This is a genomic window from Corallococcus sp. RDP092CA, assembly GCF_041903675.1.
In the GTDB taxonomy this organism is placed as follows: domain Bacteria; phylum Myxococcota; class Myxococcia; order Myxococcales; family Myxococcaceae; genus Corallococcus.
Genome location: NZ_JAYESI010000042.1, coordinates 1 through 55,801, shown reverse-complemented (window position 1 = coordinate 55,801; position 55,801 = coordinate 1). Strand labels below are relative to the sequence as shown.

Here is a 55,801-nt window from a genome sequence, read left to right as displayed (position 1 = left end):
GAGATCGCCCGCACCAAGTACCAGAGCGTGGTGAGCCGCAAGGTGGAGGCGGAGATCGCCCAGGAGCTGGAGGCCAAGAGCGCCAAGAGCCTGTTCAACGTCATCTCGCCCGCCGGGGTGCCCTCCGCGCCCGCCCGCCCGGACCGCATGAGCGGCCTGCTCATCGCCGCGCTGGTGGCCCTGGCCCTGGGCGTCCTTACCGGCACCGTCCTGGAGATGCGCGACGACAGCCTGCGCGACGGCACCGAGGTCCGCGAGCGCCTGACGCTGCCTGTCCTCGCGGTGGTCCCGAACATGCAGGGCAAGACGGAGAAGCGGGTGTTGATGCCCATGAACGGGAGCCGGAACAGCGTCTCCTCGCCTACTTCCCTGAACTAATTGCCGACCCCCTACGGAAAGGATTGGAGAACACAGATGGACTCGACGATGGAGCGGGCCGGTAACTTCCTCCCGCGTGTGGATGAGAGCGCGGCTTCCTCGAACGCGGTGGACCGCCGGGTGGTGACGCTCACGGCCCCCGCCTCCGCGGCCGCCGAGCAGTACCGCACCCTGTACTACCGCCTGGAGCGGATGCGCGAGCAGCGCCCGATGAAGGTGGTGGCGCTCACCTCCGCGATGCCCGGCGAGGGCAAGACGGTGACGAGCGTGAACCTGGCCCTGGCCGCCGCCCGGGCGAACCCGGAGCGCCGCATCCTGCTGGTGGACGCGGACCTGCGGCGGGGGCAGGTGGCGCCCACGCTGGGCATGCGCAACAAGCAGGGCCTGGCGGAGCTGCTGGCCGGCGAGTGCGACGTGCGCGACGTCGTGCGCCGCTTCAACGCCACGCGGCTGGCGGTCATCCCCGCCGGCGCCACGCCGGAGGAGAGCACCCAGGTGCTGGCGAGCGCCCGCATGAAGCAGTTCCTCAAGGCGGTGCGCGACGGCTTCGACGAGGTGTACGTGGACCTGCCGCCCACGCTGCCGTTCGCGGACGCGGCCATCCTGGGCCACCAGATGGACGGCGTGCTGATGGTCATCCGCGCCAACGTCACCCCCTCCAAGGTGGTGAACCAGGCGGTGGAGCAGCTGGCGGGCGCGGCGCTGGTGGGCTGCGTGCTCAACGGGGCGGAGGTGAACGCGACCCCGTACCTGAAGAACTACGTGAAGCGGTAGCGGGTGGCGGTGAGGTGAGGTGTTTCAAAGGCCCGACCCGCTCCTCGCCCCGATGAGGGGTGAAGGGCGGGGGGCCTGGAGCGGCGGCGGGTTGGGGTTGGAGGAGTCACGTGCTTCGCGTTTTCCACCACTATTTTTCAGCCAAGAAACTGACGTTCTTCCTCGCCGAGTCCTCGGCGATCGCGCTGGCCTGTGTCGCGGGCGCCGCGGCCTGCGCGGCCCTCTTCGCGCCCCTGGGCACCCAGCCGCCGTTCGCCACGATGTGGCCCACGCTGGTGGGGCTGGGCCTGGCCTTCGTCGTCACCTTCCAGTTCACGCTGTACCTGCTGGACCTCTACGACCTGCGCATCGCCGCGGAGGACCGGACGCGCGGCTACCGCTTCCTCAAGGCCGCGGGCGTCACCGCGATGGTGGCGGGCGGCGTGATGCTGCTCTTGCCGCTCGTCCTGCCGGTGGTGCTGCCCCCCGGGACGCTGCTGGGCGGCGCGATGGGCGCCCTGGCCGGCACCCTGGTGGTGCGCGTCTCCATCCGGGCGCTGGTGGGCGAGCCCGACGCGGTGCTCGTCGTCGGCGACGGCCTCAAGGCCCGCGCGGTGGCGAGCGCCATCGAGGACGGCGGCGAGGGCTCCTTCCGCGTGGTGGCCCTGGTGGACCCGCGCAAGGTGGAGGAGTCGCTGGACGCGATGGCGGCGCGCCTCAACGCCTCCTACGTGGTGCAGGCCGCGGACGACATGCGCGGCGCCAACTGGGTGGACTCCCTGCTGCGCTGCCGGCTGGACGGGCGGCGGGTGTACGACGCGGCGGGCTTCTGCGAGCGCGTGCTGCGCCGCATCCCGGTGCAGTTCCTGCGCGCCAGCGACTTCGCCTTCGCGGACGAGATGACGGTGTCGCCCCTGCGCCGGGCCTTCAAGCGCGTGTTCGACGTGGCGGTGGCGTCGCTGCTCCTGCTGATGGCGTCGCCCTTCCTGGTGCTGGTGGCCATCGCCATCAAGCTGGACTCGAGGGGCCCCATCTTCTACCGGCAGGACCGGGTGGGCCTGGGCGGCAAGGCGTATCCGCTCTGGAAGTTCCGCAGCATGCGCACCGACGCGGAGAAGGACGGCGCGGTGTGGGCGCGCTCCAACGACGACCGCGTCACGCGGGTGGGCCGGTTCATCCGCAAGACGCGCATCGACGAGATCCCGCAGGTGTTCAACGTGCTGCTGGGCCACATGAGCTTCGTGGGCCCGCGGCCGGAGCGCCCGGTGTTCACCGAGCAGCTCAAGCAGCAGATCCCGTTCTACGGCCTGCGCGAGGCGGTGAAGCCGGGCATCACGGGCTGGGCGCAGATCCGCTACCCCTACGGCGCGTCGGTGGAGGACGCGCGCAACAAGCTGGAGTTCGACCTGTACTACGTGAAGAACGGGTCGCTGTTCCTGGACGTCGGTATCATCTTCCACACGGTGCGGCACGTGCTGCTGGGACGGGGGGCCCGGTAGGACGGTTCAGCAGTGGATGTCGGGGAGGGTCCGCGGCCTCCGGTTGTGGGGGGAGGCCGGGATGCGAAGGGTGGAGCCATGGATTGGGATGGGCGAGGGGGTCGGAACATGGTGGGCATGGACGTGGACGCACCGTTCTCGGAGCAGTGGAGCCAGGACGACGCGCGCAACAAGCAGCAGGGCGTGGAGCGCAACGAGCTGCTGCAGGCGCCGAAGAACCGCCCCACGCGCATCGTCGCGATGGGGGGCGGCACGGGCCTGCCCATGGTGCTCAAGGGGCTGGCCCGCCGCGCGGCCCCCAGGGCGGGGCAGCCCGGCGTGGACATCACCGCGGTCGTGGCGATGAGCGACGACGGCGGCAGCTCCGGCCGCCTGCGCCGGCTGCACGGCGCGCTGCCCCCGGGGGACATCCGCAACTGCCTGGTGGCGCTCGCGGGCGGCAAGAGCGCGCTGAAGGACGTGTTCCAGTACCGCTTCGGCGGCGCGCGGGGCCTCGCCGGCCACGCGGTGGGCAACCTGCTCATCGCCGCGCTCGCGGAACTCAGGGGCGACTTCCTGGAGGCGGTGCGGCTGTCCGGGGAGCTGCTGGGCGCCAAGGGCCAGGTGCTGCCCAGCACGCTCGCGTCGGTGCAGCTGGTGGCGCAGATGCACGACGACACGGAGGTGGTGGGCGAGCGCAACATCTGCCGCGCCCAGGGCCGCGTGCGCCGGGTGTCGCTGAGCCCCCGCTCGCCGCCGCCGGTGGACGGCCTGCTGGAGGCCATCTATTCAGCGGACCTCATCGCCATCGGGCCGGGGTCGCTGTACTCGAGCGTGCTGCCCAACCTGCTGGTGGACGGCGTGGCCCAGGCGCTGAAGGAGACGCGCGCGCTGAAGGTCATGGTGGCCAACCTGATGACCCAGCCGGGCGAGACGGACGGCATGAACTGCCTGGACCACGTGCAGGCCGTCATCGACCACGTGGGGCCGGTGCTGGACGCGGTGCTCGTCAACGGCCGGATGCCCGCGGAGGAGTCCATCCAGCGCTACGCGCGCAAGGGCTCCTTCCTGGTGACGGCGGAGACGCGCGAGCTGCTGTCGTCCGGCGTGATTCCGGTGCAGGCGGACCTGCTCAAGGAGGGGTCCAAGATCCGACACGACAGCCGCAAGGTCGCCGCGTGCCTGCTGAAGATGGCGCGCAGCGGGTTGTAGTCCGGCCGCACCATCACCACCTTGGGGCCCGCGAACATGGAAGCCATCAACCTTTCCGCCGTCTCGCGGGTCGTGGAGGTCAACGACCGGGCGGCGTTCATGTCCCTGGAAGCCGAGTGGAACGCGCTCGTGGAGCAGACCTCCAACGAGCTGTTCTACCGGCACGAGTTCCTGCGGCTGTGGCTGGACAACTTCGCCGCCGGGGGGCGCCTGCGGGTGCTGACCCTGCGCGGCGGGGATGGCGCGCTCGCCGCCGCGCTGCCGCTGGTGGAGGAGCGCACGTCGATGTACGGCGTGCCCGTGCGCCAGCTCACCTCGGCGGCCAACGCGCACTCCTGCCGCTTCGACATGCTGGCGCGGGAGCCGGACGCCGCGGCCCGGGCCTTCCTCGCGCACCTGCGCGCGACGGGCGGCTGGGACGTGCTGCGGCTGACGGACGTGCCGGACGGCGGGGTGGGCTTCCGCCTGCTGGAGGCCGCGAAGCAGGCCCGGCTGCCGGTGGGCGAGTGGGAGTCGCTGCGGTCGCCCTACGTGCCGCTGCCCGCGAAGAAGGAGGCGTACTTCGCGAAGCTGCCATCCAAGTTCAAGGCCAACTGCCGCCGCCGGCGCCGCAAGCTGGAGGAGAAGGGGAGGGTCACCTTCGAGCGCGTCAGCGGCGGGCTGGACCTGGAGGGCACGCTGGAGGAGGGGCTGCTCCTGGAGCAGAGCGGCTGGAAGGGCGCCAACGGCACGGCCATGGCGCAGGACGCGAAGACGCGCGGCTTCTACACGGAGCTGGCGCGGGACGCGGCCTACCGCGACCGCCTGGCGCTGTACTTCCTGCGCCTGGACGGGCGCGCGGTGGCGTTCCAGTACGGCCTGGAGTACGGCGGCCGCTACTTCCTCCTGAAGCCCGGCTACGACGAGCGCCTGAAGGAGTGCAGCCCGGGGCAGCTCCTCGTGGAGGAGGTGCTGGGGGACTGCCTCGCGCGGGGGCTCACCGAGTTCGATTTCCTGGGGCCGGACATGGTGTGGAAGCGCGACTGGACGGAGCAGGTCCGCCGGCACACCTGGCTCTACGTGTTCAGTGACACCGCCTTCGGCCGGGCCCTGTGCGCGGCGAAGTTCCGGTGGCTCCCGGCGGCGAAAGAGGTGGTGGCGCGATGGAAGCGGTGAAGACGACTGACAGGCTGTTCGTTCCGTCCCTGCCCACGCTGTGGCCGGGGATGCTGCTGGCGCGGCCGCGCCCGGGGGCGCTGCCGCCGTTCTCCTCGCCCAACGCGCGCTACTTCTACTTCGCGCGCAACGCCGTCTGGCTGACCATGAAGATGCTGCGCCTGGACGGCGGCGAGGTGCTGATGCCCGCCTACCACCACGGCGTGGAGGTGGAGGCGGTGGTGGACGCGGGCGCGACGCCGCGCTTCTACCGCGTGGGCGGCCGCTGGGACGTGGACGTGGCGGACGTGGCCCGGCGCATCACGCCGAAGACGCGCGCGCTCTACCTCACCCACTACGCGGGCTTCCCGGGGCCCGCGGCCGCCATGCGCGAGCTGGCGGACGCGCACGGCCTCCCGCTGATCGAGGACTGCGCGCTGTCCCTGCTGTCGTCGGACGGCGCGACGCCGCTGGGCACCACGGGCGACGTGGGCATCTTCTGCCTCTACAAGACCCTCCCGGTACCCAACGGGGGCGCGCTGGTCGTCAACGGCCCGCGCTCCTACAGCCTGCCGGAGCCGCCGTCGCCGCCCCTGGCGTCCACCTTCAGCCACGCCGTGTCCGCGCTGCTCCAGAACCTGGAGCTGCGCGGCGGAGCGGTGGGGCGGGGCCTGCGCGGCCTGGTGCGCTCCGTGGGGCACGGCACGGTGAAGGCCGCGAGCATCGAGCGGGTGGCCACGGGCACGCAGCACTTCGACCGGCGGCACGTGGACCTGGGCATGAGCCCGCTGACGAAGCGGATCGCCCTGGCGCAGGACCTGGAGGCCATCGTCGAGGCGCGCCGCCGCAACTACTTCCTCCTGCTGAGCCGGCTGCGCGACGTGTCTCCGCCGCTCTTCAACCAGCTGCCGCCGGGCGTCAGCCCCCTGTTCTACCCGATGGTGGTGCAGGACAAGGACACGCTGCTGGCGAGGCTGCGGGAGCGGGGCATCGACGCCATCGACTTCTGGAAGCGCTTCCATCCCGCGTGCGACCCGTCGGAGTTCCCGGAGGTGGCGCAGCTGCGCCGCACGATCCTGGAGATTCCCTGCCACCAGGACCTGTCGCCGGAGGTGATGGGGCAGGTGGCGGACGTGGTGCGGGAGGCGCTGAAGTCCGAGCGCCGACCGAGCAAGCGCGCGTCGTGAGGGGCCAGGAGCTGGCGCCCGGGTTGCAATGGCCCCCGGGTGTCGGGGCAGTGCTTCGGGAAAGGCATCAGGGTGACGCGGTGATCCGCGAAGACGAGTTGACGTCAGGGCCGAGGTTGGCGCCGCGCCTGGACGTGGCGGCGGTGGGCAATGCCTCGCAGCTGGCGGGGATGCGGGCGGAGTGGAACGCGCTGCTGGACGCGAGCACGGCCGGTCCGTTCAACGCGTGGGAGTGGCTGTATCCGTGGTGCCGGCGCATCGCGTCCGACGTGCGGCCGCTGGTGCTGACGGCGCGCGACCGGCTGGGCTCGCTGGTGGGCCTGTTGCCGCTGGGGCTGACGCACCGCTGGGTGAACGGGGTGCGCGTGCGGCGCCTGGGCTTCCTGGGTGAGACGCACGTGGGCAGCGACTACCTGGACGTGGTGGCGCGCAAGGGCCGCGAGGCGGAGGTCGCCCGGGCGTTCTTCCACGTGCTCCAGGGGCTGCGCGACGAGTGGGACGTGTTGGACTTGACGGACCTGCGCGAGGGGGCGACGACGCTCGGCGTGGCGCGCGAGGTGTTTGGCGACGTGCGCGTCACGGAGCGCTACGTGTGCCCGTACGAGACGCTGGCGCCGGGCGAGCCGTTCGACGCGTTCCTCAAGCGCACGGGCCGGCGGGACAACTACCTGCGCCGCCGCAAGTGGTTGGAGAAGCAGGACGGCTATCGCATCGAGCGCACGGACTCGCCGGGCGAGCTGGCCGGGCCGATGACGGACTTCTTCCGGCTGCACGCGCTGCGCTGGTCCTCGGATGGCGGGTCGCAGGGCATCAAGGGCGCCGGAGTGGAGGCGTTCCACCGGGACGCGACGCAGTGGCTGGCGGAGCGGGGCCGGCTGCGGATGTACACGATGAAGGTGGGCGGCCAGGCGGTGGCGTCCGTGTACGGCATCCTGCATGGCCAGACGTTCGTGTACTTCCAGTCCGGGTACGACCCGGCGTGGCGCAACCGCAGCGTGGGCCTGGTGCTGGTGGGCGAGACGTTCAAGGACGCCATCGAGCTGGGCCTGACGGAGTACGACTTCCTGCGGGGCACGGAGACGTACAAGTCCGACTGGGTGACGAAGCAGCGCCAGACGGTGTCGCTGCGCGTGCACGGCACGGGCTTCGCGGGCGAATGGTTCACGCGCTCCGAGGAGTGGGCCCGGCGGACGCGCAACGCGGTGAAGGGCGTCCTGTCGGATGAGCTGGTGGAGAAGGTGCGCCGGTTCCGTCGGCGGAGGGCCGCGGTGAATTGACGCAGGCTGGGGTGAGGCCTCGGCCTACTGCTGCGCGATCTCCGCGCGCAGCTGGGCGATGGCGGGGGCCAGCTGCGGCGGCTGCATGTTCTTGGGCACCTCCACCGTGAAGCGCTCGAAGTGCGCCAGCGCTCCGGCCTTGTCTCCCCGGCGCAGCGACAGGCTGCCCAGGAAGATGAGCGCCTCCTGCGCGTCCGGCCACGTGTCCACCAGCTCCGTCAGCTCCTGCTCCGCGCCCTGGAGGTCGCCCTGCGACGCCGCGCGCAGCACGCCCCGGTGCACCCGCAGCTCCACGTTGAACGGATCCACCGCCAGGCCCTTCAGCGTGACCTTCAGCGCCTCCTCGAACTGCTGCTGGCGGATGAGCTCGTGGCTCAGCATCGACGCGGCCTCCACGTCGCCCGGGTTCGACGCCAGCCGCTGCCGCGCCTGCTCCAGCTCGTCGTCCGCCTCGGGCAGCGGCGCCTGCTGCTGGGCCATGCCCGGGGGCGTCGCGCCCGTGCCCATCTGCCCTTCCTCCCGCGGCTTCTGCTCGGACACGAGCAGGTAGCCCAGCCCTCCGAAGAAGACCACCAGGCCCGCGCCCCACATCGCGCCCACCAGCTGCGGGTTGCGCGACGCCCAGCCCGAGGGCGCCGGCACGTTGCGCGCGGGCGCCTGCGCTCCCGCCGCCTGCCGCTTCTGGTGCTCGTCCTTCGCGCGCAGCGCGGCCGCCGCCTCCTTCTCCAGCCGCGCCTTCTCCGCCGTGTAGTGCTCCGCGCTGAAGTGGTGCTTCTCCGCCTCCAGCGTGCGCAGCTGCTCGATGAGCGACTGCGCCCGCTGCGCCAGGTCCTCCACCGCGCCGTCCGGCTTCGGCGTCGTGTCCGGCAGCGCGCTCCCCGTCTTCATCTTCATGTAGAGGAGCCACGCGGCCGCCAGCACGAAGGCGACCGAGAGGACGATGATTCCGGGCAACCAGTTGGTGGGCTCGGGCTGCATGGCTTAGCGCTCCAGCTCCCGGCGCACGGCCTGGAGGTAGGGGTCCGCATCGTCCGGAGACGGCGCGGGAGTGGAAGGGGAGGGGGCCTGCGCGGCTTGCGCGGGCGCGGCGCCCTCGGGCAGGGGCTGGCGCTGCTTCAGGATGACGAAGAGGCCGCCCAGCACCAGCGCCACCGGCCCCAGCCACACGAACCAGTTGAAGCCCTCCGCGCGCGGCTCCAGCAACACCCACTCGCCGTAGCGCGCCACGAAGTAGTCGACGATCTCCGGGTCCGTCTTCCCCGCGGAGACCAGCTCGCGCACCTTGTCCAGCTGCGCGCGCGCCATGGAGGACGGGCTGTCCGCCACCGACAGGCCCTGGCACACCGCGCAGCGCAGCTTCTTCGCCAGCTGCTGCACCCGGGCTTCCTGCTCCGGCGCGAGCGGATCACTCGCGGCCTGCTGCGGCGCGAACTGCCCCGTGGCGAGGCTCAGGGCGAGGGTCAACGAGACGAGGACGGCATTCATCGGGGGCTCCAGCGGGGGCCGTCCCTAACTACCGCCCCCTGACGGGTATTGCACAGGGATTCCTGGGCCGCACGCCCGCCGCCCGGGCGGCCCTCCCATGGCGCTCGCGGGCGCCTCAGCTCCGGTAGCCCGAGTCGGGCTCGGTCTCCAGGTCCTCGTCCGGGTCGTAGGGGTCGTCCTCCGGCGGCAGGAGCCCGGCCGGCGCGTCGCGGCCCAGCGCCTGGCGCGCGGCGTGGAAGCCCACCGCCCCCAGGCCCACGAGGAACGCGATGGGCCCCACCGCGAGCTTCACCCCCGCGAGCGCCCAGAGCAGGCTCGCGCTCACCGCGCCCACCGGCGCCCACCGCAGGAGGCCCGGGCGCTCCACGTCCGGCCGCAGGGCCGCGAGCACCAGCACCGACAGGAGCACCAGCAGCGGCAGCTCCGACAAGGGCAGGTCCCAGCCCGAGCGCGCCGCGACGCCGCCCCCCGCGCTGTAGAGCGAGTCATCCGAGGGCCGCGTCGTGGGCAGCACGCGCAGCTCCGGCGGCGCGCCACGCACGCTGCCCGGCACCGGCGCGTTGTCCGGCACCCGCGAGCCGTCCGCCAGCCCCTTGCCCCAGGGCAGGAAGAGGGCCACCACGCACACCGCCACGCCCGCCAGCGCCAGCACCCGCGGGAAGCCCAGCAGCGAGCGGAGGTCGAAGTGGCGGCCCACGCCATCCGGCTCCGCGATGACCAGCCGGTACTGCTCCACGGCGATGAGCGCCGTGCCCGCCGCCCAGAGGGGGAAGAGCAGGTTGAACCCGGAGAGCAGCCGCACCGACAGCGCCACCAGCAGCAGCGTGAACGCGGCGGGCACCTCCGGCCGCATCAGCACCAGCGGCACGGAGTCCACCCAGCCGGGCGCGTCGCCGCCGCGGCGCAGCTCCCGCGCCACGACCGCCACGCAGCCCACCAGCGTCAGCAGCGTCCCCAGCACGCCCACGCTGGGGAAGAAGGGGAGGATGGACAGCACCAGCGAGAACGCCACCACCCCCACGCCCAACACGCTCTGCGAGTGGCCCGGCACGTCCTTCAGCCAGCGCGGGCCCGTGTACGGCTCCTCGTCCTCGAGCTCCTCCGGCGGAGGCTGCGCGCGGGCGCCGCGCGACGGCGCGGTGGCGCGACCCGGCGGACCGTCCTCCTCCTCGTCCATGATCTCCGACGCATAGGCCGGCTCGGAGGCGGGGCGGCTGGGACGCGAGCCGCGGACGCTGCTCGCACGCGGGGGCGGGAGCTGGCGGGCCGGCATCTTCGCTCCGCAGTTCTCGCAGTAGGCCAGGCGGACGTCCGCCGCGTTCTCACCGCACTCGGGGCACTGCATGGAAGCCCACCTCGCTGGGACCGGGGCCGGGGGGAGCCCCTGCGCACGACGCCGACAGCAGGGACTTACTACGGATTCCACACCTCCCGCGAGGCGGCCCCGGGAGCTCCCTGCCGGCTCCCGGGCGCCTGCCGTCCGAGCGGGCGGCGTGACTCAGTCTTGACGCGCGGCCTCCGCGGAGGAGCCGGCCAGCGGTTGGTTCAGCTCCTTCACCCGCCGCGCCAGCGTCTGCGGATCGATGGGGCCCACGTGCTTGCCCCGGATGATGCCCTTCGCGTCGATGAAGTACGTCTCCGGCACGCCCGCGACGCCGTAGTCCACCGCCATGCGCGAGCGCTCGTCCATCAGCTGCGGGAAGCTGGCCCCCATGCGGCGCAGGAAGTCGCGCGCGTTGGGCTCCGTGTCCTCGAAGACGACGCCCATGAAGACGGCCTGCGCGCCCAGCTCGCGCGAGCCCCACTCCAGCACCGGGTGCTCGTACTTGCAGGGCCCGCACCACGAGGCCCAGAAGTTGATGACCGCCGGGCGGCCCTGGAGGTCCGAGAGCTTCACGGGGTCGCCGCCGTCCAGCGGCTTGAGCGCGAAGTCCGGCGCGGCCGTGCCCTTCAGCATGAACGGCACCTCGTGCGGATTCCGCCCGAAGCCCTGGAAGAGGACGAAGAGCAGCGCCGCGCCCACCGCGGCGAACAGCAGGGGGAGGCGCCAGCGCTTCATGCCGCACCCCGCTCGGCGTCACCGCCGGCCAGGGGAGGCGAGGCCCCCACCGCTGGCGCGTCCGCGCGCAGCACCGCCGCCCGGCGCTGCGGCCACACGGCGATGAGCGTGCCCAGCAGCAGCAGCGGCAGGCTGTACCAGATCCACCCCACCAGCGGGAACACCCAGACGTTGAAGCTCGCCGTGCCCGTCGTCTCGCTGAAGGCCATCAGCGAGATGTAGAGGTCCTCCTTCGGCGACTCGCGCACCGCGGGCGTGCCCACGGGGTCCGTGCTCCGCTCGTAGTAGTTCATGCGCGGACGCAGCTCCGTCACGCCGCCGTTGGGCGCCGTGACCTCCAGGCGCGCGGCGACGAAGGTGCGGTGCGGCTCCTCGCCGCTGGTCAGCCCCACGTACTTCAGCTGGTAGCCGTCCAGCATCAGCGTGCCGTCCTTCTTCAGCGTGCCGGACGTGTGCTTCACGTACGCGCTGGAGGCCGCCACGGCGACGATGATGAGCACGATGCCCAGGTGCACCACGTAGCCGCCGAAGCGCCGGCGCGCCTTGCCCGTCGCGGTGGTCAGCGCCGTGACGAAGCCCTCCTTGCGCTCCGTCATGCGCACGCGCACCGGCACCGCCAGCTCGCGCAGCGTGATGACGGTGACGAAGCCGGCCAGGCCGAACGTGAGCAGCGGGTACACGCCGCGCAGCCCCGCCGCGTAGCACGCCGCCGTGATGACCACGCCCACCGCCGCGGGGATGAGGAACTGCCGGCGCAGCGTGGCCTTGTCCGGCGTGCCCCAGGGCAGCACCGGGCCCACGCCCATGAGGAAGAGCACCGCGATGCCGCCCGGCACCGCCATCTTGTTGAAGTACGGCTCGCCCACGCTCACGCGGATGCCGCGCACGGCCTCAGACACCAGCGGGTAGAGCGTGCCCAGCAGCACCGTGAAGGTGATGGCCACGAACACCAGGTTGTTCACCAGGATGCTCGCCTCGCGCGACATCATGGACGACAGCCGGCCCTCCGGCGCCAGCAGGTGTCCGCGCGTGGCCAGCAGGCCAATGCACACCACCAGCAGGATGGCGATGAAGACGAGGAACGTGGGCCCGATGTCCGACTGGGTGAACGAGTGCACCGAGTTGAAGATGCCGGAGCGGGTCATGAACGTGCCCAGGATGGTGAGCACGAACGACGCCAGCGCGAGGCTCAGCGTCCACAGCTTCAGCATCCGCTTGCGCTCCTGCACCATGGTGGAGTGCATGAACGCCGTGGACGTCAGCCACGGCAGGAACGACGCGTTCTCCACCGGGTCCCACGCCCAGTAGCCGCCCCAGCCCAGCACGGCGTACGCCCACCACGAGCCCAGCACGATGCCCAGCGTGAGGAACATCCACGCGATGAGCGTCCAGCGCCGGAGCGGCGCCATCCACGCCTCGCCAATCTCCCCGCGCAGCAGGCCCGCCACGGCGACGCCGAACGGCACCGTCATGCCCACGTAGCCCGCGTAGAGCATGGGCGGGTGGATGATCATCAGGAAGTGGTTCTGCAGCAGCGGGTTCGGGCCCGGGCCGTCCGCCGGCACCGGCGTCACCGCGCCCCAGGGGTTCGCGGGGCCCGCGATGAGGAAGGCGAAGAAGACGCCCACGGCCAGCATGGTGCCCAGCGCCAGCTGCATGTAGCGCGCGTGCTCCTTGCGGTGCACCCAGGCGAACGCCGCCACGTAGGTGCCCATGATGAGGCCCCAGAAGAGGATGGACCCCTCCAGCGCGCTCCACAGCGACACGATGGTGTAGATGAGCGGCGTCGCGCGGCTGCCCACCTGGGCCACGTACTTCACGCTGAAGTCGTGGCTGATGAGCGCCTCCACCATCACCAGGTTGCTGCCGATCATGCACGCGGCGAAGCCCCACACCGCGCGCAGCACCCAGGGGTAGCTGGCGTCGCTGCGGCGCAGGCCGCCCACCAGCCCCAGGACGGCGCCGAACGCCGCGAAGGCCAGGCCCGCGAGGACCAGCCCATAGCCCAGCATTCCGTTCACGGCGCCCCCGGCGGCGTCGCGGTCGCGGTGGTGGCGCCCTCGGCCAGCGTGTCCTGCCACTTGCGCGGGGACTCGCCTTCCTTGGGCGCGCGGTACTCGTTGGAGTGGTTCACCATCAGCCGGTTGGACGTGAAGACGCCGGACTTGTCATAGGTGCCCTCCACCACGACGCCGATCTTCTCGCGGAACATCTGCGGCGGCGTCTCCAGCGAGCGCACGTGCACGCTCTGCGCGTCCGGCTGCGCGCTGTCCGCCACGCGGAAGTCCAGCGTGGTGTGGGACTCGTTCCACTGGATGCTGCCCGGCTGCACCACGCCGCCCAGGCGGATGGTGGCCGTGTAGGCCTTGTCCCCGTTGGAGAGGAGCTCCGACGGGCTCCAGTAGTAGACGAGGTTGTCCCCGATGTTGCCGAAGGCGATGAAGCCCAGGCCCGCGCCGGCGAAGAGCAGGGCTCCCAGCGCGATGAGGCGGTTGCGGTTGACGGGCGTCATGGGCTCACTCCTTCGAATCAGCGGAGGCGCGGGGACGGCGCGCCCAGAGGGACACCGAGTAGAGCACGAAGGCGGCCACGGAGATGCCGTAGCACGCCTGCACATACCCCCAACCACCCTGGAGACGGCCGCTGCCCACCTGGGCCAGCAGCATCAGCGACGTCAGCGAGGTCATGTTCAGGCCACCTTCGAGGAATGGGACGCGCGCAGCGCGGGGTCATCCGTGGGCAGCGCGTCCGGCAGCGCCACCTCCGCCTTCCGCTCCGCGAGCGCGATGCGGTAGCGGTGCACCATGAAGAGGATGAGCAGCGCCAGCATGCCGAACGCGGACACGCGCAGGGGCAGCACCATCTGCGGGTCCACCGTCTTGGGGCTGGACTGCACCTGGTGGAGGCTGCGCCACCAGCGCACGGAGAACCACACGATGGGCAGGTTGATGGCCCCGATGATGGCCACCACCGCGCTCCACACCGCGCGCTTCTCCGGGTCCTCCACGAAGCGCCGCAGCACCAGGTAGCCCGTGTAGGACACCAGCAGGATGGCCTCCGACGTCAGGCGCGGATCCCACGACCAGTACACGCCCCACGTGGGGCGGCCCCAGATGGAGCCGGTGATCATGCCCAGCGTGCCGAAGAGCAGGCCGACCTCCGCGGAGGCCTCCGCCATCGCGTCCGTCTTCCACGACTGGCGCAGCAGGTACGTCACCGCGGCCACGAAGTTGATGAACATGGCCATCATGGCCATCCACTGGAGCGGCACGTGGACGTACATGATGCGCTGCACGTCGCCCATCTCCCGGTCCGGCGGTGCCCACGCGAGGCCCAGCCACCAGCCCGCGCCCAGCAGTGCCAGCGTCAGCGCCGGCAAGCCAAACTTGACGAACTTGTTCATCCTTCAGTCCTCGATGACCCGGGGAAACAGCACGAAGCCTACGCCCCAGTAAATCAGATTGAACCCCAGCAGCAGCCCCTGCCATGAGCCCAGCTGCTGCATCGGGTCACCCTGGAGTACGAGCGTGGTCCCCTTGGCAGCGGAGAGGAGGGCCGGGATGACGAGCGGGAACAATAGCAGAGGCAGCAGCACATCCCGGGCCCGGGCGTTGCTGGAGATGGCCGCGTACACGGTCCCCGGGGCGCTGAGCGCCAGGCTGCCCAGGACCAGGATGCCCGCCAGGTCACCGACCCCGGTGACGATGCGCACGCCGTAGAGGGCCACCATCACGGGCACCAGCAGCATTCCCAGTGCCAGCAGCAGCAGGGCGTTGCCCAGCGCCTTGGACAGGAAGATGGCGCGCGCGTCCGCGGGGGCCAGGCGCACGCCGTCCAGGCAGGCGTTCTCCGTCTCCACACGGAAGGACTCGCCCAGCGACAGCACGCTGGCGAAGAGGATGGCCAGCCACAGGTAGCCGCCCGCGTTGCGCTCCAGGAGCTTCGTGTCCGGGCCCAGCGCGAAGGAGAAGAGCAGCAGCGTGGCCATGGCGAAGAACACCAGCGCGTTGAGCCGCGCGCGGGTGCGCCACTCGATGAGCAGGTCCTTGCGCAGGAGGACGAGCGTCGTCGTCAGCAGGCCCGGCCGGCGCCTCGCGTTGGGCGCGCTCATGCCGCCACCGCCCGGCCGTCCTGGAGGTGCAGCCGCTCCTCGCACAGGCTCAGGCCCTGCTCGATGAGGTGCGTGGCCAGCACCACCGTGGTCCCCGCCGCCTTCAGCTCCGCGATGACGCGCTCCATGTCCACGATGCCCGCGGGGTCCAGCTCTCCAAAGGGTTCGTCCAGCAGCGCCAGGGCGGGGGCCTTCATCAGGAGCCTCGCGATGGCCAGGCGCTTGCGCATGCCCGCGCTGAAGCCCCGCACCGGGCTGTCCGTGCGGCGCGTCAGGCCCACCCGGTGGAGCAGCGCGTCCGCGACGTCCCGCGGCGCGTCCACGCCCAGCAGGCGCCCCAGCACCAGCAGGTTCTGCTGCGCGGTGAGGTCCTCGTAGAGGAAGCTGGCGTGGGACAGGAGCGCCACCTCGCGGCGCACCGCCTCGCGCTCCTTCACGGCGTCCCGGCCCAGCACCTCCACGCGGCCCGCGGTGGGCCCGAGCGCGGTGGCCACGAGGCGCAGCAGCGTCGTCTTCCCGGAGCCGTTGTGGCCGGTGAGCAGCAGCGAACGGCCGGCGGGCAGCGCGTAGGTGAGGCGCGCCAGCGCCCACCGTCGCCCATAGCGCTTGCTCACGTCGTGGAGGGCGAGCGCGGGCGCGGATCCAGGGGGGGGAGGGGGCATCGGCGGGCCGTTTCGTAGCCGGAAAACCCGCTGTTCACCAGTGAAACCCCTGGGGTCGCTCGCCTGAGGACAAGAAGTTTTTACGCCTGCTTCTTCCGCCGCCTCCTCCGGGGCACTGAAAGGTTTTCGCCACGGGTGGGCGCTCGGCTGCCCTGGTACCCTCAGGTAGGACTCACGTCGGCGCGTTCTTGCCCCTCGGGGCACGGGGTTTCCCGGGGTTCCGGGGGATTTTCAGCACCTACCTGCCCTGGCATCCAGCATGCACACACGGAGGCCGGGGCTCGCTCCGTTGGGGGGAGCGAGCAGACGGCGAGAGCCGCGAGGGAGGCGTGATGGCAGGCAGTGTGTGGCGGCGGGCGGCGAAGGCGGCGACAGCGGGATTCCTCCACTACAGCGGGGCGCGCAAGGCGATGGCGGCGTACCGCCGTTCGCAGTCCGGGGGGCGGCGCATCCTCATCGTGAGCTACCACCGCGTGGTGAGCGACTTCACGGGGGAGCTGCAGCGCTCCATCCCGGGGCTGCTCATCTCCCAGGAGACGTTCCGCCGGCACCTGGCGCAGGCGCACGCCGCGGGGTTCGAGCTGGCGAGCCTGGGCGACGCGCTGGACGTGATGGCGGGCCGGCGCACGGCGAAGAAGGACCTGTTCGTGGTGACGTTCGATGACGGCTACCGCGACGTGTACCGGTACGCGTACCCGGTGCTGAAGCAGATGGGCGTGCCGGCCATCACCTATCTGCCCACGGCGTTCATCAACACGGACAAGCGCTTCAACCACGACCGGCTGTTCCACCTGCTGCGCCGCGTGCAGGAGCGCCGGTTCCGCCCGGACTACGCCACCCTGCCCGGCCCGTCGGTGGAGCTGCTGGGGCCCATCCTCTCCGGGCGCAAGACGACGTCCGCGGCGCTGGACGACTTCATCGGCGAGCACCCGACGCGCGTGCTCACGGGCATCATCGACGCGCTGGAGCAGCAGCTGGGGGGCGGCCCGGACCTGACGCCCGAGCAGGGCGACGTGATGAGCTGGGACGAGGTGCGCCAGATGGCGCGCGACGGCTTCGAGTTCGGCGCGCACACGCTGGGCCACACGGTGCTGACGCTGGAGCCGCCCGCGGTGGTGGAGCAGGAGATCCTGGAGTCCAAGCGGACCATCGAGCGCGAGGTGGGCGTCCAGGTGCGGGACTTCGCGTACTGCAACGGCTGGTACTCGGATGAGATGATCCGCGTGCTCAGCCAGAACGGCTTCCGCTCCGGCGTCACCACGGAGGACCTGCCCAACCGCGTGGGCGGCGACCCGTTCACCCTCAAGCGCAAGGTGATGTGGGAGAACTTCAGCCTGGGCATGCTGGGGGACTACTCGTCGGCGCTCACGGTGTGCCAGTTCGACGACTGCTTCGGGGTGCTGGGCATGAGCCACCCGGTGCTGGGCCACCGGCCCCACGTGTTCTCCAAGGCGAGCAGCGCCAACGTGCTCGTCCAGCCGCCGGTCATCCCGGACGAGGCGCTGGGCAAGGCGACGCCGGTGGAAGTCGTGGACGTGACAGCGCCAGTGATCGTGAAGGATCCCCGGGTTGCCGCGGCGGTGACGGGTGCGCAGGTCGTGGTGGCGCCGAACGTGGCCCTTGCCCCGGAGGCGGCGAAGCCGGAGGAGATCCAGTGAGTGCGTCACCCAAGCCGGCCCCGTCCCCGTCGTTCCTGGGGCGGGCCGGCCCGTTGGTGTTGGCCCGGTTGTTCACCGCCGGGCTGACGCTGTCCATCCCGCTCGTGCTGGCCCGGGTGCTGCGCCTGGACGAGTACGGCACCTACTACCAGCTGTTCCTCATCGCCACGACGCTGTCGTACGTGCTGCCGTTCGGCGTGGCGCAGAGCCTCTACTACTTCCTGCCCCGCGCGGAGGCGAAGCGGCCCTACCTGGGGCACGCGCTGCTCTTCGTGACGGGGGCGGGCATCGTGGCCGCGGGCCTGGTGTGGGCCTTCCTGGGCCACGTGGCGGCCTACTTCAACAACCCGGCGCTGATGGAGCACCGCGCGGCGCTCGCGCTCTACACGGCGTTCTTCCTGGGCAGCTATCCGCTGGAGATCTCGCTCACCAGCCAGGGGAAGACGAAGGCGTCCGCGGTGGTGTACCTGGCGTCGGACGCGGTGCGCTCGGGCGTGATGGTGCTGCCGCCGCTGCTGGGCTTCTCCCTGCACGGGATGATGGTCGCCGTGGCCTGCTTCGCGGGCCTGCGCTACGTGGCCACGTGGTGCGTGTCGCTGCGCGGGTCCACCGGTCCGCTGGTGGACTGGAAGCTGTTCAAGGAGCAGCTCGTGTACGCGGCGCCCTTCGGCGCGGCGATGTGCCTGGCCATCCCCCAGCAGAACGCGCACATGTACGCGGTGGCGGGCGTGGTGGCCCCGGCGGTGTACGCGCTCTACCGGGTGGGCTGCTTCCAGCTGCCGGTGGTGGACCTGCTCTACACGCCCACCAGCGAGGTGCTGATGGTGCGCCTGGGCGAGCTGGAGCGCGAGGGCCGGCTGGAGGAGGGCGTGGAGGCCTTCCGGGAGGCGGCCGGCAAGCTGGCGTACGTGTTCCTGCCCTTCGCGGCGTTCCTCTTCGCGGCGGCGCCGGAGTTCGTGGGGGGCATGTTCGGCCAGAAGTTCCTGCCGGCGGTCCCCATCTTCCGGGTGAGCGTGCTGGGCGTGGTGCTGTCCATCCTGCCCATGGACGGGACGCTCCGGGCCCGGGGCCAGACGCGGGCCATCTTCGCGTCGTACCTGGTGAAGGCGGTGGTGACGGTGCCGCTGCTCTGGGTGGGCGTGCGGCGGTTCGGGATGATGGGCGGCATCGCGTCCTGGGCGCTGGCGGAGCTGGTGGGCAAGGGCATGCTGCTCATCCGCGTGCCCCAGGCCCTGTCCACGCCCGCGCGGAAGCTGGGGCTGCGGGACGTCATCCCCTGGCGGGAGCTGGGGCAGGCGTCGCTGGCGGCGGTCGCGGCGGGCGGGAGCATCTTCCTGCTCCGCACGGGGGTGCACGACGCGTGGGTGAACCTGCCCACGGGCTTCCTGTGGCGGGTGCTGCCGCTGGCGGTGGCGGGGCTGACGTTCGTGGTGGGGTACGTGGTGGGCCTGTATGCGCAAGGCGTTCGCCCGTGGAGCGCCTTGCAGTCCCTGCGTCCCCGCCGCGCGGCCTGAGCCCCCGTCACATTCTGGACGCGTGGGGAGCACTTCCCTCTCCACGCGTGGGTACCTACCTTCCAGGCGTCACGGAGTTCGGGCGAGGGCGAGGAGAGGCGTGATGGGATTCGACGCGATGACGTTGTACCGGGTGGCGCGTGGGCTGAAGCAGCGCGGGGTGCCGTTGCTGCCGGCGGTGCTGCGCAAGGCCATCTACTACCTGCACAGCTCCTACATCCCCGAGGACGCGGAGCTGGGCGAGGGGACGCAGCTGGGCTACGGCGGCATCGGCGTGGTCATCCACAAGGCGGCGAAGGTGGGCCGTCACGTCCTCATCTCGCAGCAGGTCACGATCGGCGGACGCTCCGGGTTGGAGGGCGCGCCGGTGATTGGCGACTACGTGCGCATCGGCGCGGGCGCCAAGGTGCTGGGCAACATCCACGTGGGCGACTTCGCGGTGATTGGCGCCAACGCGGTGGTGGTGAAGGACGTGCCTCCCGGCGCGGTGGTCGCGGGGGTGCCCGCGAAGGTCATCCGCCAGGACGCGGACCCGCTCACCACGTACCAGCGTGAGATGGGTCTGCTGCCCACGCGGACGCCGCCGAGGCTCACCCAGGTTCCCCGGCCCTCCACGCAGGCGTCCCTGCGCTAGGCGCTTCGCTTCATTGGAGAAGGGGGCTTCCTTCATGCGCGTGCTGCTCGTCGGGGACTACCCGCCGCCGTACGGGGGCGTGGCCATCCACGTCCGTCAACTCCATCAATTTCTGCGCGACCGCGGGGTCGAGGCGAAGGTGCTCGATATCGGGAAGGGTGGCCGGCCGGCTCCGGACGTCCTCCCGGTGCACGGCGCCGCCGCCTTCGGCCTGCGGCTCGCGGGGTTCACCTCCGCGGGCTGGACGGTCCATCTGCACACCAGCGGCAACAACCCGAAGGCGTGGGTGCTGGCGGCGCTGGTGGGCACGCTGCCCGGGCCGCGCTCGCCGCGCGTCATCACGCTGCACTCCGGGCTGCTCCCGGACTACCTGGCGGAGTCGCAGGCCCGGCGCGTGTTCGCGCGCACGGCGCTGGCGGGCTACGCGCGGGTGGTGGCGGTGTCCCCGGCGGTGCGCGACGCGGTGGTCGCGTGCGGCGTGCCAGAGGAGAAGGTCCTGGTGCATCCGGCCTTCTGTGCGTCCCAGGTGCGGCCCGGCCCGGTGACGCCGGAGGTGGAGGCCGCGCGGGCCCGGCGCGCCCCGCTGCTCGCGATGGCGCACCACCCGTCGCCCGTGTACGGGCGCAAGGCGATGTTCCGCGCGCTGAGGCGGGTGGCGGAGACGCACCCGGGCGTGGGCCTGGCGTTGTTCGGTCCGGGCACGCGCTCCGAGGAGTTCATCCGCGACGCGCGCAACCTGGGCGTGGCGGGGCTCCTGGAGGACCTGGGCGAGCTGGAGCACGCGAAGGCGCTGGGGCTCCTGTCGAAGTGCGACGCCTTCATCCGGCCCACGACGCACGACGGGGACTCGCTCTCCGTGCGCGAGGCGCTGGCGCTGGGCGTGCCGTGCGTGGCCAGCGACGTGTGCGCGCGGCCGGAGGGCACGCGGCTGTTCAAGGCCGGGGACGAGCGGGCGCTGGCGCAGGCGGTGCGCGACGCGCTGGCGGCGGGCCCGGCGAAGGTGCTGGCCCCGGATGCGGGGCCGGTGATGCTGGACTTGTACGCGGGGTTGCTGCCGTCCGGCGTGGCGGGTGCGGGGACCGTGAACGCGGCGTGAGGGCGTGGGGACGGGGTTGGGGCGCCTCCGCGACGGGGGCGCGCTTCAGGGCTTTCAGCACGGGGTTTTGACTTCAGGAGAAGACGATGCGGCGCAGTGAAGAGATGGACTTGTCGAAGCGGGCCCTTCGCGGACGGGACCTGGTGGTGTTCTCCAACGACTGGGACGGGGACCCGCTGTCGAAGGTCCACATCATGCGGATCCTCTCCCGGGACAACCGCGTGCTGTGGGTGAACAGCATCGGCAACCGCGCGCCCAGGGCGAACGCGCACGACGCGCAGCGGATCATCAAGAAGCTGAAGTCGTTCACCCAGGGCATCCGTGAGGTGGAGCCCAACCTGCATGTGCTCGCGCCGCTGGCGATCCCGTTCTACGGCGCGGAGGCGGTGCGCCAGGCGAACCGCCACCTGCTGCGCCTCCAGGTGCTGCGCGCGATGAAGCAGCTGAAGTTCGAGCGGCCCATCTCCTGGAGCTTCCTGCCCGCGTCCGCGCCGGTGTCCGGCACGCTGGGCGAGGACTTCGTCGTGTACCACTGCGTGGACGAGTTCTCCGCGTTCGGCGACACCAACGGCAAGCACATCGCGGAGCTGGAGGAGCGGCTCCTGCGCCGCGCGGACATGTGCATTACGTCCGCGGAGCGCCTGTATGAGAACAAGAAGCGCCTCAACGCGCGCACGGTGCTGGTGCGCCACGGCACGGACTTCTCGCACTTCGTGAAGGCGTGCGACCCGGCGACGCGGATTCCAGAGGACATCGCGAAGCTGCCCAGGCCCATCATCGGCTTCTTCGGGCTGGTGGCGGACTGGATTGACCAGGACGCCATCATCGCGTGCGCGAAGGCGCACCCGGAGGGCTCCGTGGTCATCGTGGGCAAGACGACGCCGGACTGCGACGACAGCCGGCTGCGCGCGGTGCCCAACATCCACATGCTGGGGCGCAAGCCGTACGCGGACCTGCCGGGCTACAACAAGGCGTTCGACGTGGCGCTCAACCCGTTCGTCATCAACGAGCTGACGCTCAACTCCAACCCGCTGAAGGTGCGCGAGTACCTGGCGTCCGGCCTGCCGGTGGTGTCGTCCGACCTGCCGGAGGTCCGCAAGGTGGGCCTGTGCCGCATCGCCACCACGCCCGAGGACTACGTGAAGCAGGTCAACGCCGCGCTGGCGGACAACCCGGGCCCGAACCGGGAGCGCGCGGAGAAGATCTTCCACGAGAGCTGGGAGGCGCGCGTCGCGGAGATCCGCCAGCACGTGGGGGAGGCGATGCTCGCGGCGGGCAAGAAGCTGTAGGTCCGGTCCGGCACCGGGCGACAAGGGGGCGCGGGTCCGGGGCGCGCGAGCGCGCTCAGGCCCGCGCCTCCGTCATTCGCGCGGGTCGTCCGCGCGGCCCGTCACGCGGCGCTCCAGCAGGGCGTAGCGGCGCGCGAGGCGGGTGTAGTCCCCGGGGCGGATGGGCGTGCGCGCCTTCGTGCGCAGGAGGTCCTCCTTCGCGTCCAGGTAGTCGCGCGCGGGCACGCCGCAGGTCTCCTCCAGGAGGCGCGCGGCCTCCGCGTCCGGCAGGGACGGGGGGATGCCCAGGCGCTCCTGCATCAGGCGGCGCAGGCCCGTGTCGAGCTCCGGCAGCAGCTCCGCCTCCACCTTCGCGCGGCGCATGAGCCAGCCCAGGGAGCGCACGTATTCGCGCGACGAACGGTGGCGCTCCACGCGCAAGGGCCGGGGCGCGCCGAAGCGCGTGCCCCGGGAGACGACGTAGACGAGCCCCACGGCGAGGCTCTGGGCGATGAAGACCCAGAGGCCTCGGGACAGGGGCGGGCGGGTGACGACGGCGTGGTGGAGCTCGTCGAAGCGCAGGGGCCCGCGCGCGGCGAGCGCATCCCAGAAGCGCAGGTTGTCGAGCAGCTCCAGCCGCCGGTTCTCCGCGAGATCCGGGCCCGCGGCGACGTAGACCTCACCCTGGCCCAGCCCCCAGCGCCACAGCACGCCCGCGCCGCCCAGGCCCGCGAGCGGCACCGCGTCCTCGTGCTCCATTCGCAGGCTCCGATCCCGGGCCACGCGCAGGAGCGACAGGTCGCGCAGCGCGCCCGCGGGCAGCCACACGTCCACGGTGACTCCCGCGGGATCCACCCACTCTGAGGCCAGGCCCTGGTGGTTCGTGCCGGGGAGGGCGCCGGAGACGATGCGCAGCCAGTCCTCCATGCCCGGCTGGTGCTCGCCCAGCGCGTGCGGAGACAGGTACACGAGCGTGCCGCCCCCCCGGACGAAGCGCTCCAGCGCGGCGACCTCCTCCTTCGTGACGGGCTGGGCCTGCGGCGCCGCGATGACCAGCGTCCGCGTGCCGGCGGGAATCGAGCCCAGGGACGCCGTCTGCGCGCTGACGTCCCGTCCGCGCTCCTGCAAGTAGACGAAGAGGGCCTTGAGCCCCAGGGGCCCCGGGTTCGTGATGGACGGCACGGGGGAATCCGGCGGGGCCTCGTGCGAGGCCAGGCCCACCGCCAGCGCCACGGCGATCAACAGGCCCAGGACGACCGCGACGCGCGCGTTCCTCATGGCCGACCCTCCGCGAGCGACCCGTGCAACTGCTCCACGGACTCCACGAAGCGGGTGGCCGCCTCCCGCGACACGGGCTCCAGCGAATAGAAGGCCTGGTCGTACCAGCCGACCAGCCGCTCCACTTCACCCGTCACGCGCGCGGGCGCGCCTCGCGAGGGCAGCTCCGCGGCGAGCTCGCGGTTCGTCTTCACGCGGTCCGGTCTCGCCAACTGACGCTGCTCCAGCGCGGACAGCAGGCCGAGCAGGCCCTCGCGGATGGCCTCGCGCGCGTCCTCCGTCTCCAGCGCGGTGCGCGCGCGGCCCAGGTGCTCTCCGGGGGTGTCCAGCCGCAGGGGCGCGGCCTCGCCCTCCATCGCCTGCGCGGGGATGGCCTTGCGGCTCCGGCGCCAGCGGACCCGCAGCACGCCGAACAACACCACCGCCAGCGCCACGCCCAGCATCACCGCGCGCGTGGCCACCGCGAAGCCCTGCGCCCCTCGGGACTCGAAGAGGCCCTCCAGCCAGTTTTGCAGCTCGCGCAGGAGGCGCGTCAGCAGGTCGCTGTTCCGCTGCCGGGCCCTCGCGAACTCCGGCCGGTCGAGGATGGCGCGCAGCCGCTCCGGCTCGCTCGTCACCGAGGGAGACGTCGTCGGCTCCGCGTCCAGCGCGCACACGGCCTCCAGGTAGACGGAGAGCTGCCGGGCCCGGTCGGGCGCCGTCTGCCCGGAGGAGCCGGGCGGCAGGGGCACCCCGTCCAGCGCCTCCACCAGCCGGTTCACCTCCGCGTTGAACGCGTCAGGGGTCGAGCGCGCCGTGTCCTCGAGCCGGCGCGACACGGCCTCCCGGTCCGTGCACGGGGGCAGGGCGGTCAGCAGCAGGAGCAGGGGCAGGGCGGGCACGGGAGCTCAGGGCGCCGGCGTCACCGGCTCCACGGTGGCGATCCGCCGCTCCAGGTCCAGGCCCTCGCGGCGCACGCGCATGTCCACGTAGAAGAACGCGGACACCACGAAGCTCAGCGGCGTGAAGAAGGACTGCCCCACCACCTGCAACAGCTCCGCGGGGACGAGCAGCGCCTGGGGAATGGCCGCCTGGGACGCCGGGTCCAGCAGGTCGCCGCCATAGGCGAGCCGGACGATCCACGCGGGCAGGCCCGACACCAGGCTCACCGCGATGAGGATGCCGCCCACCACCGTGGACAGGATCATGGCGCGCACCGTACCCCGGCCCATGAAGCCCGGCTCGACGCGGCCCTTGAGCAGGGCCCCGGAGCGCTTGAAGGCCGCCCACGCGCCCACGTCCTCCATGGCCAGCACGGGGGGCAGGAGCATGAAGCGCAGGAAGTACCAGAGCACCGCCGCCAGCGCGCCCAGGCCCAGCACGACGGCGCCGATGATGATCAACGCGATGCTCAGCGCCGTGCTGCCTCCCGAGCCCTTGCCGGTGACCGCCGCGACCACGCCCAGTCCCATGACGAGGGACCCGGGCAGGCACAGGACCAGCGTCACGCCCACGGACCACAGGATGGACAGGAGGTACGTCGCGGTCAGCGTGCCCAGGCGCGACGCCGCCCGCCGCAGGCCCTCCGAGGGCCGCACCGGCTCCCCCAGCTGCGCGGGCACCACGTACCGGGCCGCCGCCGTGGTGGCCACCCAGAAGTTCCACACCAGGAACACGTACAGCACCATCATCAACCCCAGCATGATACCGGACTGGCTCAGCGCCTGCGTGGGGTCCGCGCCCGCGGGGGCCTTGCTCCCGAGCCCGGGGAGCACGCCCACCGTGCGCGTCATCACGACGGTGAACGCCTTGACCGCGATGTAGTTGAGCAGGTCGAACCCCAGGCACAGCACGAACAGGGGCTTCAGGTGCGCGCGCCAGAACGTCGCCGCGCGGTCGATGATTTCTCCGGTGGCGAGCGGGCGCAGCTCGACGGAGGTCGGGGAGGGCGTCACGGCCGCGCAGCATAGCGCCGCCTCGGGCTCACGGGGGCGCGCAGGCGGCCAGCAGCGCCAGGGCCGCCTCGCGCGGATCCTCGGCCTCCAGCACGGCGGAGATGACCGCGGCGCCCCAGGCCCCTGGCACCTCCCGGGCGCGCTCCGGCGTCATGCCCCCCAGCGCCAGGGCCGGGCAGGGCAGCCGCTTGGCGAGTCCTCGGAACCCGTGGGGCCCCAGCGTGTCGCGCGTGTCCCCGGGCTTGGACCCGGGCGCGAACACGGGGCTCACCAGCGCCAGGTCCGCTCCCGCCGCGGCCTCCGCCTCGCGTGCGTCGTGCACCGCCACGCTCACCCACCGGCCGGCGGGGAGGATCGGCCGCACGTCGCGGGGGGAGGGACCCGACGCGGGCAGGTGCAGGTGCGCGCCCACGAGCAGCGCGACCTCCAGCCTCCCGTTCACGAACAGCGTCCGGCCCCGGCACACCTCCGCCAGGAGCCGCGCTTCCTCCAGGAACAACCGCCCGGAGGCCTCCGGGTGGCGGTGCTGCACGGCGACGTCCGGCCCCGCCTCCAGCGCCCGCTCCAGCGCGGTCAACAACCGCGCCCGGGGCAGCCGCCAGTCCGTGATGACCACGAGGCGGGGCAGGGCGGGCACCGCTACTCCACGAGCCCTTCAAGGGGGCTGGACGCGGAGCCGTAGGCCTTGCGCGGGATGCGGCCCGCCAGGAACGCGTCGCGGCCGGCCTCCACGGCCTTCTTCATGGCCACGGCCATGCGCACCGGGTCCTTCGCGCCGGCGATGGCGGTGTTCATCAGCAGCGCGTCCACGCCCAGCTCCATCGCGATGGCCGCGTCGGACGCCGTGCCCACGCCCGCGTCCACGATGACCGGCACCTTCACCACCTCGCGGATGAGCCGCAGGTTGTGCGGGTTGCGGATGCCCAGCCCGCTGCCGATGGGCGCCGCCAGCGGCATCACCGCCGCGCAGCCCACGTCCTCCAGCTTGCGCGCGGTGATGGGGTCGTCGCTGGTGTAGGGCAGCACCGTGAAGCCCTCCTTCACCAGGATGCGCGCCGCCTTCACCGTCTCCTCGACGTCCGGGTAGAGCGTCTTCTCGTCGCCCAGCACCTCCAGCTTCACCCACTTGCTCATGCCCAGCTCTTCGGCCAGCCGGCACGTGCGCACCGCGTCCTCGGCCGTGTAGCAGAGCGCCGTGTTGGGCAGGAGCCGCATCTTGCCGCGGTCGATCCAGTTCATCAGCGACGCCTCGCCCGTCGCCTTCAGGTCCAACCGCCGCACCGCCACCGTGACGAGCTCCGCGCCCGACGCCTCGTGGCACTGCTTCATCACCTCGTGGCTGGGGTACTTCCCCGTCCCGACGATGAGCCGCGAGGAGAACGTCACCCCCGCCAGCGTGAAAGGCTTGTCCGCGATGCCGCTCATGACCCGCTCCTCTCCAGTGCCTGCGCTCACCCGCCACCGACGAAGGTGACGATCTCCACCCGGTCCCCGTCCTGGAGCCGGTGCTCGGCGTGACGGGCGCGGCGCACCACCTCCGCGTTCACCTCCACCGCCACCCCCGGGCCGCTGCCCAGGTTCAGCAGCGCCAGCAGGGACGAAAGGGTGCTGCCCTCCGGCAGCGTCCGGGCTTCTCCGTTGACCCACACGTTCACGGCCTCACGGCTCCTTCCGGCCCCCTGCGGACGGGACCCGCCGGTGCCAGTACAGGGGCGGTTCTGCCCTGTCAACGCACAGCCTCCCCACCGCAACAGCCCTGCTTCAGCGCGCCGGAACGGATTTTTCGCGCTCGGATGCGTTTTGTTCCGCCACCCCAGCAGGCAGGGGGGCAGGGCCTCCCTCTTGTGCGCGGCGCCCCTGTGCATGCCTCCGGCCGCTGACAAGCGCTGTGCAGGGGCGGGGGGAGCGACCAGTTTCTGCCCAACGCCGGGGAACAATTCCTCCGGCATCCAGAACACACTCACAGGGGGCGGTCACACATGCGGAAGCTCATGATTGCGGTCACGGCGGTGGCGGGGCTGACGATGGTCACCGGCTGCAAGAAGGATGACGTCCAGGCGCAGCGCGAGGACGTCGCCGAGGCCCGTCAGGAAGCCGCGCAGGAGACGGCGGAGGCGCGTCAGGACGAGAGCAAGGAGATGGCCTCGGCGCAGCAGAACGCCAACGAGGACATCGCGGAGGCACGCCAGGACGCCAACGAGGACATCGCGGAGGCGCGCCAGGACGCGAACGAGAAGATCGCCAGCGCCAACGAGGACGTGCGCGACGAGGAGCAGGACCTGGCCGAGGCCCAGGCCAACCGGAACGAGGAACTGGCCGAGGGCGGCTCCGGCATGGCCGGCACCACCAGCGCCGCGGCGGCCACCACCGTCAACGGCCGCGTGCTGTCCAAGTCCGGTGACACGCTGACGCTGGTGGACAGCACCAACAAGGAGCTGAAGCTCAAGACCAACGACAAGACCGCGATGATGGACAACGCCAGCCGCGCGGTGAAGCTGGACGACATCAAGGAGGGCGCGCAGGTGCGCGCCTCCTACGTGATGGACGGCAAGGACATGGTCGCCCGCGACGTCACCCTGGTGGCGCCGATGAAGAAGATGAACAAGTAATCCCCGCGCCTCCCGCGCCTGACGTCCCACGCGGACAGGGGAGATACTTGAAGGCGGCGGCTCCCACCCTCGCGGTGGGGGCCGTTTCCTTTTTTGTCGGGGAGCTGCCTGGTGGGGTCGGACGGGAATGTCTGACCCGGGTGGTAGGACGCGTGCGTGAGGAATTCCTCATGCCTTCCCGCGCCCGGGAAGCCCCTTCCTCGTCCTCAGGAGCGTCACCGCGATGGCCACCCATCCCCCCGCGTCTTCCGCATCCCGGCCCTTCATCCTCTTCACCACCGGGGCCACGTCCTATGAGCTGGTGCGCTACCTGGGGTCGCGCGCAGGAGGGGAGCTGCTGCTCGCCCGCAGGCACTACGCGCGCACGCCGGGCGGGCTGGTGTTGATCAAACGCCTGCGGGACGTGACGGATGACGTGGCGCGGGCGCGGCTGCGGGAAGAGGTGAAGCTGCTCATGCGGCTGTCCCACCCGGCCATCGCGCCGGTGTACCTGGTGCGGGTGCACGACGGCGCGCCCCACCTGGTGACGGAGTACGTGGACGGGCCGTGCCTGGAGACGCTGTCCAGCTTCGCGGCGCTGCGGCGGCGGCCCTTCTCGGAGGCGTTCGTCGCGTACGTGGGCGCGGAGGTGGCGGACGCGCTCCATCATGCCCACTCGCTGGAGGACGCGCGCGGCCTGCCCGTGGGCGTGGTCCACCGCGACATCAGCCCCCGCTCCCTGCGCGTGGACGTGCACGGGCGGGTGCGGCTGTCGGACTTCGCGCTCGCGTGGTCGCGGCTGCCCGGGCGCGTGGTGACGGAGCCGGGGCTCGTGCGCGGGGACGTGGCCTATGCCTCGCCGGAGGCGCTGGAGGGGCAGCCGCTGGATGGCCGCGCGGACCTGTTCTCCCTGGGCATGGTGCTGCTGGAGCTGCTCACCGGCCTGCACCTGCTGGACCTGGAGGACGTGGAGCGCGCCGCGCAGCAGGCCCAGCCCGTGCCCGGCACGCGCGGGCTGTGCGCGGAGACGCCCAGCTGGCTCCCCGCGCCGCTGATGGCCGCGCGCATGGCGTGCCTGACGCCGGCCCACGTGGAGCAGGCCACGCGGGGGCTGTCACCGGGCATGGGGGCCGTGCTCAAGCGGGCGCTCCAGCGCGACCGCGACCTGCGCTTCCAGACCGGCGCCCAGCTGCGGGACGCGCTCCGGGACCTGCTGAACGCGGAGGGCCGGCCCTATGGGCCTCCCGAAGCGCTGCGCGAGGTGGCGGAGGTGCGCACGGACGCGCTCGTGGGCCCCGCGGGGGAGGTGGAAGCCGGGCTCCCGCTGGAGGACGACCTCTGGGACGGCTGCGATGACGACGGCGCGGAGTGGCCGTGAGGCGTGACGGCCGGGCGGCGCGGGGTGCTTGTCATGGCCGGAGGCCGTGGCGAAGACTGCTGCCATGGCTGACGTGAAGGAGCTGCACCGCCAGTGGTGCATCGCGGACGGGCACGCGGATTCGCTGATGTGGAACCGCGACCTGTGCGAGCGGTCGACGGAGGGGCACGTGGACTTCCCCCGCCTGCGCGAGGCGGGGGTGAAGCTCCAGTGCTTCACGCTGGTGACCCGGGGCTTCCCGTTCATTGGCGGCTTCCCGCTGTTCGCCGCGTGGCGCAGGTGGCCCCCCGAGGCGCGCGGCAGCGAGTGGACGCGCGCGCTCTGGCAGATTGAAAGGCTGGACGCCTTCTGCGCCCGCTCCGGGGACACCGCGCGCGTCGCCACCACCGGGGCGGGGCTGGAGGACAACCTCGCGAACGGGCGGCTGTCGGCGGTGCTGGGCGTGGAGGGCGGGCACGCTATTGAAGGCCGGGTGGAGCGGCTCGCGGAGCTGCACCGGCGTGGCGTGCGCTTCATGGGGCTCACGCACCTGTCCAACAACGACCTGGGCGGTTCGTCCTTTCCCATGATGGGCAACCGGGGGCTGACGCCGCTGGGCCACCAGGTGATGGAGGAGATGGCCCGCCTGGGGATGAGCGTGGACGTGGCGCACGCCTCCGAGCAGACGCTCTCGGACCTCTTCGCGCACCCCACGGTGCGCTACTTCTGCTCGCACACCGGCGTGCGCGCCGCGGGCGGCGGCTGGCGCAACCTGTCCGACGAGGCGCTGCGCACGATTGCCCGGCGCGGCGGGGTGGTGGGCATCATCCTGGCGCCGGTGTACCTGGGCGGCGACACGTGGGACGACGTGGTCCGCCACGTGGAGCACGCGGTGGAGGTCATGGGGGAGGAGGGCGTGGGCGTGGGCTCGGACTACGACGGCATGGTGGCGCTGCCCCGGGGCATGCGGGACGTGACGGACCTGCCCCGCCTCACGGAGGCCTTGCTCAAACGACACCCGGAGGCGTGGGTGGAACGTGTGATGGGTGGCAACTTCCGGCGTTACTTCCGCGAGACGCTCGGTGGCGGTTGACAGCGAAAAACCGGTCGAAAAGAGTCGCCGGCACCCATGAACCGTCTCCCCCTCGCGCTCCTGTCCCTCGTCGGCTTCCTCCTCCTTCCCGGCTGTGGCGGGCCGAGCTCGGGCGACTCGTGTGATGGCGGCGACTACGTGTGCCAGGACGACGCGCAGGCCCTGGAGTGCCGCAACGGCAGCTGGCGCCCGCTGGCGTGCCGCGGGCCGCTGGGCTGCCGGGAGCTGGCGGACAGCGTGCGCTGCGACACCTCCCTCAACCAGGAGAACGACGGCTGCGCCGTGGACGCGGAGGGCAAGGGCGTGTGCAGCCCGAACGGGCGCGCGCTCCTCACGTGCCAGCAGGGCGTGCTGGTGAAGACGGCGGACTGCGCCTCCTGCGCCGTGCAGGACAACCAGGCCGTCTGCCAGCCGTGACGTCAGCGCTCCGGGTCTTCTCCGGAGGACCCGGGTGGAGCACCCGGCGGCGGTGCGGGCAGGTAGCCCCCCGCGGCCATGCGCTTCCCGGATCGCGCGTACATGGCCGGTGACAGGCCCTGGACGCCGGTGCCGTCAATCCACCGGTTGTAGAAGTTGAAGAGGGCGCAGACGGAGACGGCGTCGTAGACGGCCTCGTCCGACCAGCCGGCCGCCTTCAGGCGCTCCACGTCCTCGCGGCGCACGTCTCCGGGCGCGTCGTTGAGCTGGTCCACGAAGGCGAACAACGCCTTCTCGGCCTCCGGGATGGGGGCCGTCCTCACGTCGTCCAGCACCGCCTGGACGTGCTCCGCGCTGCCCAGCAGTTCCGCCGCGACCGCGGCGTGGGAGCCCGTTCAAAACACGCAGGCGTTGCGCCGCGACGTGTACGCGGCGATGAGCTCTCGCAGGCCGGCGGACAGCGGCGACGGGCCGCGCATCACCTCGTGGGTGAAGGCGGACAGCGCGTCCGTCATGCGCGGCTTGAACGCGAACAGGTGCCAGATGCCCGGCGGCGTCATGCCCCCGGCCCGCGCCATGGCGATCAGCTTCCCGTAGTGCCCGTCCGAGTCGTGCGACTCGACGTCGGGCAGGTACATGCTTTCCGGAGCGGGGGGCTTCTTCATCGCGCACTTCCTGGCGGAGGGACGGCAGGGGCCCCATCAGGCCAGCGACGCGAGGAAGCTGTCCAGCGCCGTGTTGAAGGCCTCCGGCTGCTCCTGGTTGGGCAGGTGCGCCGCGCCGGGGATGACCTCCAGCCGCGCGCCCTTCACCAGGTCCGCCATCTGCCTGGCCTTCGCCAGGGGCGTCACGGTGTCGTGCTCGCCCACCACGACCAGGGCGGGGCCCGCGTAGCGCGCGAGCAGGTCCTTGCTGTCCAGCCGCAGCGCCATGCCCCGCTGCGCGGCGGCGATGGCCTCCGGCGACGCGGACAGCCCCAGCTTCGTCACCTCGCGACCCACCGGGGACTCCGGCCCCGCGTGCACCAGCCTGGGCACCAGCCCCTGGATGACGGCCGCCGAGCCCTCCTCCAGCGCCTGCCGCGCGGTGGCCTCGCGCCGGTCCTTCCCGGCGGCGTCATCCGCGGTGCACTGCGTGTCGGAGAGCACCAGCCCGCGCACCCGGCCCGCGTCCTCGCGCAGGAGCGCCAGCGCCGCGTAGCCGCCCATGGACACGCCGCCCACCACCGCGGAGTCGATGTCCAGCGCGTCCAGCAGCGCGAGCGCGTCCTGCGCCAGCCTGCGCATCTCCGTGGGGCCTTCGCCCAGCCGGCTCTGCCCGAAGCCGCGCAGGTCCGGCACGAGGAAGCGGTAGCGCCCGGCCAGCGCGGACACCTGCCGGTCGAACGCGGAGCCATCCAGCGGGAAGGCGTGCAGCAGGAGCACCGGCAGCCCCTGGCCCACGTCCCGGTAGTGCAGCGGAATCCCATCCACGGCGACCGTCAGCATGCGTGCCTCCTCGCGGCCCGTCGCGGGGTGCGGCGTCAGATCCACTTCTTGTACTTGAACCAGCCGACGAGCCCCAGCGGGAAGCCCACCATGGTCACCCACATGGCCAGGTACCAGCCCCGTCCCGTCAACTGTTCGAAGTTCTGCCCGAAGAACCCCACGATGAAGGACAGGGGCAGGAAGAGGGTGGCGAAGATGGTGAGCTGCTTGCTGATGTCGTTGGTGCGGTTGGCCACCATGGACAGGTAGCCGTCCATCGCGTTGCCCACGACGTCGCGGCTGGAGTCGATCTGCTCGTACAGCCGGACCAGGTGGTCATAGACGTCGCGGAAGTACAGCGTCGTCTTCTCCTGGATTTGCGGGATGCCCCGGCGCGACAGCATGCCCACCACGTCCCGCTGCGGGGACAGCACGCGGCGCAGCGTCACCAGCGCGCGCTTGAGCGCGAAGATGCGCTGGAGGTGCTCCGGCTCCGGCCCCGCGAAGATGGCGTCCTCCAGGTCGTCCAGCTGGTCGCCGAAGTCGTCCATGATGGGGAACTGCGCGTCCACGAGCGCGTCCGCGAGCAGGTAGAGGATGACGTCCACGCCCCGGCCCAGCGTGCCCGCGGGGTCGTCCCTCACGCGCCGCTGGACGGCGTCATGGCTCGGCAGCCGCAGCGCGTGCACGCTGATGAGCCAGTCCTGCGCGAGGAAGAAGTGCTGTTCGTGGAGCGTGAGGTCGGTGACGTCCGGCCCGCAGCTGAAGCCCTGCAGCACGATGAACTGGTGGTGCGGGTACTCCTCCAGCTTGGGCCGCTGGTCCAGGTGCAGGCAGTCCTCCACCGCCAGGCGGTGGAGCTGGAAGCGCTCGGCCAGCCGGCCCATCACCTCCGCGTCCGGCTCCAGCACGTCGATCCACTTGGGCCCCGGCCGGTCGAGCAGCTCCTCGCCCCCCGAGACAGCCCTGCCGTCCTCCCACAGACAGACCTGGATCATTTCCGTGGACTCCCCGGCCCGACAGACGGGCCCGGGACGCTTGCTAGAACTCCCCGGACGCGATGTCGAGCGGTAGAGTGGGGGCAACGTGTCCGCTGCCGCCGAGAATCCCCCACCGGCCTCCCTGACCCCGAGGCTCGAACAAATCCTCCAGTCGCTGCCCGACCGCGCCTTCGCCGCGCGGCTGCGCGCGGTGTACCTCGCCGCGGCCCAGGCCATCTCCCGGCTGAGCGACCTGGACCTGGTGAAGTACGAGACGCCCGTCGTCGACGCCAGCCCCGACCTGTCGCTGTGGGAGGAGATGGCGCCCGTCATCCGAGACACGGTGATGGACGTCAACGGGCTGCTCAACGTCATCCGCGAGCAGTTCCCCGGCACGCCGCCACCCGGTTCCCGCAAGGGCGCCGGGGACGTGCCCGCCATGCTCCAGGAGGGGATGGTGCGGCTGGCCCAGAGCGTCACCCAGCTGGGCGAGGCCATGCGCAACCCGTCCGTGGTGAGCGACCGCTGGCAGCTGTTGGCGGAAATCCAACGTTTCCGGTCCGACTACCGCGAACAGATGAGCCAGCTCGTCTTCGAGTCGGCGAGCACCTTCGGCGAGGTCTCGCGCGCCCAGGTGGTGCCCGGCTACGAGGCGGAGGTGAAGGCGGCCGTCACGGTGCGCGCCATCACGTCCGACCTGTCGCGCATCGTCGCGGCGCGGCTCAACAAGGTGCGCGACGCGAAGCCGGAGGAGGTGCTGTGGAACGCGCAGCAGCTCCAGACGGAGCTGGACGCCTTCGGCCGCACCGCCGCGTACCGGAACCTGCGCGCGCAGGACAAGCGCCACATCGTGGAGGCGCGCGCGGAGGTGGGCGCGCTCGCGCTCCAGGACGCCCCGGAGAAGCAGGCGCTGCTCACCTTGACGGAGGCGCTGGACGAGCTGGTGCGCGGCCTGTCCGCGGTGAACCAGCGCCAGCTGCTCATCCTCCACGACCGCGAGGTGTGGGCCGCGTGCGGCGTGCGCCTGGAGCGCGCGCTGGCCCAGTCGGCGAAGGACCCGGTCGCGTCCGCCAAGGCGCTGGCGGAGGCCGCGGCCAGCGCGCAGTCGCTCTACGGCCGGGACCCCACCCTGGACGCGTTCCTGCGCAAGGCGCGCAAGCTGAAGCTCGCCACGCTCACCGGCTCGGAGCTGCTCTCCACCATCGAGTCCTTCCAGTCCCAGCTCGCGCAACTGGATGTGATGTGACCGTCGTAAAGAGAGCGAAGGCCGTGGCGCCGCGTCCCCTGCGGCAGGCGGACCTGTCCGGCGTGCGGGGCGTCTTCACCGACGTGGACGGCACGCTGACGACGGGCCACAAGCTGCGCAGCGAGACGGTGAGGGCCCTGGAGCGGCTCACGGCGTCCGGCCTGCGCGTGGTGCTGGTGAGCGGCCGTCCGGCGGGGTGGGGCGAGGCCTGGGCCCGGCAGCTCCCCGTGGACGGCGTCATCGTGGAGAACGGCGGGCTGTTCTTCCACAAGGGCGCGAAGGGGGCGCTGCGGAAGGTGTACCTGGAGCCGCCCACCCAGCGCGCGGCCCACCGCCAGCGCCTGGAGCGGGAGGTCCAGCGCGTGCTCGCCCAGGTGCCCGGCGCGCGGCTGTCCGTGGACAGCCGCTACACGGAGGTGGACCTGGCGGTGGACTACAACGAGGAGGTCCGGCTGGGCGACGAGGGGGCCTCCCGCATCGAGTCGCTGCTGCGGGCGCGGGGCGTGACGGCGGTGCGCTCGTCGGTGCACGTCAACTGCTGGCTGGGCCGCTTCGACAAGCTCTCCGCGTCGCGCCGCTTCGCGAAGGTGGCGTGGGGCGAGGAGCTGGACCCCGCGGACGGGCGGTATGTCTACGCGGGGGATTCTTTCAACGACGCTCCGATGTTCCAGGCGTTCAAGCTGGGCGTGGGCGTGGCCAACGTGCGCGCGGTGCTGGATCGCATCGACGCGCCGCCGGCCTTCATCACCCGGGCGCCCGAGGGGCGGGGCTTCGAGGAGCTGGCTCGCGCCCTCCTCGCCCGCCGCCGGACGGTCCGCAGTCGAGGAGTCGCAACGTGAATGTCGTGAAGCTGGAGCTGGCCCGGGGCCTGGGGCGTCACCTGCGCGCGGGGCACCCGTGGGTGTTCCGCAAGGCCCTGGAGCACATGCCGCGGATTCCGCCTGGCAGCGTGGTGGACCTGACGGAGAACGGGAAGTTCGTCGCGCGCGGGTACTACGACCCGCACTCGGCCATCGCGGTGCGCGTGCTCACGCGGGACTCGCGCGAGACGGTGGACGCGCGCTTCATCACCCAGCGCGTGCAGCGCGCCCTGGCCGCGCGCACGGCGCTCATCGACCTGAAGGACACGGACAGCTACCGCCTCATCCACGGCGAGGGGGATGGCCTGCCCGGCGTGGTGGTGGACCTGTACGCGGGCTGGGCGGTGATGAAGCTGTACTCCGCGGGCCTCACCCCCTACCGGCCCCTCCTCGTGGAGGCGCTGAAGGCGGGCGTCCCGGGCCTCAAGGGAATCCTCGGCCGCGACGAGGTGGGGCGCGACGACGTGGAGGAGGACGACGGGCGCGGCAGCGGGAAGATGCTGTGGGGCGAGGAGGCCCCGGAGCTCATCCCCATCCGCGAGCGTGGCGCCATCTTCCTGGTGGACGCGTGGAAGGGGCAGAAGACGGGCTTCTTCCTGGACCAGCGCGAGAACCGCTTCCTCATCCGCCGCCTGGGGCAGGGGAGGGACGTGCTCAACTGCTTCAGCTTCAGCGGCGGCTTCTCCGTGAACGCGGCGCTGGGCGGCGCCAACAGCGTCTTCTCCGTGGATCAGGACCCGGAGGCCATCGCCCTTGCGCGGGAGAACTTCACGCGCAACGGGCTGCCCGCGGCCAGGCACGACTTCCTGGCGGCGGACGTGTTCGCGCTCATCCAGTCGTTCAAGGAGGAGGGCCGCACCTTCGACCTCATCATCCTGGACCCGCCCGCCTTCGCGAAGAGCCAGCGCGCGGTGGAGGCGGCCGTGGACGGCTACGCGTCCCTCAACCGGCAGGCCCTGGCGCTCCTGCGTCCCGGCGGCCTGCTGGCCACGGCGTCGTGCTCCGCGCGCGTGACCGGGGACATGTTCATGGGCGCCGTGCGCGAGGCGGGCTTCAAGGCCGGCGTGGACCTGGCGCTGGTGGAGGAGCGCTACCAGCCGCCGGACCACCCCGTGCGCCTGCAGTTCCCGGAAGGGAAGTACCTCAAGTTCTACGTGATGCAGTCGGTGTAGCGGGCGCGTCCGGCCTGGGGGCGCGCCTGTCGTGGGGCATGGGGCGCGCCCCTCGAAGGGCCCGGAACGCTCAGGTCCCGAAGACCTTGTGGGCCACGCGGTCCAGCACGTCCTTGCCCCAGACGACGCTGGCCTTGCCCAGCCGGTCCAGGTCGCGGGTGAACTCGCGGCCGTCCGGCACGACCTCATAGGTGCGGGTCAGGAAGAGGTTGCCGGTGTCGGGCTCGAAGTCCACGTTGCCGCCGCCGGTGTCCGTGCCTTCCTCCTGCTGCTGCCGGAAGCCCTCGATGATGCCGGGCTTGGGCGGCTCCCGGAACCGGTAGATGAGGGCGCTGCACTTGAGCGAAGGCGGGGACTCGACGTGCTCGAAGGCGTACTGGCCCTCGCCGTTCATCATGCCGCCCAGGCCCAGCTCGTTGAGGCCCTCGGAGACGCCAGCGCCCTGGGTCTGGAGGTACCACTTCACCAGCTGCCGGGCCGCGTCGCGCGTCATCGGCCCACCCGCGGGCGGCGCGGGACGCGCCAGGCCCATGGAGGACAGCAGCCACTGGATCTTGCTGGAGAAGGAGCTGATCACTTCGCGGGGATGACGCGGTCCGCGACGCGGTTGAACACCTCGTCGCCCCACACGAGGCTGGCTTCCACGAGCCGGTCCACGTCTTCCTTGAACTGCTGCGCCGCCGGCAGCACGCCGTAGGTGCGGCTCAGGAAGAGGCTCTTGTTCTCGGTCTCGTAGTCCACCTTGCCGCCGCCGGTGTCCGTGCCCTTCTTCTCCTCGTCACGGAAACCGTCGATGACGCCCGGCCGGGGCGCGTCGCGGAAGCGGTAGATGAGGGCGCTGCACTTCAGCGCCCCCGTCTCCTTCACATGCTCGAAGTAGACCTGGGCTTCGCCGAGCGCGGCGCCGCCAAATCCCTTCGCGTTCAGCCCGGAGGCCTGTGCATCGCCTCCGTGGGCCTGGATGAATGACTGCACCAGTCGCTGGGCATCTTCGAGCGTCATACGTGCAGTCATACCAGTCCCGACCCTGGATGAGAACTAGCCGGCGCGCGCCTGGTCGAACGGGATGCGCTGGTTGAGGTACGTGTCGTTGATGTTGTGCGCGCCGGAGAAGATGCTCTTCTCGGAGAAGTAGCGGATCTTCGCGTCCTTGCCGGCGTGCTTCAGCAGGTCCAGGGGGCTCTTGCCGCTGGTGCCCAGGCCGAAGAGGCCGGGGACGGGGTCCTTGTCGTTGACGTAGTGGACGTACTTGGGGCCGTCCGGGTAGGTCGCCGCCGCCGCGCCGAAGGTCTCCACGGAGACCTTGCCCAGCTTCTCCTGGACCTGCGCGGGGGACAGCCCGTCTTCGATGCGCAGCCGCTTGGCCACGTCGTTCAGCGCGCGGCTGGTGATGAGGCCACCCTGGCTGTGCGCCATCAGGTGCACGTCACGGCCGGCCTTCAGCTCCGTGTAGAGCGAGTCCGCCAGCGTGTCCACGGCCGGGTTCTTGCCCTTGTCCAGCTTGTCCGTGACGCACTGGCCCAGGTCCTTGAAGAAGCCCTCGGTGGAGTTGTGGATGCCGATGGTCTTCTGGCCCGTCTTGTCCGCGATGGCCTGCAGCGTGGCCTCCTGGCCCGCCTTGTCCGTCATCATGCCGTTCACGTAGATGATGGTGCCCGGCTCCTTCACGCCGCCCTTGGGCTCGTAGGCCGGGATCTGGCTCAGCGGGGTGCTGGCGTCGAAGGCCTGACCGCCCTTGCCGACGATCTTGCCGTCATAGGCCTTGTCCTTCGCGCCCGCCGGAGCGGTGAACACGCCCGTGGGGGCCGCGGTGCGCACCGCGCTGTTCGTCGCCTTCGCGTCGAAGCCGTCCTTCACGGTGTTGACCGGCTTCGCAGTGGCGGCGGCGGCCGGCTTGGCCGCGGGGGCCGCGCCGGCCGTCCCCGTGGTCGTGGTGGTGCGCGCGATGGTGTTGTTGGAGGTGCGCCCGATGGTTCCCATGGCTTGAGGCTCCTGCGGTGTGCGGATTTTTGAAGGGAGGGGGAAAGCGTGCTGCGTTGATCCATTCTCCCCCAAGGCGCCGAAAAGTTGCGAGCGGGTCACGGAATGTGCGTAACGCGCCGCGACACCGGAAGTCCGGCGGGGGACGGCGGAGGGAATCCGGCCCGGGCGTCACCCGGGGGGCGGTTAAGGTGGGGGCATGGTCCAGAAAGGTCAGTTCCTGGAGCGCTCCACGCTCATCCCGGTGGGGGCGGGCGGCACGGTGATGGAGGGCACGGTGCACCGGGGGACGCGCTCGCCGCCGCTGCTCATCCTGCCGCCCCGGCCGGAGGAGGGGGGCGGGATGGATCACGTCGTGGCGGCGGAGGTGGCCTTCGCGGTGGCGCGGGCGGGCTTCCCCACCCTGCGCTTCAACCACCGGGGCGTGGGGGCCAGCCAGGGCGCCCGAGGCACCGGCGGGGCGCTGGTGGAGGACGCGGAGGCCGCGATGCGGGTGGCGCTGGAGAACGCGGGGACGGCGGCGCTCGCGGTGGCGTCCCTGTACGGGGGGGCCCGGGTGGCGCTGGCGCTCCAGGAGCGGCACCCGGCGGTGGGCGGACTGTGTCTGGTGGCGCCGGATGTGGACCCGCTGTCACTCATGCGACTGTCGTGTCCGCTGCTGGTGATCTTGGGGGCGGAGGACGCGCGAGTGCCCCGGGCGGCGCTGGCCGCCGCTGTCGCGGAGGCCGGGGGCGATTTAGAGGTCATCGACGATGCCGGGCCCACCTTCCATCGCAACCTTCCCCAGGTGGGGCGGGCGACGGCGGCGTGGCTCCAGCGCCTGTCGGGCGGGTAGGTCGGTGGCATGCAAACCGTTGGACTTCTTCACCTTTCTTCATCCCCCGCGCCTTGCACGGCCGGCCAGGGGGCGGACAGACTGAAAGCGCAGACCCAATCGTCCCGCCGTGCGTTCGTAGTGGGTCTTCGAGGCGTCTTCGTTCAAGGAGTGTCCCGATGCGGATGAGGCGATGGAACGTGGTTCTCGCGGCGCTGGCCCTGTCGGCCTCGGCGTGCGCTTCCGCGTCGCGGGAGCCGGAGGCCCCGGCCGGGCAGGACCTGGCGGCCGCGGAGGCGGAGGTGGCCCAGGCGGTGGCGGAGGGCTCGGACGACGTGGTGTCCGGCGCCATCGTGGTGGACTTCAAGGACGGCACCACCAAGGAGCAGTTCGACGCCTGGGAGCAGGAGTGGGGCGTGGACCTGGAGTTCAACTCCGTGGAGGGCCCCCGCACGGGCGTCACGCTGGCGGTGGGCGTGAACGACGTGGAGTCCGTGCTCCAGCGCATCCGGCAGAACCCGGCGGTGGAGTCCGCCGAGCCGCTCATGCAGGTGCGCACCAGCTACACGCCGAACGACCCCCAGTTCGAGTCCCAGTGGAACCTCCGGATGATCGACATGCCGAAGGCCTGGGACGGCAACCGGGGCAAGGGCGTGGTGGTGGCGGTCATCGACACGGGCATCGCCTACGAGGACTACGACGACTTCAAGCAGGTGCCGGACCTGAAGGGCGTGTCGTTCGTGAAGGGCTATGACTTCGTCAACGACGACGAGCACGCCAACGACGACCACGGCCACGGCACGCACGTGGCGGGCACCATCGCGCAGGCCACCAACAACGGCGAGGGCGTGGCGGGCGTGGCCTTCGACGCGACGCTGATGCCGCTCAAGGTGCTGAACCACTTCGGCAGCGGCACCACGGCGGACATCGCGGACGCCATCCGCTTCGCGGCGGACCACGACGCGAAGGTCATCAACATGTCGCTGGGCGGCGGCCTGTACTCGCAGGTCATGGCCAGCGCGGTGGACTACGCGCGCAAGAAGGGCGTCACCGTGGTGGCCGCGGCGGGCAACACCGGCCACGGCCGGGTGGAGTTCCCCGCGGCGTACCCGGGCGCGGTGGCGGTGAGCGCGGTGGGGCCGTCCGGCGCGCGCGCGCCATACTCGTCCTACGGCAAGGAGCTGGACATCGCGGCGCCCGGTGGTGACAAGAGCCAGGGCGAGGCGGGCGGCATCCTCCAGAACACCATCGACCCGCGAGACCCGTCGCGCTCCGTCTACGCCTGGTACCAGGGCACCAGCATGGCCGCGCCGCACGTGGCCGCGGTCGCCGCGATGCTCTACGGCGCGGGCGCCACGACGCCGGACGAGGTGGAGCAGGCGCTCTACGCCGGCGCGAAGGCGACGGAGAACCAGGCCTGGTCGGAGGAGTACGGCCACGGCGTGCTCAACGCCAACGCGTCGCTGCAGGCCTTCAACAAGGGCGCTGGTCCGCGCTGGCCGCCGCTGGGCTGGGCCGCGGTGCTGCTCGCGGGGGTGCTGCTCACGCTGCGCGGCCGCGAGCGCCCCGGCTACCTCAACGTGCTCTTCCGCCCGGCGTTCCTGGTGCCGCTGGTGCTCTCCACGGTGGGCTTCTTCTTCCTGCGCACCTGGTTCGCGGGCGCGGCGGGCCCGGCCCAGGACGTGGTGAGCGTGGCGTCGCTGCCCATCCCGGACTGGCAGCGCATCATCTTCGGCCGGAACACGGTGAACCCGCTGTTCTACAGCGCGCTCATCCCCCTGGTGCTGTCGCTGCCGGCCATCACGTGGCGGGGCTTCCGCCCGGCGGTGGGCGGCCTGGCGCTGGGGTTCGCGGGCTTCCTGGCCTACGCGGCGTGGGTGGGGGCTCCGGCGCTGGCGTGGCTGCCCTTCACCTTCCTGGCGAAGCCGTGGCTGGGCTTCAACACGGTGGTGTGCCTCGTCATCGCCCGCGCGATGCTCAATCGGGAGGAGGCATGAAGCTCTCCGGCACGGTGCGGTACCAGGACCTGGAGGGCGGCGTCTGGGTGCTGAAGGCCGACGATGGCCGGACGTACCAGCTGGCGGGCGGTGACCGGAAGATCAAGAAGGACGGTCAGCGAATCACGGCCGAGGGCAGCATCCAGCGCGACGCCGTCACCGCCGCCATGGTGGGGCCGGTGTTCAACATCACGTCGTACAAGGCGGACTGAAGCGACGTCCGGCGCTGGAGTGAAGGGGCGGCCCTGCGCTCAGTGGCGGGGCCTTCCCTTCTTGGGGGCCTCCGACTGCCGGAGCCGCTCTTCTTCGTAGGCCTCCATGGGCGCCTCGCCCCGGCGCACGGCGTTGCGGAGCTGCCGCAGGGCCTTGCGCTCCGCCTGGAGCGCCGGGTCCGCGTTCTTGCCCAGCGGCTCCACCGGGTGCTGGACGTCGTAGACGCTCAGGGACACGCCACGCCCGTCCACGAGGCCCAGCCCCACCAGCGACAGCGTGGCCGCCGCCACCCAGGGCAGCAGCTGCAGCGCGAAGAGGGGCACGGGCTTCGTGGCGCGCACCTCTTCGTCGCCCGGCGGCGTGCCGCGCCCCCACACGGCCGGGAAGTGCCGGGACGCGGCGCGCAGGCCCAGCAGCGCGGACCCGCCGAACAGCGCCAGTCCCACCACCGCGCGCCAGTCCGTCACGTCGTCCGAGGCCCCTTCGTTCCCCAGGCCCGAGTGCGTGGCGATGAGGAACAGCGCCGACGACACGATGTTGTTCGCCGCGTGCGCCGCGATGCCCGGCCAGAGCGAGCCGGTGCGCAGGAAGAGCCAGCCGAACAGCAGCCCCAGCTCCGCGCGGGCGAGGAATCCCACAGGGTCCAGGTGGAACGCGCTGAACACCACGGACGCGATGAGCAGCGCGCGCCAGGGGGAGGCCGGGGCCGGCGGCGTCAGGGCGCGCTGGAAGAGGCCGCGGAAGAAGAACTCCTCGCACAGCGGCGCGGCCACGGACACGCCGCCCAGGAGCAGCGCCAGCTCCACGGGGGACTGCCCCTCGAAGAGGCGCGAGGCGTCGAACATCTCCCGCAGCCACGACGGCGCCACCTTCTGCGCGAGGAACTGCACGGGCACCACCACGGCGACGAAGTTCGCCATGCCCAGCAGGAAGCCGAACAGGGTGGGGAGGCTCGGGAACGGCGTGAGGCCCACGTACGCGGCGGGCCGGTAGCCCGAGCGGCGCAGCATGATCCACGCGAGGCCCAGGAAGATGAACACCTCCGTGAACCACACCCCGAACGCGGGGTTGAGCAGCTGGACGACCGCGCCCAGCGTCACGAAGAGGCCAAAGGCCAGGGCCGCGGAGAGCACGGGGTGGGGTGGCGACAGCGGCGCGGGGGCCTCCGCCGGCCGCGGGTCGCTGGAAGAGGGGGCTTCGTCCACCGTGTCGTCTCCTGGCCCCGCTCCGCCTGACGGAAGAGGGGTGGGGTGCCGCGTTCGCTTCGAGGGAGGAGGGCGCTGCTTCAGGCCCGGTGGAGGTAGGCGCGGATCTCCTCCGCGAGCGGGTTCTTCCGGGGCAGCTCCGCCGCCGCGGCCGGGTCTCCCAGCCGCAGCTTCTTGTCCTCTTCCACGAGGATGCGCTGATCCAACAGGTACTCCACCGCGTTCTCCAGCGTCGTCTTCGCCAGGGACTCGGCGGCGGTGATGCGTCCGGCGTTGTACTCGCCGCGCCCCGTCTCCAGCGCCAGCTTGACGAACGTCTTGCGGTCGGTGGCCACGCCCGCGGCCACGTCCGGCAGCGTCATGGCGGCCAGCAGGTAGGCCTCCAGGAAGTCGCGCAGCAGGTCCGCGAGGAACTCCAGGTCCGGCTGGGCGTGGGCCTCCGGCGCGCGCGTGAGCATGTCGCCCTCGTGGATGACCAGGCCCATGCGCACGAGCCGCTCCACGCACTCGGCGAAGATGGTGTCGAACGACGCGCCCACCCGGTAGATGAACTCCACCTTGAAGAGGCGCGACAGGAACAGCGCGCGGGCCTTCACGGTGTCATACGGCGCGGGCGTCCCCGCCAGCAGCGCGTTGGCCACGAGGCTGCGCGCGGCCACCAGGTTCATCAGCGTGTTCTTGTAGAAGGACATCTCCGGACGGCGCGAGTCCTCCACCTGGTAGCTGACCTCCCCGCGCGCCTCCTGCGTGCGCACCATCTCGTCGGAGATGAACTCGCGCATCGCGTCCTGGATGGGGCCCAGGGTCTCCGGGTTGCTCGGCGCGTTGGCCAGCTCCTTGGACAGCCGCGCGCCGTCCTCGGAGGCGATGCGGCGCAGCAGGCTGATCCGGTCCGTGAGCTCGCGCTGGGTGAGGCCGCGCCGGCGGTGGGCCAGCAGCGACGCGCTCACCAGCGCGTGCGGCGTGACGGTGGACACCTTGCTGATGCCGTACATCACGCGGTTGCCCAGCGCGCGCACCAGGCCCTTCTTCTGCTCGTCCGTCACCGGCTCCTGCGGCGACAGTCCGCGCGCCTTCATGAAGTCCACCAGCGACAGCGGCTCGTCGAAGGTGAGGTGGATGCGGCCGTAGCGCGCGGCCAGCACCTTGGGCGCGCTCAAGAGGGCCTTCAGGTCCTCCGGCTTCTTCTCCCCGCCGGCCAGCTCCTTCGAGTAGCTGTCGGACTCCACCACCTTCTCGTAGTCGATGGAGACGGGCACGAAGTAGAGGTCGTTGCGCGCGCCGTCCAGCACCGCCTCCACCTGCCAGGTGAGCATGCCCAGCTTGGGGGTGAGCAGCTTGCCCGTGCGCGAGCGGCCCCCCTCCGGGAAGAACTCCTGGTGGATGCCGTCGTGCACCAGCTTCTTGATGTACGCCTTGAAGGACGCGGCGTAGACCTTGTCGCCCTTGAACGAGCGGCGCAGGAAGAACGCGCCGCAGCGGCGGAACAGCACGCCCAGGGGCCAGAAGGACAGGTTCGCGCCCGCGGCCACCAGCGGCGCGGTGTAGCCCCGGTTCCAGAGCACCCAGCTCATCACCAGGTAGTCCACGTGGCTCTTGTGGCTGGGGCAGAGCACCACCGGCGCCTTGCCCGCGGCCTTGAGCGCGCGGTGCAGGCCCGCCTCGTCCACGCCGATGCCGTCGTAGATGCGGTTGAACACCCACTCCAGCACGGGCGCGATGACCGCCAGCACGGACGGGTTGGGCTTGGCCGCGATGGCCTCCAGGTTGCGCTTCGCCTCGCGGTAGACGCTCGTGGGCCTGCGGCCCGTCGCGGCCGCGTGCTCGTCCAGCGTCTTGCGCAGCTGACGGTCGCGCAGCGTCTCCTCGATGAGCCGGTCCGTGGGCTTCTGCGGCGGGCCGAACACCGCCCGCGTCTCCCGCGCGAGGAACACGTGCAGCGTGCTGCGCACCTTGCGCGCCAGCACCTCGTCGCTGACGCCCGGGTTGTCCTCGATGAAGCGGCGCAGGTCGATGGGCTCTCCCACGCGGAACTGCGCGCGCTTGTAGTTGCGGAAGAACGCCACCATGGAGTGCACGAAGCCCGGCGCCTCCGGGCTCCCGAACACCACGTCGCGCCAGCCCGGCTTGAGCTTGGCCGGGCGCTTCTCCCAGACGAACAGCTCCGGCACCAGGAACACCGGCCGCTCGGAGCCGCGCGCCAGCCGCACCAGGGCGGGGAAGGGGTCCTCGCGCGTCTCCTTGCCGGAGGCGTGCAGGAGCGCCGTGCGGCGCAGGAACACCAGGCCGCTGCCGCCCTGCTCGCGGGCGTAGCGGAAGCGCTCCTCCACCGCGCCGCCCTGCGCCGTCTGGCGCCAGGGCCGGGTGAACCACGGGCGCAGGTTCACCACCGCGCGGATGGGCGGCATGGCCCGGCGGACCATGGCCCACGCGATGTAGAGGAAGTTGATCCACGCCGTGGTGCGCATGACGTGCACCACGAAGCCCCGGGCGCTGAGCGCGCGCAGCTCGTTCTCGGCCTCGGGGGGGAAGTGCACCCCGTCGAAGTACCGAGCCCCGAGCACCCGGGACATGGGACCGAATTCCTCCTTCAAGGCCTCTCCTTGCGTCGCGGTCTGCGCCAGCGCGGTGTCCATCGCAGCCCCCCAGGCTACATGTTTTCCGGCGTCGGGATGCCCAGCAAGGTGAGCCCCGCCGCCAACGTGATGCGCGTCGCGTCCGTGAGCGCCAGCCGGGCAGCGCGCACCGCGTCATTCCCCTCCACGAGGATGCGCTTGTCGCGGTCCTTGTTACCGGCCGTGTAGTAGCGGCTGTAGGCCGCCGCCACGTCCAGGAGCAGCCGGGCCACCAGGCTGGGCTCGTACTGCTCCGCCGCCGCCTTCACCGTGTCCGGCAGCCGCATCAGCTCCCGCACGAGGGCCTGCTCCTCTGGGAGCGTGAGCAGCGCCGGATCGTAGGCCGTGGGCACGCCGCCGCCCTTGCGCAGCACGTTCGCGCTCCGGGCGTGCGCGTACTGGAGATAGGGCCCCGTGTGCCCCTCCAGGCTGGTCACCTCGTCCCAGTCGAACGTGTAGTCGCTGGCGCGGTTGTGCTTCAGGTCGCCGAAGACGATGGCCCCCAGGCCGATCTGCTCGGACAGCGCCTCCGCGTCGTCCGTCTCCAGGTTGCCGTCCTGGATGTTCGCCTTCACGCGCTCGAGCACCCGCTCCTTCGCCTCGTCCAGGACCTGATCCAGCTCCACCACCTGGCCCTTGCGCGTGCTCATGCCGTGGATGCGGCCGAACGGCACGTGCACGCACCTGTCCGCCCACGGCTGCCCCATCTCCTTCAGCGTGCGGAACACCTGCCGGAAGTGCAGCGCCTGGTCCTGCGCGACGACGTAGAGCGACTTGTCGAAGTTGAAGCGCGCGTGGCGGTCCTCGGCGGCGGCCAGGTCGCGCGTGGCGTAGAGCGTGCTGCCGTCGTTCTTCTTGAGGAGCACGGGCGGCTCGCCGTCCGCGTAGGGCATGTCCACGATGAGGGCGCCCTGGGACTCCTTCACGCCGGGCTTCCTGGCGATCTGGTCGATGACCGCGTCCATCTTGCCCTGGTAGCGGCTCTCGCCCTCGATGTGCTCGAAGTCGATGCCCATCCGGGCGTAGACCTTCTTGAAGCCCTTGAGGCTCGTCTCCCGGAACTGGTTCCAGAGCTTCATCGCCTCCGGCTCGCCCGCCTCCATGCGGCGGAAGAACTCACGGGCCTTCTCGTCGAAGGCGGGGTCCTCGCCGGCGCGCTTGTTGGCCTGGACGTACACCTGGACCAGGTGCGCCATGTCGTCGATGCGCGCCGGGTCGCCGTACTCCTGGAAGCCCACCGCCACCAGGCCGAACTGCTTGCCCCAGTCGCCCAGGTAGTTGATGCCCTCCACGCGCCAGCCGAGCGCGCGGTACAGGTTCGCGATGCAGTGGCCCAGGAACGTGGTGCGGATGTGGTGGAAGCCAATGGGCTTGGCGATGTTGGGCGACGAGTAGTCGATGACCACCGTCTTGCCCTTGCCGTCCTCCGCGTCGCTGCCGTAGGCCAGCCCGGCCAGGCGCACGCTGTCGATGACCTCCTGCGTGAAGGGGAGGGGCAGGAAGCGCGCGTTGACGTAGGGGCCCACGGCCTTCACCTCCAGGCCCGGGACCTGGAGCGCCTGCGCGAGCTGCGCGGCGATGGCGGGGGGCGCCTTCTTCTGTGCCTTGGCGAGAGGGAAGGTGGCGAAGCTCAGGTCGCCGTGCGCGGGCTCCGCGGGCTTGACCTGGGACTCAATCTCAGCGGCGGGGACACCCAGGGCCCCGGCGAGGGCCTGGGCGAACGCGGCGCGGTAACGGGAATAGACAGAAGTGCTCATGGACCGCGCGGATACTACCCAAGGCGGGGCGCCTTCCATCCACCTCTTCTGCGGGCAAGGCGCCCGAGCGTCTTTCAGGGCACGGCGGGCCCGCGGCTCTTGGGGCGCACCACCGAGGCCACGGTGTCCAGCAGCTTGGGCAGCTTCAGCGGCTTCTCGAAGTACCCGTCGATGCGGTCCGGCCCTTCACCCGAGGTGAGGGACGCGACGTCGCTCGCGCCGGAGATGATGTAGACGACCACGTCCGCCAGCGACTCCGTGGTGCGGATGTAGTGGAGCACGGACCGGCCGTCCTCCCCGGACAGCCGCAGATCCAACAGCACCATCGCCGGCCGGATGTGGGACAGGATGGAGCGCGCCTCGGCGGCCCCGGAGGTGGCCATCACCCGGTAGCCCTCCTGCTCCAGCACCTGCTCCAGCACCTCGCGGCAGTCCACGTCGTCCTCCACCAGGAGGATGCCGCCCGCCTTGGGCGTGGCCTGGTTCACGTCCGGGGCGCTCACCGCGCTCGCGAACAGGGGCAGGACCATCTGGAACGTGCTGCCCTCGCCCAGCGCGCTGGACGCGTCCACGCGGCCGCCGTGCAGCGCGACGATCTTCGCCACCAGCGGCAGGCCCAGGCCCGTGCCCGGCGGGCGGGGCATGCCCGGCTGCGCGCGGTAGAAGGAGTCGAAGACGTGCTCCAGGGCTTCCGCCGTCATGCCCTGGCCGGAGTCCTTCACGGTGAGGATGCCCAGCCCCTCGGCGGACGACACGCTCACCTCGACGACGTCGTCCGTCTCGCTGTGGTGGATGCCGTTCTCCACGAGGTTGTGGATGGCCTCGGAGATGCGCTCGCGGTCGCCCCGGACGAACACCTCCGGGCAGGGCGGGATCACCACCCGCACGCGGCTGTGCTCCGCGACGGCGCCCAGCCCCCGCACCACCTCTTCCGCCACCGCCTTGAGGCCGAAGGGGCGCTGGTTGAGCTGCATCTTCCCGGACGACAGCCGGGACATCAGCACCAGGTCGTTCACCTGCTGGAGCAGCCGGTCCGCGTTGCGATCGCAGATCTGCACCGCGCGGCGCTGCCCGTCCGTCAGCGCGCCCAGCTTCTCCCGGCCCAGCATGGCCAGGTAGGCCTTGATGGTGGTGAGCGGGTTCTTCAAGTCGTGGGACACGTTGCCGAGCAGCTCCTCGCGGTTCTGCTCCAGGCTCTTCAGGCCCGCGATGGCCGTCTGCAGGTCCTTGTTGCGCCGGGCGCTGTCGTCGCGCAGCCGGGCCACCTCGTAGGCGGCGGTGAGCTGCGACGCCAGCGACTGCATCAGCACGTCGGACGCCTTGCGGCGCGCGCCCAGCACCACGAGCACGCCCGTCACGCCCTGCGGCCCCTCCAGGGGCACGGCGAGGGTGTCGTCCTCGCGCAGCAGCACCTTCTCGGTGAAGCACCGGCCCACCACGCCCTCGCCCGGGACGGCGGCGGTGACGCGCTCGTCGTAGCGTCCGCGCACGTGCTCCACGTGCAGCTGGTTGCGCGACGGGAAGTGTCGCGCCACGTAGCAGACCTTCGGCTTGAGCAGCGTGTGCAGCGTCTGCAACTGCGCGCGCAGGGCCTCGGTGGGGCCCGCGTTGTCGGTGAGCTGCCGGCCCATCTCCAGCAGGGCCTGGGCGGCGGCGTCGGTGTCCACCGGGGGCGGCGGTTTCGCCGCGCGCTTCGGTGGGGCCTTCTTCGCGGTGGTGGCGGGACGCAGCGGGACCACCTCTGCGAGCTGCGGACCCTTCTTCTTCGATGGCACGCGCGAATCCTGCTTCATGTCTCGCGTGGGAGGGAACCTCGACGGAGCCCGGCGCCTTCCACCAACGCCGAGCGTGTCAGGTGCCCGACAGCCCCCCAGCCCCTCCGGCCGGGGGGATACCGGAATGACTCAGGGGCGCCGCTGGACGCGGCCTTCCTTGTCCAGGCTGTAGGGCTCCACGAGCGTGGCCTGCACCTTCTCCTGGTAGCCCTGCACCCCGAAGCCGCTCTCCGCCAGGGCCGCCAGCGCCACGGTCTGCACGCGGCGCGCGGTGTCCTCGGAGGTGAGCAGCTTGAGCAGGGGCTCGCGCGCCGGCTCGTACTTCAGGGGCCCCAGGACGTTGATGGCGGCGATCTTCACGTCATCGGACATGTCCTCCAGGAAGGGGAGGACGGCCGGGGGCACGCGCGGGTCCGGCTTGCCCTGCACGTGGTGGAGCAGGACGACCTTCTTCTCCGGGTCGCGCGTGTAGCGCGAGGACAGGTGCTGGAGCGTGTCGGTGATGACGCCCATCAGCGCGTCCTCGGAGAGCAGCGCCTGGAGGATGCGCAGCGCCCAGGACGTGGCCTGGTCGCTCGTCTTGAGGAAGGCGCTGACCGGCTCGACGGCGGCCTCGCCGAAGTGCTTGATCAGCTCGAAGGTGTGCTCCTTCTCGTCCGCGTCGGTGGTGAGCGGGTCCACGGTGATGGTGAACCGGCTGAGCAGCACCGTGACGGCCTCGGGGTATTGCATCTCCCCCAGCTGCTGCAGGGCCTTCTGCCGCGTGGATGGCTCCCCGTACTTCTGGGTCACCTTGGACTTGAGCTTGAGCGCTTTTTCCGGGCCCGAGCCGCCCGAGAGGAAATCGAAGAGACCCATAGGTACGTACCCGCTCCGGATTCGGAAGAGTGGAGGCGCCATGTAGGACGGTGCGCCTTCCAGGACAAGTGGCAACGACAACTACAACGTCAGCTCCCGGCGCACGTCGCCCCGGTAGGCCCGGGCCAGGGTCTCCGCGGCGGCCCGGACCTCGGCCGTGGCCTCCTCGGGGACCTTCACCTGGAGCAACAGGTACATGTCGCCCGGGGGGCCGCCCCTCAGCGACGGGACGCCCCGCCCCTTGAGCCGCATCTTCCGGCCGGACTGGGAGCCCGGCGGCACCTTCAGCGTCACCTCCCCCTGGAAGGTGGGCACGCGCACCTCGCCGCCCAAGAGCGCCTCGGACACCGTCACCGGCAGGTCCAGGTAGAGGTCATCGCCCTCGCGGCGCACCAGCGGGTGCTCGGCCACCTCCGTCTCGATGTAGAGGTCCCCCGGAGGGCCCCCCTGGAGGCCCGCCGCGCCCTGGCCGGCCAGCCGCACCTTGGAGCCGGTGACGACGCCCGCCGGGATCTTCACCGTCAGCCGGGTCGTCTCCTCCTGGATGCCGCTGCCGCCGCACTGGGGGCAGGGCTCCGGGGCCTTCCCGCTGCCGCGGCAGGTGGGGCACACGCCGGACCCGCCGAACACGCCGCCGGCCCGCCGGGCCCGGCCCGTGCCGTTGCAGGTGGGGCACGTCACGAGCTTCCCCGTGTTGCCCTCGCCATGGCACTTGGAGCAGCGGCCCGGCCGCTGGAGGGTCAGGGTGCGCTCGGTGCCGGTGACGGCCTCCGCGAGGGAGATGTGGACGCGCGTCGTCAGGTCGTCGCCGCGCTCGGCCGCCGTGGACCGGCTGCCACCCCGGCCCCGGCCGAAGAGGTCGTTGATGTCGAAGCCGCCGCTTCCGCCTCCGCCGCCCGAGCGCCCGAAGATGTCGTTGAAGAGGTCCCCCAGGTCCACGCCCTCGGTGCTGAAGGGGATGCCGCCGCCCCCGCTGCCCCCGGCCGCCTGGGCGGCGCGGTACTGGCGGTAGGCCGCGGCCTTCTTCTCGTCGAAGCCGATCTTCTCCGCGTCCTCGCCGAACTCGTCATAGAGCGCGCGCTTCTTCGGGTCGCCCAGCACCTCGAAGGCCGTGTTGATGCGCTTGAACTTCTCCTCCGCGGCCTTGTCGCCCGGGTTGACGTCCGGGTGGTGCTGGCGCGCCAGCTTCCGGAAGGCCTTCTTGAGGTCGTCCGCCGAGGCCGTCCGGGGCACGCCCAGAATCTGGTAGTAGTCGTCAGCCATAAGTTCTTAGGGTGGTGCAGTACCCGACAAGGGAGAACGTAACCAGCGGGGCGGTGAGCGCCAGCACGGGATGTCCGGACAGGGCCGCGATGGTTACAGTCGCCGCGAGATGAGGAAGGCCATGCCACCACCGCGCGCCCGCCGGAAGGCCCCCCTGTGGCTGGCGTGTGGGCTGCTCCCCATGGCCCTGGGGGCTGACCTGGCGTTCGGAACGACCGCCCGCGCCGCCCCGCCTGCCCCCAGCGTGCGGGAGGGCAGGGTGGTGGACCGCGTCGTGGCGGTCATCGAGGGCCAGGTCCTGACCCTGAGCGAGCTGGAGATGGAGGCCCGGGTGGCGCTGATCCAGCGGGGGGCCGTGCAGGCCGCCGCCCAGACGTTGGATGAGCAGACGCTCCAGGGCGCCCTCGAGCTGTCCATCAACCAGCGCCTCCAGGTGCTGAGCGCGGACCGCCTGCAGGCCTTCCCGGCGGAGCCGGCGGAGGTGGCGGCCCGGCTGGACGCCTTCCGGGCCCGGCTGGGCGGGGAGGAGGCGCTCCGGCGCTTCCTGGATCGGCATGGCGTGGACCGGGCCGCGCTGGAGGCCGTGCTGGCGCGGGGCCTGCGGGCGGAGCGAATCCTCGACAGTCGGGTCCGGTTGAAGGCACAGGTGAGCGAGGCGGAGGTCCGCCACCATTATGACGCCCACCGGGACCTGTACCCCGGTGAGTTCGATCAGGCGGCGCGCACGGCCATCCGCGAGGAGCTGGTGCGGGCGCGCTACGGAGAGCTGGCGGCCCAGGCCCTGGCTGAAGTACGCAGGTCGGCGCAGGTGCGGCGGGTGGCGCCCTTCGCGCGGGAGGCACGGCGATGAGACGGCTGCGGGAGGACGGCACGCCCGACAAGGGGAAGGGCTTCCTCATCCGGCAGATGACCGTGGACGACATGCCGGCGGTGATGGCGCTGGAGAAGGCGTCCTTCAAGAACCCCTGGTCCACGGAGCTGCTCGGGCGCGAGCTCCAGCACGACTGGTCCACCATCCTCCTCGTGGAGGAGCCCCGCTCCGAGGGCGGCGTGGAGCTCCTGGGCCTGGCCATCTTCTGGATCGTCCACGACGAGGTCCACGTCCTCAACGTCGCCACCGCCCCGCTGCACCGCCGCCGGGGCGTCGCGCGCACGGTGATGGAGGAGGTGCTTCGCCGGGGCGTGGCCCGCCGCTGCTCCCTGGCCACCCTGGAGGTGCGCCGGGGCAACGAGTCCGCCCTCAACCTCTACCGCTCACTGGGCTTCCGTCCGGTCGGCATCCGCCCGAACTACTACGTGGACGAGGGCGAGGACGCGATCGTGATGGTCCTCGACTTCTAGGGCCGTAAGGGAGTAGAGCGTCCGCCCGTTGTCGCAGACCCAGGTTTTTCGGGTGTCGGGGGAATGCACCCGGGTCCTCTGGCCGGTTCTGGCCCAGGGGCAAGCCATGCTTGACACCCGAGGGGCCCTCCCTATACTCGCGGGCCTTTTGTGTAGCCTGTAGGTAGATATGCTCCGCTTTCGTGTCGCCGGACGCGGGGTTCCCACGAAGAAGAGGTTTCAGTGCCGACCATCAGCCAGCTCGTCCGCAAGGGCCGCGAGAAGCTCAACATCAAGGGCAAGAGCCCTGCCCTGAAGGAGTGCCCCCAGAAGCGCGGTGTTTGCACGCGCGTCTACACCACGACCCCGAAGAAGCCGAACTCGGCCCTCCGCAAGGTGGCCCGCGTGCGCCTCACCAACGGCATCGAGGTCACCTCCTACATCCCCGGCGTGGGTCACAACCTCCAGGAGCACTCGGTGGTCATGATCCGCGGTGGCCGCGTGAAGGACCTCCCGGGCGTTCGCTACCACATCATCCGCGGCACGCTGGACTCCGTGGGCGTCGCCGGTCGCAAGCAGAGCCGCTCGAAGTACGGCGCGAAGCGTCCCAGCTAGTCGGTCCCCCGCGCGTCGTTGGCGCGGAACACCTTCGCGGTACCTGAAGAAGTGTCGGACGCTGGCCCCACACCCTGGGGAGTGTCCCTGGAAGTCCCAAGCAGTCGTTCTTGAAGCCCCTGAACAAGGCTTTCCTCCGAGCGGGGAGAGTGGGGCGTAAGGGAAGAGATGCCTCGTCGTCGCGTAGTCGCCAAGCGGAAGATTCTCCCGGATCCGAAGTTCCAGGACCGGCTCGTCACCAAGTTCGTCAACGACCTGATGCGCAAGGGGAAGAAGTCCATCGCGGAGGGCGTGTGCTACGGCGCCTTCGCCCTCATGGAGGAGCGCGCGAAGGAAGATCCCCTCAAGGTCTTCAAGAAGGCCCTGGACAACGTCAAGCCCGTCCTCGAGGTGAAGAGCCGCCGCGTCGGTGGCGCCACCTACCAGGTGCCCGTGGAGGTCCGCCAGGACCGCCGCGTCGCGCTGGGCATGCGCTGGATCATCACCTACGCCAAGGCGCGCGGTGAGAAGACCATGCAGGAGAAGCTGGCCGGCGAGATCATGGACGCCGCCAACAACCGCGGCAACGCGGTGAAGAAGCGTGAAGACACGCACAAGATGGCGGAAGCCAACAAGGCCTTCGCTCACTACCGCTGGTAGGTCCCGTCAGGGGCTTCGCGGTCGCCGCCCGGATGCGCTGCCAGCGTCCGGGCGGTTTCGTTTGTCAGCCCTGGCAGCACCTTGAGACGTCCAGAAGGAACCGAGTCATGCCCCGTGAGTTCCCACTCGAGCGCTACCGCAACATCGGCATCATGGCGCACATCGATGCCGGCAAGACGACCACCACCGAGCGGATCCTGTTCTACACAGGCGCCATCCACAAGATGGGCGAGGTGCACGAAGGCACCACCACCACGGACTGGATGGTGCAGGAGCGCGAGCGCGGCATCACCATCACCTCCGCGGCCATCAGCGCCTTCTGGGAGCGGGCGGGCCAGCGCTACCGCGTGAACATCATCGACACGCCGGGCCACGTGGACTTCACCATCGAGGTGGAGCGCTCGCTGCGCGTGCTCGACGGCGCCATCGCGGTGTTCGACGCGGTCAACGGCGTGGAGCCGCAGTCGGAGACGGTGTGGCGCCAGGCGGACCGCTACAAGGTCCCGCGCATCTGCTTCATCAACAAGATGGACCGCGTGGGCGCGGACTTCGAGATGTCCGTCGGCACCATCAAGGAGAAGCTGGGCGCGCGCCCCGTGCGCATGCAGCTGCCCCTGGGCAGCGAGGACAAGCACAAGGGCGTCATCGACCTGGTGCGCATGAAGGCGCTGGTGTTCCAGGACGCGGAGCAGGGCAGCCGCTTCGAGGTCGTGGACATCCCGGCGGAGTACCAGGAGGCCGCCGCCGCTGCCCGCGGGGAGCTGCTGGAGGCCGCCGCCGAGCAGGACGACGCGCTCACGGAGAAGTTCCTGGAGGGCCAGGAGCTGACGGAGGAGGAGGTCCGCGGCGCCATCCGCAAGGGCTGCGTGGGGCTGAAGCTGTTCCCGGTGTTCTGCGGTTCGGCGTTCCGCCACAAGGGCGTGCAGCCGCTCCTGGACGCGGTGGTGGACTACCTGCCCAACCCGCTGGAGATCCCGCCGGTGCACGGCAAGACGCCCAAGGGGGAGGACGCGGTCCGTGAGACGCGCGACGACGCGCCCTTCAGCGCGCTGGCGTTCAAGATCATGAACGACCCGTCCTTCTCCTCGCAGACGCTGACGTTCCTGCGCGTCTATTCGGGGAAGCTGGAGGCGGGCACGGCGGTGTGGAACTCCGTGAAGGGCAAGCGCGAGCGCGTCAGTCGGCTCGTGCAGATGCGCGCGGACAAGAAGGACGAGCTGACGGAGTGCTACGCTGGCGACATCTGCGCGGTGGTGGGCCTGAAGCTGGCGTCCACGGGCGACACGCTCTGTGACGACAAGCAGCCCATCATCCTGGAGCGGATGGAGTTCCCGGAGCCGGTCATCGACATCGCCATCGAGCCGAAGTCCACCGCGGACCAGGACAAGATCCTCCAGTCCCTGCAGCGGCTGGCCATGGAGGACCCGTCCTTCCGCGTGCGCACCAACGAGGAGACGGGCCAGACGCTCATCGCCGGCATGGGCGAGCTGCACCTGGAGATCATCGTCGACCGGCTCCTGCGCGAGTTCAAGGTGGACGCGAACATCGGCAAGCCCCAGGTGGCCTACCGCGAGACGGTGACGACGACGAAGGAGGCGGAGGGCAAGTACATCCGCCAGACGGGCGGCAAGGGGCAGTACGGCCACATCAACCTGCGCGTGTCCCCGAACGAGCCCGGCAAGGGCTTCGAGTTCGTCAGCACCATCGCCGGCGGCGCCGTGTCCAAGGAGTTCGTGGACGCCGCGCGCGACGGCGCGAGGGAGGCCATGCAGAACGGCCCGGTCGCCGGCTACCCCATGGTGGACGTGAAGGTGGAGGCCTACGACGGCTCCATGCACGACGTGGACTCGACGGAGATGGCGTTCAAGATCGCCGGCTCCATGGCCTTCAAGGACGCGGTCCGCGCGGCGAACCCCGTCCTCCTGGAGCCCATCATGGCCACCGAGGTCGTCACCCCGGAGGCCGCCATGGGCGACGTCATCGGAGACCTGAACGGCCGCCGCGGGAAGATCCTGGGCATGACGCCCCGGCCCGGCGGGGTGCAGGCCATCCAGGCGGAGGTGCCCCTGGCCGCCATGTTCGGGTACTCGACCGACCTGCGGAGCAAGAGCCAGGGAAGGGCGACCTACACCATGCAGTTCAAGCACTACGCACCCGCGCCCAAGTCCGCGCTCAACGCGGGCTACTGACCTCCCGCTCGCCAGGGGAACCGCCGGGCGAATTCTGTTGACGTTCCAGCGGCTTTGAAGCACACGCAGCACCCCTCGGAAGTTCCCCCGTAGTCCCAGACCGCCGGGGTTGCACCGGCGGCGTCGTGAGGAGCGGTTCATGTCCAAGGAAAAGTTCGATCGCAGCCTGCCCCACGTGAACATCGGAACGATTGGGCACGTGGACCACGGCAAGACGTCGCTGACGGCGGCCATCACGAAGGTGCTGGCGAAGACGGGCGGCGC

Annotated in this window: 57 protein-coding genes (1 of these 57 cut by a window edge); 28 read left to right on the top strand and 29 right to left on the bottom strand. The window is 71.3% G+C overall.

Annotated features, from left to right (window positions below; all coding sequences use genetic code 11):
- The 7 genes from U8525_RS31145 to U8525_RS31115 form a co-directional block, all read left to right on the top strand.
- A protein-coding gene (locus U8525_RS31145; RefSeq protein WP_374270347.1) for a GumC family protein crosses the window boundary here: on the top strand, positions 1–378 show its final stretch. It extends 1,032 nt beyond the left edge of the window; only the last 378 of its 1,410 coding nucleotides appear in the window; its start codon lies beyond the left edge, outside the window; it ends in the stop codon at positions 376–378.
- 36 nt (positions 379–414) lie between these two features.
- Positions 415–1,152 (top strand): CpsD/CapB family tyrosine-protein kinase, encoded by a 738-nt coding sequence (locus U8525_RS31140; protein ID WP_374270346.1) that lies wholly within the window; start codon positions 415–417, stop codon positions 1,150–1,152.
- 110 nt (positions 1,153–1,262) lie between these two features.
- Positions 1,263–2,630, top strand: coding sequence for a polyisoprenyl-phosphate hexose-1-phosphate transferase ExoE (exoE, locus tag U8525_RS31135; RefSeq protein WP_374270345.1), 1,368 nt, complete (start codon positions 1,263–1,265; stop codon positions 2,628–2,630).
- 108 nt (positions 2,631–2,738) lie between these two features.
- The gene (gene yvcK, locus U8525_RS31130; protein ID WP_374270344.1) at positions 2,739–3,821 is read left to right on the top strand and encodes a uridine diphosphate-N-acetylglucosamine-binding protein YvcK; all 1,083 of its coding nucleotides are present in this window, start codon (positions 2,739–2,741) and stop codon (positions 3,819–3,821) included.
- Between the two features lie 36 nt (positions 3,822–3,857).
- Positions 3,858–4,976, top strand: a complete 1,119-nt coding sequence (locus tag U8525_RS31125) for a GNAT family N-acetyltransferase (protein WP_374270343.1) — start codon at positions 3,858–3,860, stop codon at positions 4,974–4,976.
- Complete coding sequence (locus U8525_RS31120; protein WP_374270342.1) at positions 4,964–6,142, top strand: DegT/DnrJ/EryC1/StrS family aminotransferase; 1,179 nt, start codon at positions 4,964–4,966, stop codon at positions 6,140–6,142. The genes U8525_RS31125 and U8525_RS31120 overlap by 13 nt, the downstream gene beginning before the upstream one ends.
- Before the next feature lie 80 nt (positions 6,143–6,222).
- Positions 6,223–7,419, top strand: coding sequence for a GNAT family N-acetyltransferase (locus U8525_RS31115; protein WP_374270341.1), 1,197 nt, complete (start codon positions 6,223–6,225; stop codon positions 7,417–7,419).
- Between the two features lie 24 nt (positions 7,420–7,443).
- Here the strand turns inward: U8525_RS31115 and U8525_RS31110 are convergent, their stop codons facing one another.
- The 10 genes from U8525_RS31110 to ccmA form a co-directional block, all read right to left on the bottom strand.
- Positions 7,444–8,397: a tetratricopeptide repeat protein gene (locus tag U8525_RS31110; RefSeq protein WP_374270340.1), complete on the bottom strand. Its 954-nt coding sequence runs from the start codon at positions 8,395–8,397 to the stop codon at positions 7,444–7,446.
- Positions 8,398–8,400: 3 nt separating this feature from the next.
- The gene (locus U8525_RS31105) at positions 8,401–8,904 is read right to left on the bottom strand and encodes a cytochrome c-type biogenesis protein CcmH (RefSeq protein ID WP_374270339.1); all 504 of its coding nucleotides are present in this window, start codon (positions 8,902–8,904) and stop codon (positions 8,401–8,403) included.
- Between the two features lie 115 nt (positions 8,905–9,019).
- Positions 9,020–10,249: a zinc ribbon domain-containing protein gene (locus U8525_RS31100; RefSeq protein WP_374270338.1), complete on the bottom strand. Its 1,230-nt coding sequence runs from the start codon at positions 10,247–10,249 to the stop codon at positions 9,020–9,022.
- 153 nt (positions 10,250–10,402) lie between these two features.
- Positions 10,403–10,963 (bottom strand): TlpA family protein disulfide reductase, encoded by a 561-nt coding sequence (locus U8525_RS31095; RefSeq protein WP_374270337.1) that lies wholly within the window; start codon positions 10,961–10,963, stop codon positions 10,403–10,405.
- Complete coding sequence (locus U8525_RS31090) at positions 10,960–12,984, bottom strand: heme lyase CcmF/NrfE family subunit (RefSeq protein ID WP_374270336.1); 2,025 nt, start codon at positions 12,982–12,984, stop codon at positions 10,960–10,962. Before U8525_RS31090 ends, U8525_RS31095 begins: the two co-directional genes overlap by 4 nt.
- Entirely contained in the window at positions 12,981–13,475 is a 495-nt protein-coding gene (locus tag U8525_RS31085; protein ID WP_374270335.1) for a cytochrome c maturation protein CcmE, read from the bottom strand. Before U8525_RS31085 ends, U8525_RS31090 begins: the two co-directional genes overlap by 4 nt.
- A 4-nt stretch (positions 13,476–13,479) precedes the next feature.
- Positions 13,480–13,650, bottom strand: a complete 171-nt coding sequence (locus U8525_RS31080) for a hypothetical protein (protein WP_223645209.1) — start codon at positions 13,648–13,650, stop codon at positions 13,480–13,482.
- A gap of 2 nt (positions 13,651–13,652) precedes the next feature.
- On the bottom strand, positions 13,653–14,366 hold the full coding sequence (ccsA, locus tag U8525_RS31075; RefSeq protein WP_374270334.1) for a cytochrome c biogenesis protein CcsA: 714 nt from the start codon (positions 14,364–14,366) through the stop codon (positions 13,653–13,655).
- Positions 14,367–14,369: 3 nt separating this feature from the next.
- A complete protein-coding gene (locus U8525_RS31070) occupies positions 14,370–15,074 on the bottom strand; it encodes a heme exporter protein CcmB (protein WP_374270333.1) in 705 nt (234 codons plus the stop codon).
- Positions 15,071–15,736, bottom strand: a complete 666-nt coding sequence (gene ccmA, locus U8525_RS31065) for a heme ABC exporter ATP-binding protein CcmA (RefSeq protein ID WP_374270332.1) — start codon at positions 15,734–15,736, stop codon at positions 15,071–15,073. The genes U8525_RS31070 and ccmA overlap by 4 nt, the downstream gene beginning before the upstream one ends.
- A gap of 410 nt (positions 15,737–16,146) precedes the next feature.
- Here ccmA and exoL point away from each other — a divergent pair, with 410 nt between their 5' ends.
- From exoL to exoP, 5 genes are all read left to right on the top strand, one after another.
- Entirely contained in the window at positions 16,147–17,394 is a 1,248-nt protein-coding gene (gene exoL, locus U8525_RS31060) for a spore coat polysaccharide deacetylase ExoL (RefSeq protein ID WP_374270355.1), read from the top strand.
- Entirely contained in the window at positions 17,391–18,908 is a 1,518-nt protein-coding gene (locus U8525_RS31055; protein ID WP_374270331.1) for an oligosaccharide flippase family protein, read from the top strand. Before exoL ends, U8525_RS31055 begins: the two co-directional genes overlap by 4 nt.
- A gap of 103 nt (positions 18,909–19,011) precedes the next feature.
- Positions 19,012–19,542, top strand: a complete 531-nt coding sequence (locus tag U8525_RS31050; protein ID WP_374270330.1) for a serine O-acetyltransferase — start codon at positions 19,012–19,014, stop codon at positions 19,540–19,542.
- A gap of 34 nt (positions 19,543–19,576) precedes the next feature.
- Positions 19,577–20,638 carry a glycosyltransferase family 4 protein gene (locus tag U8525_RS31045; RefSeq protein ID WP_374270329.1) on the top strand — a complete coding sequence of 354 codons (1,062 nt, stop codon included), beginning with the start codon at positions 19,577–19,579 and terminating at the stop codon, positions 20,636–20,638.
- 86 nt (positions 20,639–20,724) lie between these two features.
- Positions 20,725–21,927 (top strand): spore coat polysaccharide biosynthesis glycosyltransferase ExoP, encoded by a 1,203-nt coding sequence (gene exoP / locus U8525_RS31040; RefSeq protein WP_374270328.1) that lies wholly within the window; start codon positions 20,725–20,727, stop codon positions 21,925–21,927.
- A gap of 72 nt (positions 21,928–21,999) precedes the next feature.
- Here the strand turns inward: exoP and U8525_RS31035 are convergent, their stop codons facing one another.
- The 6 genes from U8525_RS31035 to thiS are packed head-to-tail and all read right to left on the bottom strand — an operon-like array spanning position 22,000 to position 26,773.
- Complete coding sequence (locus tag U8525_RS31035) at positions 22,000–23,184, bottom strand: DUF4350 domain-containing protein (protein ID WP_374270327.1); 1,185 nt, start codon at positions 23,182–23,184, stop codon at positions 22,000–22,002.
- On the bottom strand, positions 23,181–24,065 hold the full coding sequence (locus tag U8525_RS31030) for a DUF4129 domain-containing protein (RefSeq protein WP_374270326.1): 885 nt from the start codon (positions 24,063–24,065) through the stop codon (positions 23,181–23,183). Before U8525_RS31030 ends, U8525_RS31035 begins: the two co-directional genes overlap by 4 nt.
- 6 nt (positions 24,066–24,071) lie before the next feature.
- On the bottom strand, positions 24,072–25,118 hold the full coding sequence (locus tag U8525_RS31025; RefSeq protein WP_374270325.1) for a hypothetical protein: 1,047 nt from the start codon (positions 25,116–25,118) through the stop codon (positions 24,072–24,074).
- A gap of 28 nt (positions 25,119–25,146) precedes the next feature.
- The gene (locus tag U8525_RS31020; RefSeq protein ID WP_374270324.1) at positions 25,147–25,755 is read right to left on the bottom strand and encodes a thiamine phosphate synthase; all 609 of its coding nucleotides are present in this window, start codon (positions 25,753–25,755) and stop codon (positions 25,147–25,149) included.
- A gap of 2 nt (positions 25,756–25,757) precedes the next feature.
- Positions 25,758–26,543, bottom strand: coding sequence for a thiazole synthase (locus U8525_RS31015; protein WP_374270323.1), 786 nt, complete (start codon positions 26,541–26,543; stop codon positions 25,758–25,760).
- Positions 26,544–26,569: 26 nt separating this feature from the next.
- Positions 26,570–26,773, bottom strand: a complete 204-nt coding sequence (gene thiS, locus U8525_RS31010; protein ID WP_223645221.1) for a sulfur carrier protein ThiS — start codon at positions 26,771–26,773, stop codon at positions 26,570–26,572.
- Positions 26,774–27,109: 336 nt separating this feature from the next.
- On the opposite strand from thiS, the gene U8525_RS31005 reads away from it, so the two are divergent.
- The 4 genes from U8525_RS31005 (at position 27,110) to U8525_RS30990 (ending at position 30,573) form a co-directional block, all read left to right on the top strand.
- A complete protein-coding gene (locus U8525_RS31005; RefSeq protein WP_374270322.1) occupies positions 27,110–27,727 on the top strand; it encodes a hypothetical protein in 618 nt (205 codons plus the stop codon).
- Between the two features lie 223 nt (positions 27,728–27,950).
- The gene (locus tag U8525_RS31000) at positions 27,951–29,084 is read left to right on the top strand and encodes a serine/threonine-protein kinase (protein WP_374270321.1); all 1,134 of its coding nucleotides are present in this window, start codon (positions 27,951–27,953) and stop codon (positions 29,082–29,084) included.
- A gap of 64 nt (positions 29,085–29,148) precedes the next feature.
- A complete protein-coding gene (locus tag U8525_RS30995) occupies positions 29,149–30,156 on the top strand; it encodes a dipeptidase (protein WP_374270320.1) in 1,008 nt (335 codons plus the stop codon).
- A 36-nt stretch (positions 30,157–30,192) separates the two neighbouring features.
- Positions 30,193–30,573 carry a hypothetical protein gene (locus U8525_RS30990; RefSeq protein WP_374270319.1) on the top strand — a complete coding sequence of 127 codons (381 nt, stop codon included), beginning with the start codon at positions 30,193–30,195 and terminating at the stop codon, positions 30,571–30,573.
- A gap of 2 nt (positions 30,574–30,575) precedes the next feature.
- On the opposite strand, the gene U8525_RS30985 is transcribed toward U8525_RS30990, so the two are convergent.
- The 4 genes from U8525_RS30985 to U8525_RS30970 form a co-directional block, all read right to left on the bottom strand.
- Entirely contained in the window at positions 30,576–30,896 is a 321-nt protein-coding gene (locus U8525_RS30985) for a carboxymuconolactone decarboxylase family protein (protein WP_374270318.1), read from the bottom strand.
- Positions 30,897–30,968: 72 nt separating this feature from the next.
- Positions 30,969–31,238, bottom strand: coding sequence for a peroxidase (locus U8525_RS30980; protein WP_374270316.1), 270 nt, complete (start codon positions 31,236–31,238; stop codon positions 30,969–30,971).
- Between the two features lie 36 nt (positions 31,239–31,274).
- Complete coding sequence (locus U8525_RS30975; protein ID WP_374270315.1) at positions 31,275–32,060, bottom strand: alpha/beta fold hydrolase; 786 nt, start codon at positions 32,058–32,060, stop codon at positions 31,275–31,277.
- 35 nt (positions 32,061–32,095) lie between these two features.
- A complete protein-coding gene (locus tag U8525_RS30970; RefSeq protein ID WP_374270314.1) occupies positions 32,096–33,037 on the bottom strand; it encodes a magnesium transporter CorA family protein in 942 nt (313 codons plus the stop codon).
- An 88-nt stretch (positions 33,038–33,125) separates the two neighbouring features.
- Between U8525_RS30970 and U8525_RS30965 the strand changes: the two genes are divergently transcribed.
- Genes U8525_RS30965 through U8525_RS30955 form a run of 3 tightly spaced genes read left to right on the top strand, consistent with a single transcriptional unit; the run spans position 33,126 to position 36,297 of the window.
- Positions 33,126–34,265, top strand: a complete 1,140-nt coding sequence (locus U8525_RS30965) for a hypothetical protein (protein WP_374270313.1) — start codon at positions 33,126–33,128, stop codon at positions 34,263–34,265.
- 23 nt (positions 34,266–34,288) lie between these two features.
- Positions 34,289–35,104 carry an HAD-IIB family hydrolase gene (locus U8525_RS30960; protein ID WP_374270312.1) on the top strand — a complete coding sequence of 272 codons (816 nt, stop codon included), beginning with the start codon at positions 34,289–34,291 and terminating at the stop codon, positions 35,102–35,104.
- Complete coding sequence (locus tag U8525_RS30955; RefSeq protein WP_374270311.1) at positions 35,101–36,297, top strand: class I SAM-dependent rRNA methyltransferase; 1,197 nt, start codon at positions 35,101–35,103, stop codon at positions 36,295–36,297. The genes U8525_RS30960 and U8525_RS30955 overlap by 4 nt, the downstream gene beginning before the upstream one ends.
- Before the next feature lie 70 nt (positions 36,298–36,367).
- On the opposite strand, the gene U8525_RS30950 is transcribed toward U8525_RS30955, so the two are convergent.
- The 3 genes from U8525_RS30950 to U8525_RS30940 are packed head-to-tail and all read right to left on the bottom strand — an operon-like array spanning position 36,368 to position 38,277.
- Positions 36,368–36,874: a hypothetical protein gene (locus U8525_RS30950; RefSeq protein ID WP_374270310.1), complete on the bottom strand. Its 507-nt coding sequence runs from the start codon at positions 36,872–36,874 to the stop codon at positions 36,368–36,370.
- Positions 36,871–37,299, bottom strand: coding sequence for a hypothetical protein (locus U8525_RS30945; protein ID WP_374270309.1), 429 nt, complete (start codon positions 37,297–37,299; stop codon positions 36,871–36,873). Before U8525_RS30945 ends, U8525_RS30950 begins: the two co-directional genes overlap by 4 nt.
- Before the next feature lie 36 nt (positions 37,300–37,335).
- Complete coding sequence (locus tag U8525_RS30940; RefSeq protein WP_374270308.1) at positions 37,336–38,277, bottom strand: hypothetical protein; 942 nt, start codon at positions 38,275–38,277, stop codon at positions 37,336–37,338.
- Positions 38,278–38,476: 199 nt separating this feature from the next.
- Between U8525_RS30940 and U8525_RS30935 the strand changes: the two genes are divergently transcribed.
- The 3 genes from U8525_RS30935 to U8525_RS30925 all read left to right on the top strand — a co-directional run bounded on the left by U8525_RS30935 (position 38,477) and on the right by U8525_RS30925 (position 41,300).
- Positions 38,477–39,112 (top strand): serine aminopeptidase domain-containing protein, encoded by a 636-nt coding sequence (locus U8525_RS30935; protein WP_374270307.1) that lies wholly within the window; start codon positions 38,477–38,479, stop codon positions 39,110–39,112.
- Between the two features lie 158 nt (positions 39,113–39,270).
- On the top strand, positions 39,271–41,088 hold the full coding sequence (locus U8525_RS30930) for a S8 family serine peptidase (RefSeq protein WP_374270306.1): 1,818 nt from the start codon (positions 39,271–39,273) through the stop codon (positions 41,086–41,088).
- A complete protein-coding gene (locus U8525_RS30925) occupies positions 41,085–41,300 on the top strand; it encodes a DUF5818 domain-containing protein (RefSeq protein ID WP_374270305.1) in 216 nt (71 codons plus the stop codon). The genes U8525_RS30930 and U8525_RS30925 overlap by 4 nt, the downstream gene beginning before the upstream one ends.
- A gap of 39 nt (positions 41,301–41,339) precedes the next feature.
- On the opposite strand, the gene U8525_RS30920 is transcribed toward U8525_RS30925, so the two are convergent.
- The 6 genes from U8525_RS30920 to dnaJ all read right to left on the bottom strand — a co-directional run bounded on the left by U8525_RS30920 (position 41,340) and on the right by dnaJ (position 50,774).
- Positions 41,340–42,506 carry a type II CAAX prenyl endopeptidase Rce1 family protein gene (locus U8525_RS30920; RefSeq protein WP_374270304.1) on the bottom strand — a complete coding sequence of 389 codons (1,167 nt, stop codon included), beginning with the start codon at positions 42,504–42,506 and terminating at the stop codon, positions 41,340–41,342.
- Positions 42,507–42,586: 80 nt separating this feature from the next.
- Entirely contained in the window at positions 42,587–45,142 is a 2,556-nt protein-coding gene (locus U8525_RS30915; RefSeq protein WP_374270303.1) for a 1-acyl-sn-glycerol-3-phosphate acyltransferase, read from the bottom strand.
- Positions 45,143–45,156: 14 nt separating this feature from the next.
- On the bottom strand, positions 45,157–46,878 hold the full coding sequence (gene argS, locus U8525_RS30910) for an arginine--tRNA ligase (protein WP_374270302.1): 1,722 nt from the start codon (positions 46,876–46,878) through the stop codon (positions 45,157–45,159).
- Between the two features lie 74 nt (positions 46,879–46,952).
- Positions 46,953–48,653, bottom strand: coding sequence for an ATP-binding protein (locus U8525_RS30905; RefSeq protein ID WP_374270301.1), 1,701 nt, complete (start codon positions 48,651–48,653; stop codon positions 46,953–46,955).
- A gap of 129 nt (positions 48,654–48,782) precedes the next feature.
- Entirely contained in the window at positions 48,783–49,511 is a 729-nt protein-coding gene (locus tag U8525_RS30900; RefSeq protein ID WP_374270300.1) for a HEAT repeat domain-containing protein, read from the bottom strand.
- Positions 49,512–49,592: 81 nt separating this feature from the next.
- Positions 49,593–50,774 carry a molecular chaperone DnaJ gene (gene dnaJ, locus U8525_RS30895; RefSeq protein WP_374270299.1) on the bottom strand — a complete coding sequence of 394 codons (1,182 nt, stop codon included), beginning with the start codon at positions 50,772–50,774 and terminating at the stop codon, positions 49,593–49,595.
- Between the two features lie 121 nt (positions 50,775–50,895).
- Between dnaJ and U8525_RS30890 the strand changes: the two genes are divergently transcribed.
- From U8525_RS30890 to U8525_RS30865, 6 genes are all read left to right on the top strand, one after another.
- Positions 50,896–51,624, top strand: a complete 729-nt coding sequence (locus U8525_RS30890; protein ID WP_374270298.1) for a hypothetical protein — start codon at positions 50,896–50,898, stop codon at positions 51,622–51,624.
- The gene (rimI, locus tag U8525_RS30885) at positions 51,621–52,115 is read left to right on the top strand and encodes a ribosomal protein S18-alanine N-acetyltransferase (RefSeq protein WP_374270297.1); all 495 of its coding nucleotides are present in this window, start codon (positions 51,621–51,623) and stop codon (positions 52,113–52,115) included. The genes U8525_RS30890 and rimI overlap by 4 nt, the downstream gene beginning before the upstream one ends.
- Before the next feature lie 222 nt (positions 52,116–52,337).
- Positions 52,338–52,709: a 30S ribosomal protein S12 gene (rpsL, locus tag U8525_RS30880; RefSeq protein ID WP_014395857.1), complete on the top strand. Its 372-nt coding sequence runs from the start codon at positions 52,338–52,340 to the stop codon at positions 52,707–52,709.
- Positions 52,710–52,877: 168 nt separating this feature from the next.
- Positions 52,878–53,348 carry a 30S ribosomal protein S7 gene (gene rpsG / locus U8525_RS30875; RefSeq protein ID WP_374270296.1) on the top strand — a complete coding sequence of 157 codons (471 nt, stop codon included), beginning with the start codon at positions 52,878–52,880 and terminating at the stop codon, positions 53,346–53,348.
- Positions 53,349–53,455: 107 nt separating this feature from the next.
- Positions 53,456–55,537, top strand: coding sequence for an elongation factor G (gene fusA / locus U8525_RS30870; protein ID WP_374270295.1), 2,082 nt, complete (start codon positions 53,456–53,458; stop codon positions 55,535–55,537).
- 139 nt (positions 55,538–55,676) lie between these two features.
- The coding region (locus tag U8525_RS30865) for a GTP-binding protein (protein WP_233588040.1) at positions 55,677–55,801 on the top strand (125 nt) is incomplete at its 3' end.

Coding starts and splice junctions, on each gene's coding strand:
- U8525_RS31140 (WP_374270346.1), top strand. CDS start 415: ATGGACTCGACGATGGAGCGGGCCGGTAACTTCCTCCCGCGTGTGGAT.
- yvcK (WP_374270344.1), top strand. CDS start 2,739: ATGGTGGGCATGGACGTGGACGCACCGTTCTCGGAGCAGTGGAGCCAG.
- U8525_RS31125 (WP_374270343.1), top strand. CDS start 3,858: ATGGAAGCCATCAACCTTTCCGCCGTCTCGCGGGTCGTGGAGGTCAAC.
- U8525_RS31120 (WP_374270342.1), top strand. CDS start 4,964: ATGGAAGCGGTGAAGACGACTGACAGGCTGTTCGTTCCGTCCCTGCCC.
- U8525_RS31110 (WP_374270340.1), bottom strand. CDS start 8,397: ATGCAGCCCGAGCCCACCAACTGGTTGCCCGGAATCATCGTCCTCTCG.
- U8525_RS31105 (WP_374270339.1), bottom strand. CDS start 8,904: ATGAATGCCGTCCTCGTCTCGTTGACCCTCGCCCTGAGCCTCGCCACG.
- U8525_RS31100 (WP_374270338.1), bottom strand. CDS start 10,249: ATGCAGTGCCCCGAGTGCGGTGAGAACGCGGCGGACGTCCGCCTGGCC.
- U8525_RS31095 (WP_374270337.1), bottom strand. CDS start 10,963: ATGAAGCGCTGGCGCCTCCCCCTGCTGTTCGCCGCGGTGGGCGCGGCG.
- U8525_RS31085 (WP_374270335.1), bottom strand. CDS start 13,475: ATGACGCCCGTCAACCGCAACCGCCTCATCGCGCTGGGAGCCCTGCTC.
- U8525_RS31080 (WP_223645209.1), bottom strand. CDS start 13,650: ATGACCTCGCTGACGTCGCTGATGCTGCTGGCCCAGGTGGGCAGCGGC.
- ccsA (WP_374270334.1), bottom strand. CDS start 14,366: ATGAACAAGTTCGTCAAGTTTGGCTTGCCGGCGCTGACGCTGGCACTG.
- U8525_RS31070 (WP_374270333.1), bottom strand. CDS start 15,074: ATGAGCGCGCCCAACGCGAGGCGCCGGCCGGGCCTGCTGACGACGACG.
- ccmA (WP_374270332.1), bottom strand. CDS start 15,736: ATGCCCCCTCCCCCCCCTGGATCCGCGCCCGCGCTCGCCCTCCACGAC.
- exoL (WP_374270355.1), top strand. CDS start 16,147: ATGGCGGCGTACCGCCGTTCGCAGTCCGGGGGGCGGCGCATCCTCATC.
- U8525_RS31050 (WP_374270330.1), top strand. CDS start 19,012: ATGGGATTCGACGCGATGACGTTGTACCGGGTGGCGCGTGGGCTGAAG.
- U8525_RS31045 (WP_374270329.1), top strand. CDS start 19,577: ATGCGCGTGCTGCTCGTCGGGGACTACCCGCCGCCGTACGGGGGCGTG.
- exoP (WP_374270328.1), top strand. CDS start 20,725: ATGCGGCGCAGTGAAGAGATGGACTTGTCGAAGCGGGCCCTTCGCGGA.
- U8525_RS31035 (WP_374270327.1), bottom strand. CDS start 23,184: ATGAGGAACGCGCGCGTCGCGGTCGTCCTGGGCCTGTTGATCGCCGTG.
- U8525_RS31015 (WP_374270323.1), bottom strand. CDS start 26,543: ATGAGCGGCATCGCGGACAAGCCTTTCACGCTGGCGGGGGTGACGTTC.
- U8525_RS31005 (WP_374270322.1), top strand. CDS start 27,110: ATGATTGCGGTCACGGCGGTGGCGGGGCTGACGATGGTCACCGGCTGC.
- U8525_RS31000 (WP_374270321.1), top strand. CDS start 27,951: ATGGCCACCCATCCCCCCGCGTCTTCCGCATCCCGGCCCTTCATCCTC.
- U8525_RS30995 (WP_374270320.1), top strand. CDS start 29,149: ATGGCTGACGTGAAGGAGCTGCACCGCCAGTGGTGCATCGCGGACGGG.
- U8525_RS30990 (WP_374270319.1), top strand. CDS start 30,193: ATGAACCGTCTCCCCCTCGCGCTCCTGTCCCTCGTCGGCTTCCTCCTC.
- U8525_RS30980 (WP_374270316.1), bottom strand. CDS start 31,238: ATGAAGAAGCCCCCCGCTCCGGAAAGCATGTACCTGCCCGACGTCGAG.
- U8525_RS30975 (WP_374270315.1), bottom strand. CDS start 32,060: ATGCTGACGGTCGCCGTGGATGGGATTCCGCTGCACTACCGGGACGTG.
- U8525_RS30970 (WP_374270314.1), bottom strand. CDS start 33,037: ATGATCCAGGTCTGTCTGTGGGAGGACGGCAGGGCTGTCTCGGGGGGC.
- U8525_RS30945 (WP_374270309.1), bottom strand. CDS start 37,299: ATGACGCTCGAAGATGCCCAGCGACTGGTGCAGTCATTCATCCAGGCC.
- U8525_RS30940 (WP_374270308.1), bottom strand. CDS start 38,277: ATGGGAACCATCGGGCGCACCTCCAACAACACCATCGCGCGCACCACC.
- U8525_RS30935 (WP_374270307.1), top strand. CDS start 38,477: ATGGTCCAGAAAGGTCAGTTCCTGGAGCGCTCCACGCTCATCCCGGTG.
- U8525_RS30930 (WP_374270306.1), top strand. CDS start 39,271: ATGCGGATGAGGCGATGGAACGTGGTTCTCGCGGCGCTGGCCCTGTCG.
- U8525_RS30925 (WP_374270305.1), top strand. CDS start 41,085: ATGAAGCTCTCCGGCACGGTGCGGTACCAGGACCTGGAGGGCGGCGTC.
- U8525_RS30915 (WP_374270303.1), bottom strand. CDS start 45,142: ATGGACACCGCGCTGGCGCAGACCGCGACGCAAGGAGAGGCCTTGAAG.
- argS (WP_374270302.1), bottom strand. CDS start 46,878: ATGAGCACTTCTGTCTATTCCCGTTACCGCGCCGCGTTCGCCCAGGCC.
- U8525_RS30900 (WP_374270300.1), bottom strand. CDS start 49,511: ATGGGTCTCTTCGATTTCCTCTCGGGCGGCTCGGGCCCGGAAAAAGCG.
- dnaJ (WP_374270299.1), bottom strand. CDS start 50,774: ATGGCTGACGACTACTACCAGATTCTGGGCGTGCCCCGGACGGCCTCG.
- U8525_RS30890 (WP_374270298.1), top strand. CDS start 50,896: ATGCCACCACCGCGCGCCCGCCGGAAGGCCCCCCTGTGGCTGGCGTGT.
- rimI (WP_374270297.1), top strand. CDS start 51,621: ATGAGACGGCTGCGGGAGGACGGCACGCCCGACAAGGGGAAGGGCTTC.
- rpsG (WP_374270296.1), top strand. CDS start 52,878: ATGCCTCGTCGTCGCGTAGTCGCCAAGCGGAAGATTCTCCCGGATCCG.
- fusA (WP_374270295.1), top strand. CDS start 53,456: ATGCCCCGTGAGTTCCCACTCGAGCGCTACCGCAACATCGGCATCATG.